A 55,500-nucleotide genomic window follows, 5' to 3' on the forward strand; every position below is an offset into this window, starting at 1 on the left:
CCAGCCCCCAGGCCGAGGTCGCGGGCACGGCCGTGGGCGCTGCCGCCGCGGCGGCGGTGAACACCGTGGCCGTCACGTTCGCTTGCAGGTTGCCGCTGCCGTCGCGGGCAACGAAATACAGCACGTAGACCGCGCCCGCCGTCAGACCGCTGACGGAAAAGCTCGCCGGCGCGCCGGCCCCCAGAACAATCGGCGCGCCAGCGGTGCCGATCGGTCCGCCGCCAGCCAGCACGGCGGGTGTGGGCGCGGGCTGGCCGGCGGGCAACACGAGCCAGTAGCCGGTGGCGTCTTCGTTCACCGTCACGCTGACGCTGGCATTGGCGCCGCCGGTGCCGGGCGTGACGGTGGGGCCGGCGGTGGTCACCGGCGGGGTGGTGTCCAGGGCATCGAAGGCGTTGGGCGACGGGCCGCCGCGCACCAGGCGCACGTACAGCGGGTCGGTCTTGGGCGCGAACACCGAGTCGCCGAACGAGAAATGCACCGTCCACGCCGCGGATGGGAACGATGCCAGCGTGGTCGAGGTCCAGTATTGCCCGGGCAGCGTGTCGGGAAACGCGGCGGGGTCGATGGACGGGCTGAGGGTGCGGCCCAGGTCGCGCAGCGACAGCAGCTCCTTGATGTTGGGCACGCGCCAGTCGGCATGGCCTTTGTAGGCCAGGGCGTTCATGGTCTGCGCGGCCGTGAGCGCCTCGGGCCAGGTCAGTTGCGCCGTGCTGGTGGTGGCCGGGCAACGCAGGTCGCTGACGCCCTGGCCCAGGTAGCAGTCGTCCCACACCAGGCCGGTGGCGGCGTCGGTCACGGTGCCGTCGGCATGGGGGGTGAAGGGCGCGGCCCAGGCGGCGGGCGCCAGCAGCGCCAAAGCGGCGGCGCGGAGGAAGGTGGCGGCGGTCATGGCGTTCACAGTCCGCTGGGCAGCACCAGGCGCACGTAGGTGGCGCCGAGCGTGTTGTAGAGGTTGTTGCCGCCGGTGGCGAAATCCACGGCCCAGGCGGTGTTCGAGGCGGTGCCTGGGGTGGATGTCCAGTAGGGAAAGTCTGCCGTATCGGGGAAATGGCTTGAGTCGATGGCCGGGTTGCTGCCGCCGTAGGTCGCCAGCGTCAGCAACTCGGCGTTGGTGGGCAGGCGCCAGCCGGTGGCGCTGCCGCAGCGGCTGATGGCGTTGTGGCCGGTGGCGGCAAAGGCGGGCGTGATGGCCGTGTCCCAGAACTCCAGCCGCGTCTGCAAGGACCAGACCAGGCCGGTGACGTTGTCGCGCGTGCAGGCCCATTCGGTGGCGGTAGGGTTGGCGCCCGTGTTGTAGCTGGGGTTGGCAGGGCAGGTGCCGGCGCCCGCAGCCTGGCCGTTCATGCACAAGCGGGTGAAGTCGAAGCCGGCGCTGCCTGCGCCCTGCTTGACCAGCACCCCGGCCGCAGCGGCGGCGTCGCGGCCATAGCGTCCGTCCTGCCCAGGCAGACCGGAGATGGCGGCGTTGCAGGCCACGGAGGCGTTGCTGGCGTCGAAGCACTGGGTCTGGCCGGTGTCGTTGAGCGGCCGGGTCTGCGCGCCGGCGCCGCCGGGCAGCCCGGCCGCCGCCAGCGCCAGCGCGGCCAGGGGAATCCAGGCGCGCCGCGCGCCCGGGGTGCAATCACGGTGATCCCTCATCTCATCCTCTGCTTCGTATGGAACGCAGGCAATGTAGAGACCGCCTCCATGCGGCGTAACTCCACCGTGGTGGAGGGTTGCCGGGTGGCCGGCCGTGGCATGCTGTGCGCCCGTGCAACGAGAAAGCCACCGTGCGCTACCGACTGAACGGCCTGCCAGGCGTTGAGATCGACCCAGACTTCGCGTCCGAGCGCGACTGGCTGGCGCACCTGAGCCTGCTGGCCGGGCTGCCCTACCCCAGCCTGGCGCTGATGCCGAGCATCCTGGCGATCGTGCGCGCCCGCGTTCATTGCGCCGTGGGCAGCTTCGGCTGGACGGACGCCGACATGAACCCCACCGCGTTCATGACGGAGCACATGAGCCTGCGCGCCTACCAGTGGTGGATCAGCCACGCCAGCGACTTCTTCGCGCAGTGCCCGATCCCGGCCCAGTGGGACAGCCGGGGCGAGTCGTTCCGCCAGTTCATCGCCGCGCCCGAATTCGCGCGCACGGCGTTCTTCGACGAGGTGTTCGCCTCACAGGGCCAACGCTGGGCCACGCTGGCGCCGGTGCGCATCGCGCAGGGCGAGGGCTATGGGTTCCTGAGCGTGTACCGCGAGCCGGAGGCCGGCCCCTTCACCGACGCCGAGCAGGCGCGCCTGTGGCGCGGCGCGCAGGCGCTGGCCGGGCTGGACCGGCGTCACCACGCCTGGCAGGCACCGGCACCGGTCGAGACGGCGCTGGCCGGCGAGGCCAGCCTGCTGATCCGCCCCGATGGCGCGCTGGCGGCCCGCAGCCAGGAAGCGGCGCGGCTGCTCTACCTGCAAGGTGGCGCCAACATGCACACGCTGGATTGGGCGCGCATGGACTGGCAGGCGCTGCCGGCGCAGGTGCGAGAGGCCGCAAGCGCCATGTTCGAGCAGCCCGTGCCGGAGCTCAAGCGCCGCGTGTGCCTGCACCAGCCCTGGGGCCGGTTCGAGTTCGTGCTGGAGAAAATGCCCGGCCACGGCGCCCCGGCCGAGGCGCTGGTGGTGGCGGGCATCCGCTACCTGGAGGCGATCGACATCACGGTGGCGCGGCGGTTGGCCGGCTGGCCGCTGAGCCCGCGCGAAAAGCGCCTGGTGGTGGCCAGCACGCGCAGCACCAGCCTGGCCGAGCTGGCGCAGGCGCTGGGCATCACGGTGCTGACGCTCAAGACCTACAACCGCGAACTGATGAACCGCCTGCGGATCGGCTCGCGCCAGCAACTGATCGACGGGCTGCTGTCCGACGAAGCGGGGCGGCGCGACCCGCTGTTCAGGCCGCCCTGAAACCGCCGCCGCGTCAGAACGCGTGAGCGAATCCGGCCTGGCCGAGCAGCGCGCTGGTCGAGCAAGCCGAGCCGCCACGCGGCGCTCCACACGTGGAAACGCCCCGCCGAAAAGCGGGGCGTTTTTATCCTTCCCAGGAGTAATAGGCATCCAGCGCCCGGTTGGCAAGCGCTGGCGGGCAGTACCGCAGGGAAGTATCCAGCCAGCGCGGTTTATCCGGCTAGGAGTCTGCGCGGCAGAAGCCGCCGAAGCGAAACGCGCGAAAAACGAGGACAGCGTGGTGATACCGACAAGCCCAGGGTAGGCCCCCTGGGCGCAGGCGGTAGCGCCGCGATGGACCGTTTTCTCGCGCGTTGCAGCCGGCGCAGGTTCTGCCGCGCAGACTCCTAGTGTTGCAGGATCTTGTTGAGGAAATCCTTGGTGCGCGGCTGGCGGTTCTCGGGGTGGCCGAAGAACTCCTCCTTGGTGCAGTCCTCCAGGATGCGGCCGCCGACGTCGATGAAGATCACGCGGTTGGCCACCTTGCGGGCAAAACCCATCTCGTGCGTGACCACCATCATGGTCATGCCTTCCTTGGCCAGGCTCACCATCACGTCCAGCACCTCGCCCACCATCTCGGGGTCGAGCGCGGAGGTGGGCTCGTCGAACAGCATCACGATCGGGTCCATCGACAGCGCGCGGGCGATCGCCACGCGCTGCTGCTGGCCGCCCGAGAGCTGGCCGGGGAACTTGTCCTTGTGCGCCATCAGGCCCACGCGGTCGAGCATCTTCAGGCCGCGCGTCTTGGCTTCGTCCAGGCTGCGGCCCAGCACCTTGACCTGGGCGATGGTCAGGTTCTCGGTGACGGACAGGTGCGGGAACAGCTCGAAGTGCTGGAACACCATGCCCACCTTGCTGCGCAGCTTGGGCAGGTCGGTGCGCGGGTCGTTGACCTTGATGCCGTTGACCACGATGTCGCCCTTCTGGATCGGCTCCAGCGCGTTCACCGTCTTGATCAGCGTGGACTTGCCCGAGCCCGAGGGGCCGCACACCACCACCACGTCGCCCTTGTCGATGCTCACGCTGCAATCGTTCAGCACCTGCACCGGGCCGTACCACTTGGAGACGTTCTTGATTTCGATCATTTTGTCGGACATGAAGGACTCCTGACTGTCAAAACGGGTTGTTCATGGTGCGGTCGCGCAGCACCGGACACGGGTCGGCTGGCCGCGGAGCAGGCCACGCCAGTGCGCTCCTGGCCGGGGTCTCCCCGGCCAGCGGGCGTGCCCCTTGAGGGGGAGGCGCAACAGCGCGCAGCGCGTGGAGACACGGGGTGGGCCTGTTCATCGGATGATGGCAATTTTCTTGTGCAGGCGCTTGACGAAATACGACAGCGCGAAGCAGATCACGAAGTACAGCAGGGCGGCCATCAGGTACATCTCGATCGGGCGGCCGTAGTTCTTGCCGGCGGTCTCGAAGCCCTTGAGCAGGTCGTAAGCGCCGATGGCGTACACCAGCGAGGTGTCCTGGAACAGGATGATGGTCTGCGTCAGCAGCACCGGCAGCATGTTGCGGAAGGCCTGCGGCAGGATCACCAGCTTCATGTTCTGCCCGTAGGTCATGCCCACGGCCTGGCCGGCGAACACCTGGCCGCGCGGGATCGACTGGATGCCGGCGCGCATGATCTCGCTGAAGTACGCGGCCTCGAACGCGATGAAGGTGATGAAGGCCGAGTACTCCGCCCCGATGGGCCGCCCGATGAGGAAGGGCACCAGCAGGAAGAACCACAGGATCACCATCACCAGCGGAACGCTGCGCATGCCGTTGACGTAGATAGCCGCCGGCACGTCCAGCCACTTCTTGCCCGACAGGCGCATCAGCGCCAGCAGCGTGCCGAAGAAGATGCCGCCCAGCGTGGCGACCACGGTGAGCGTGATGCTGAACCACAGGCCCTTGAGGATGAAGCCCTGGATCAGCGACCAGTTGACGAGGGAAAAGTCGAGGTTCATGTCAATGCCCTCCCGCCCCGGTGCCGGAGGAGACGAAGCCCGGAACGCGCGAGCGCTTCTCGATGAAGGCCATGATGCGGTTGATGACCAGCGCCGAAATGACGTAGAGCACCGTGACCGCCAGGTAGATCTCGATCGGGCGCGAGGTTTCCTCGCCCACCTGCAGGGCGTACTGCGTCAGCTCGGGGATCGACACCGCGAACGCCACCGACGAGTTCTTGAAGATGTTCATCGACTCGCTGGTGAGCGGCGGGATGATGATGCGGTAGGCCATCGGCAGGATCACGTAGCGGTAGTACTGCGCCGTGGTGAAGCCCACCGCCATGCCGGCGTAGCGCTGGCCCTTGGGCAGCGCCTGCACGCCGGCGCGCACCTGCTCGGCGATGCGCGCCGAGGTGAACAGGCCCAGCGCGATCACCACCAGCGCGAACGGCGGCATGTCGCGCATCGGCGGGATCAGCGCCGGCACCACGTGGTACCAGAGGAAGATCTGCACCAGCAGCGGGATGTTGCGGAACAGCTCCACCCAGGCGTTGCCGATGCGCACCAGCCAGGGGTTGTCGGGCAGGGTGCGCATCACGCCGACGACGGAGCCGACGATCAGCGCGATCGCCAGCGCTGTCAGCGACACCCCGACCGTCCAGCCCCAGGCGCTGAAGATCCAGTCCAGGTAGGTGATGTCGCGGCCCTTGCCCAGGCAGCCCGCCACCACGTCGCCGCTGAGGGTGTCCTTGCAGAACACCGTCAAGTCCATGTTCAGCATCGCATGCCTTTCGCTCCTCCGGGAGTCCTCTTGCAGTTCAACCAAAAACGCCCGCCGGATAGAGGCCAGGCGGGCGTTGGAGCCGTGAGCAGGTGTTCAGCGATCACCTGCCCCGATGCATCACTTGGCGGCGTAGTCTTCCATCGGCTTGTCGTTGGGGTTGGCCCAAGCGGCCTTGGTGCCCTCGGACATGGGCATGTTCAGGTTCACGTTGTTGGGCGGGATGGGCTGCATGAACCACTTGTCGTAGAGCTTGGCCAGCGAGCCGTCCTTGATCTGGCGCACGATGCTGTCGTCGATGGCCTTCTTCAGCTTGGCATCGCCCTTGGGCAGCATGCAGGCGATGGGCTCCACCGACAGCGGCTCGCCGACCATCTTGTAGTCCTTGGCGTTCTTGGACTTGGCGGCGTTGGCGGCCAGGATGGAGCCGTCCATCACGAAGGCGTCGGCACGGCCGGCTTCCAGCAGCAGGAAGCTGTCGGCGTGGTCCTTGCCCATGACTTCCTTGAAGTCGATGCCCTCGGCGCGCTTGTTCTTGCGCAGCGTCTGCACCGAGGTGGTGCCGGTGGTGGTGGCCACGGTCTTGCCCTTGAGGTCGGGGATGCCGTTGATGCCCGAATTGTTCTTGACCAGGATGCGGATTTCTTCCACATAGGTGGTGTAGGCGAAGTCCACGTCCTTCTGGCGCGCCAGGTTGTTGGTGGTGGAGCCGCACTCGAAGTCGATGGTGCCGTTCTGCACCAGCGGGATGCGGTTCTGCGAGGTGATGACCTGGTAGTTGACCTTCAGCGGCTTGCCCGCGGCCTTGCCGAGGTCGTCGATGATGCGCTCGGCCATCTCGGTGTGGAAGCCCACGTACTTGCCGTCGCCCAGCGTGAAGGCCAGGCCTGAAGAATCGCGCACGCCCAGGTTCACGGCGCCGCGCTCCTTGATCTTGGCCAGCGTGTCCACGCCCTGCGCCATGGCCACGCCAGCAGTCAGCGCCAGCACCGAAACGGCAATGATGTGCTTCTTCATGCGATTTTTCCCTTTCAGAAAAAGAAGTTGAGGGCGGAAGAACCCCGCCCCTGCAACGGCATTCTACGAACCCGGGTGTACTGGTTAACCCTAGACAAAGTGCATGCCTGCATACCGGCGCCGCAGCGCTCACGCCGCGGCGGCATCCGGCCCGGCAGCCTGCTGCAGCGCCCACATCCGGGCATAACGCCCGTTGGCGGCAAGCAATGCAAGGTGCGTGCCACGTTCGGCGATGCGCCCGCCCTCCAGCACCAGGATCTCGTGCGCGTCCACCACGGTGGACAGCCGGTGCGCGATGACCAGCACGGTCTTGCCTTTGGCGGCGCTGCGCAGCTCGGCCTGGATGGCGCGCTCGTTGCCCGAGTCGAGCGCGCTGGTGGCCTCGTCGAAGATCAGCACCGGCGGGTTCTTCAGCAGCGTGCGGGCGATCGCCACGCGCTGCTTCTCGCCGCCGGACAGCTTCAGCCCGCGCTCGCCCACCAGGGTCTGGTAGCCGCCCGGCGTGCTCATGATGAAGTCGTGGATGTGCGCGCCGCGCGCGGCGGCCTGCACCTCGGCGTCGCTGGCGTCCGGCCGGCCGTAGCGGATGTTGTAGGCCACGGTGTCGTTGAACAGCACCGTGTCCTGCGGCACGATGCCGATGGCGCGCCGCACGCTGGCCTGCGTCACCGTGCGGATGTCCTGGCCGGCGATCAGGATGCGGCCGTCGTCGGCGCCGGGCCGCCCCAAGCCGTCGGCCGCCCCCTCGGGGGGCAGCGCACCTCGCGCAGCGGGGGAGCGTGGGGGCGATATTCCCGGGTCGTAGAAGCGGTAGAGCAGCCGCGCCAGCGTGGACTTGCCCGCGCCCGAGGGGCCGACCACCGCCACCGTCTTACCGGCCGGAATCTCGAAGCTGACGCCGTGCAGGATGGGCCGCGCCGGCTCGTAGGCGAAGCGCACGTCCTCGAAGCGCACGCCCACCGGGCCATGGGTGCGCAGCTCGGGCGCGCCGGGCGCGTCGGCCACCTCCTGCGGGCGGTCCGTCAGGGCGAACATGCGCTCCAGGTCGGTCAGGTTCTGCTTGATCTCGCGGTAGATCATGCCCAGGAAGTTGAGCGGGATGTACAGCTGGATCATGAAGGCGTTGACCATCACCAGGTCGCCCAGCGTGAGCCGCCCGTCCGCCACGCCCTGCGTGGCGCGCCACAGCATGGCGACCAGCCCGGTGGCGATGATGAGCTGCTGCCCGGTGTTGAGCAGCGACAGCGAGGTCTGCGCCTTCAGGCGCGAGCGGCGGTAGTGCCGCAGGCTCTCGTCGTAGCGGCGCGCCTCGAAGGCCTCGTTGTTGAAGTACTTCACGGTCTCGTAGTTCAGCAGCGAGTCGACCGCGCGCGCATGCGCCTGCGAGTCGGCCGCGTTGGCCTCGACGCGAAAGCGCGTGCGCCACTCGGTCATCTTCACCGTGAAGGCGGCGTAGGCCGCCAGCGCGGCCAGCGTGATCCAGACGAAGCCGGCGTCGAACTTCGCGCCCAGGATGCCCAGCACCAGCCCCACCTCCACCAGCGTGGGCACGATGCTGTAGAGCGAGTAGGTCACCAGCGACTCGATGGCGCGCACGCCGCGCTCGATGTCGCGCGTCATGCCGCCGGTCTGCCGCTCCAGGTGAAAGCGCAGGCCGAGGGCGTGCAGGTGCTCGAAGGTTTGCAGTGCCACCTGCCGCGTGGCGCCCTGGGTGGCCTTGGAGAACACCAACTCGCGCAGCTCGGTGAACACCGAGGTCATCAGGCGCAGCGCGCCGTAGGCCAGCAGCAGCCCGGCCGGCACCACCAGCAGCGCGGCGGGGTCGCCCGGCGGGATCGTCATGGCGTCGACCAGGTGCTTCAGCAGCACCGGCACGCCGACGTTCGCCAGCTTGGCGACGACGACGCACAGCAGCGCCGCCGCCACGCGCCCCTTGTACTGCCACAGGTAGGGCAGCAGGCGCCCCAGCGTGCGCCAGTCCGAGCGCGAACGCGCCGGCGCGCCGGTTTCAGGGGGTGCATTGGATCGCTCTGCTCGGTCGCGCATCGTGGACAATCTTCCGGGAAACCGCTCACGAGGATTGTGCCCATGTCCACCGCCGACCGCCCGCGCGCCGCCCTGCGCGGCCCCAACCTGAACGCCGTGCAGGCCCCCGAGGCCGAACTGCCGGCGGACCACACGCTGGTGATGAAGGTGATCCCCATGCCGGCCGACGTCAACGCCAACGGCGACATCTTCGGCGGCTGGGTGATGGCGCAGGTGGACCTGGCCGGCTCGGTGCTGCCGGCGCGCTACGCGCAGGGGCGCATGGCCACGGTGGCGGTGAACCAGTTCATCTTCAAGCAGCCGGTGCGCATCGGCGACATCCTGTCGCTCTACGCCAAGATCGAGCGCATCGGCCGCACCTCGATGACGGTGAACGTCGGCGTCTACGCCGAGCGCATCCGCAAGCAGGGCCGCTACATCAAGGTGACCGAGGCCACGCTGACCTACGTCGCCATCGACGAGCAGGGCCGGCCGCGCCCGATTCCGCCCCTGCCCGCCGAGGACTGATGCCATCCGGCGCCCCATGGCACCGGCTGGCGCCGGCGTGCCGTGGGACGCGGGCCGACGGCGCCGCCGCGCGGATTGCTCACCAATCCATAGCTGCCAGCACTTGCCTGGCGGGCGCTGGAGGCCAAAAAGGCTTCAGCATTTGCTGAAGTCGGGCTTGCGCTTCTGGGCGAAGGCGGCGAAGGCTTCGCGCGCGGCCGGCTCGTGCAGCATGCGGCCGAACAGGGCGCCCTCCTCGTCCATGCGCTGCAACACCTCCGCCTGCTGCGCGCCCTTGAGCAGGCGCTTGGTCTCGACCAGCGCCGACAGCGGCTTGGCCGCCAGCTTCAGCGCCTGCTGGCGCGCGAAGGCGTTGCACTCGGTGGGCGGCAGCACGCGGTTGGCCAGGCCCACCTCCAGCGCGGCCTCGGCCATGAAGGGCTCGCCCATCAGCAGCGCCTCGGCGGCGCGGTGCGCGCCGAACATCCGCGGCATGAGCAGGCTGGAGGCGGCCTCGGGCACCAGCCCCAGGTTGACGAAGGGCACCGAGAAGGCGGCGTTGTCGCCGGCGTAGACCAGGTCGCAGTGCAGCAGCAGGGTGGTGCCCACGCCCACCGCCGGCCCGCACACCGCCGCCAGCAGCGGCTTGGGGAAGGTGGCGATGGCGCGCAGGAAGCGCCACACGGGGCGGTCCTCGGGCTTGCCGGCGGGTTCCTTGGGCGCGTTCTGGAAGTCGCCGATGTCGTTGCCGGCCGAGAAGATGGTCTCGTGGCCCTGGAGCAGCACCACGCGCGTGGCCGGGTCGCCGGCGGCCTGCTCGATGGCGGTGGCCAGCGCGTCGTACATGGCGACGGTGATGGAGTTCTTGCGCTCCAGGCGGTTGAAGGTGAGCGTGAGAACGCCCTGCTCCTGGTGGACGAGGATGTCGGACATGGTGTTGACGGGTGGGGTTGAGAAGATGATTGAGAAGAGGGTTTTGAGAAGAGGGTTGCTACTTTTTTGAAAGCTGATCGCGCTTATCTGCAAAGGGCTGGAGCCCGTTTTGACCATTATTCCTTGTAGTAGACGACCTGGTGCGTGGTGGCCAGCAGGCGGCCGTCGGCGCTCCACAGCGCGCCGCTCTGGTCGAAGTAGCCGCTCCAGAAGCGCTGCCCGCGCGCCTCGGCCAGCAGCCAGCCCTCGCCGCTGGCGGCCAGCTCGGCGGCGCCGGCATGGCAGTAGACGCTGAACGAGACGGTGCCGATGGGCGTCATCCGCGCGCGGCGGCGCCACACGCGGGGGTAGAACACGTCGCACAGCGCGGTCAGGCCGGCGAAGTCGAGCGGGCGCGGCGGCGCGTCGCGCACCCACAGGCGCGTGATGCTGTCGGCCGCCTCGGCGCCGTTCCATTCGCGCGGCATGCCGCCCTCGAACCAGCGCATGTCGTAGCGGTCGATCCAGGCCGGACGCGGCACGCGCGGCAGCGGCGGCACGCTGTCGGGCGCGGGCGCCGTTGGCTTAACGGCGTCGGTGGCGCCCCAGGTTTCGCGCCGCACGGCGGTGACGGCGGTGGCGGTGAAGACCACCGCCTCCTGGCCGTCGGCGTCCTGCTGGCGCATGGCCAGCGTCCAGTGCTGGGTGGAGCGGTTGGTGCGCGCGGGCCGGGCCTCGATGGTGAATTCGCCATCCGCCACGGCGGCGGCGAAGTTGCCGGTGAAGGCCACCGGCTCGCCCAGCCGGTCGGGGTGCAGCATGACGGCCTGCATCGCCTGCGCGGCGGTGATGCCGCCAAAGGGGCCGACCATGTTGGCGTAGGCGGGGCTGGTCCGGCCGCGGAAGCGGCCGTCGGCCTGCGGAAGCAGCGCCACGGCCTGGTCGAACGGATGCGTCACCGATACTCCTGTTTCAATAGCTGCCAGCGCTTGACTGGCGGGCGCTGGAGCCCGATTTACTTCACACGCACCCAGGTCTGCGTGCGCCCGAAGGGGCCGATGGCGCCGCGCACCTCCAGCTTCTGCCCGCCCTCGATGGGCGTCAGGCGCAGCGCGTAGGTGCTGCCCTTCTCGGGGTCGAGGATGCGGCCGCCTTCCCACACGTCCCTGCCCTCGACCTTCTTGGCGCCGCGGATGATCTCCAGGCCGACCATGGGCTGGTCCTTGCGGTCGTCGGTGCAGCGCTCGCACACCGCCTTGGGGTCGGCGCCGGGGCGCAGCAGCCGCTCGATGCGGCCGGCGAGCACGCCGCCCTGCTCGCCGATGACGATCTGGGCCTTGGGCTGCCGGGTGTCTTCGTCGATGCTGCGCCAGGTGCCGACGGGGCTCGTCTGCGCCTGCACAGCCGCGCCGGAAGCTACCAAAATAGTAGCTGCCAGCGCCCGTCTGGCGGGCGCTGGAGGCCGATTTTGCTTGAAAATACTCAAGCCAGCGCCTGCTCGGTGTCCAGCAGGTTGGCGGCGCCGGAGCGCGCGGTCTGCATCAGGCTGGCGGTCTCGGGGAACAGGCGCGCGAAGTAGAAGCGCGCGGTTTGCAGCTTGCCGGCGTAGAACGGGTCGGTGCTGCCCTCGGCCTGCTTCTTCAGCGCCACGCTGGCCATGCGCACGAACTGCCAGCCGAACACCAGGTGGCCGGCCACGCGCAGGAAATCGCTGGCGGCGGCGCCGATCTCGTCGGCGTTGCTCATGCCCTTGACGCCGATCTCCATGCTGAACTTGCTGAATTCGCCAGCCAGCGCGGCCACGGGGGCGGTGAACTCGGCCATCCGGGGGTCGGCGCCTTCGGCCTTCAGCAGCTCGGCGATCTGCTGGCCCAGCTTGCGCAGCGTGGCGCCCTGGTTGCCCAGCACCTTGCGGCCCAGCAGGTCGAGCGCCTGCACGGTGTTGGTGCCTTCGTAGATGGGGTTGATGCGCGCGTCGCGCGCGAACTGCTCGGCCCCGGTCTCGTGGATGAAGCCGTGGCCGCCGTAGACCTGCATGCAGGCGTTGGCGGCGGTGACGCCGTTGTCGGTGAGGAAGGCTTTGACGATGGGGGTGAGCAGGGCCACCATCTCCTCGCTGTCCTTGCGCACCTGCTCGTCGGTGTGGTGGCGCGCCTTGTCGATCAGCAGCGCGCATTGCATCGCCAGCGCGCGGCCGCCCTCGGCGTAGGCCTTGGCGGTGAGCAGCATCTTGCGCACGTCGGGGTGCACGATGATGGGGTCGGCCGGCTGGTCGGGCGCCTTGGGGCCGGAGAGGCTGCGCATCTGCAGGCGCTCCTTGGCGTAGGCCAGCGCGTTCTGGTAGGCCACCTCGGTCTGGCCCAGGCCCTGGTTGCCCACGCCCAGGCGGGCGGCGTTCATCATGACGAACATGGCCATCAGGCCCTTGTTGGGCTGGCCGACCAGGGTGCCGGCGGCGCCGTCCAGGCTCATCTGGCAGGTGGCGTTGCCGTGGATGCCCATCTTGTGCTCGATGCCGGTGCAGAAGATCGGGTTGCGCGCGCCCAGGCTGCCGTCGGCGTTGACGAGGAACTTGGGCACCACGAACAGGCTGATGCCCTTGCTGCCCTTGGGCGCGTCGGGCAGGCGGGCCAGCACCAGATGCACGATGTTGGGGGCGAAGTCGTGCTCGCCGGCGCTGATGAAGATCTTGCTGCCGGTGAGCTTGTAGCTGCCGTCGGGCTGCGGCTCTGCCCGGGTGCGCAGCAGGCCCAGGTCGGTGCCGCAGTGCGGCTCGGTCAGGCACATGGTGCCGGTCCACTCGCCGCTGGTGAGCTTGGGCAGGAAGGTCTGCTTCTGCGCGTCGCTGCCGTGGGCGTGGATGGCCTCGTAGGCGCCGTGCGAGAGGCCGTAGTACATGGTCCAGGCCTGGTTGGCGGCGTTGAGCATCTCGCCCACGCAGGTGCTGAGGGTGGACGGCAGGCCCTGGCCGCCGTAGTCGGGGTCGCAGGTGAGCGCGGGCCAGCCGCCTTCGCAGAACTGCGCGTAGGCTTCCTTGAAGCCCTTGGGCGTGGTGACCGTGTGGTTCGCCTTGTCCAGCGTGCAGCCCTCGGCGTCGCCGCTCAGGTTGATCGGCGCGGTGACGGTGGAGGTGAACTTGCCGGCCTCCTCCATGACGGCGTTGCAGGTGTCGGCGTCCAGGTCGGCGAAGCGCGGCATGACCCGCAGCTGGTCGACGGCCTGGTTGACCTCGTGCATCAGGAACTGCATGTCGCGCAGGGGCGGGGTGTAGCTGGGCATGGCGCTTGTCTCCTGGAAATGGAATGGGGGGGTGGAAAAGTCAGCCGCGCGCCGCGTGGCGCGCCAGCACATTATCGAAGCCGCGCACGGCGCGCAAGGCGGCGCCGGGCAGGCGCAGGAAACGCGCCTCGTAGTGCAGCGCCAGAATCAGGGCATGGGTCTCGAAAACCACCTGGGCTTCGTCGGCCAGGGGGGTCAGGTGGCCCTCGGCCTTGGCCTGGGCCACGGCGCGCGCCAGCGTGCCCGTCCACAGGCCCACGGTCTGCGCCAGCGCGTCGCGCACCGGGCCGGGGCGGTCGTCGAACTCCACCGCGCCGCTGATGAACAGGCAGCCGCCGCCGTCCAGCTCGGCGCTGGTGTAGCGCATCCAGTGGTCGAACAGCGCGCGCACGCGCGGCAGGCCGCGCGGCGCCAGCATGGCGGGCGCGAACACCTGCTCCTCGAAGCGGGCGGAGTACTCGCGCACGACGGAGATCTGCAACTCGTCGCGCGAACCGAAATGCGCGAACACGCCGGACTTGCTCATGCCCATCGCCTCGGCCAGCGCACCGATCGACAGGCCCTCCAGCCCGACCTGCGTGGCCAGGCGCAGCGCGGCATCGATGATGGCGGCCTTGGTCTGCCGGCCCTTGGCAAGAGCGCGCGGCGGCCGGTCGGCGGTGGGCAGGGACATGAAGCTCGGCACAACGGACGCCGTGGCGCCGCAGCGAAAAGAACGATCGTCCTATTCTGCGAGGAAGCCCGAGACCTGCCAAGCGCATGCCACCGCTCACGGCCAGGGGTTAACCCTTGGCCACGAACAGAAATAATGGGGAAATAAGCCTCCAGCGCTTGCTGGACAAGCGCCAGCAGCTATTAGTATCAGAGCATTCGTGCCAGGCAGGCATCCAGCAGCTCGGACGGCGCGCGGCGGAAGCCCGAGCGGGCGAAGCGCTGTAGCCGCCCCACCACGAAGGCCGTCAGCGCCGAGGCGACCACCTGCGCGTCGGCGTCGGGCGTCAGGCTGCCGTCGCCGGCCGCCGGCGCGTCGTCGCGCAGGCTCTGGCGCAGCGCCGCCTCGAGCTTGTCGAAGAGCTGGTTCATGCGCTGCTGCAGGCGCTCGTGCTCGAACACCAGCGCGTCGCCCACCATCACGCGCGTCATGCCGGGGTTCTTCTCGCCGAAATGCAGCACCATGGCCACGATGCGGCCCGCGCGCGCCGGGCCCGCCGGCTCGCGTTCGCCAATTTGATTGATCAGCCCGAACACGCTGCCTTCGATGAAGTCGATCAGCCCCTCGAACATCTGCGCCTTGCTGGCGAAGTGGCGGTACAGCGCCGCCTCGCTCACGTCCAGCCGGGCGGCCAGCGCCGCCGTGGTGATGCGCTCGGCGCCCGGCTGCTCCAGCATTTGCGCCAGGGTTTGCAGGATCTGTACGCGCCGCTCGCCCGGCTTGGGCCGTTTGCGCGCCGTCGCCGCGCTGGGCGCGGCCTCGTCGGGGTCGGGAGCGATGACGTGGTGGGCGGTCGGCATGGCGAGTTTCAATTGTTTCCAAATGATTCTCGCACAGCCGGTGGCACTTGCAAGCGAGCAGGCGCCCGCGAAGCCCGAAGACCAGCGTCAGTGGGAGCGGATCATGGTGCCGAAGGCCTGGTCCGTCAGCACCTCCAGCAGCATCGCGTGAGGCACGCGGCCGTCGATGATGTGCACCGCGTTGACGCCGCTCTTGGCCGCGTCCAGCGCGCCGCTGATCTTGGGGATCATGCCGCCGGAGATGGTGCCGTCGGCCACCAGCTCGTCGATGCGGCGCGGCGTGAGTTCGGGCAGCAGCTGGCCGGCCTGGTCGAGCACGCCGGGGATGTTGGTCAGCATCAGCAGCTTCTCGGCCTGCAAGACGGTGGCCAGCTTGGCGGCCACCACGTCGGCGTTGATGTTGTAGCTCTCGTTGTGCTCGCCGAAGCCGATCGGGCTGACCACCGGGATGAACTGGTCGTCCTGCAGCGCCTTGACCACCGCCGGGTCGATCTGGTCGATGTCGCCCACCTGGCCGACGTCGTGCTCGATGCTCGGGTCTTTCTGGTCCAGCAGCCGGAGCTTGCGCGCGCGGATCAGGCCGCCGTCGCGCCCGGTCAGGCCCACCGCCTTGCCGCCGGCCTGGTTGATCAGGCCCACGATGTCCTGCTGCACCTCGCCGGCCAGCACCCACTCGACCACCTCCATGGTCTCGGCGTCGGTCACCCGCATGCCCTGGATGAACTCGCCCTTCTTGCCCAGGCGCCCCAGCGCCGTCTCGATCTGCGGCCCGCCGCCGTGCACCACCACCGGGTTGATGCCCACCAGCTTGAGCAGCACCACGTCCTCGGCGAAGGCGGCCTGCAAAGCCGGGTCGGTCATGGCGTTGCCGCCGTACTTGATGACCATGGTCCTGCCGTGGAACCGGCGGATGTAGGGCAGCGCCTGCGCCAGGATCGCCGCCTTGTCGCGCGGGCCCAGGGAGGAAGCGGTATCGGTAGCGGTAGCGGTCGTCATGGCGGGTTCGGAATTCAAGGATGGCGCATCATAGTCACGGAAAATCCCGCGCCTCAATCGCCGGCGGCATCCCTACCCCAAAGAGACAAGCGGCCGCTTCGCCTGCCATGCCCGTGCACCCGTGGCCGGGGTTCCCCCGGCCAGTGGGTGCGCCCCCTCCAAGGGGGGTGGCGCAACATCGCGCAGCGAGTGGAGCCTGGGGGTGGTCAAAACCTCGAACGCTGAAACACCCGCGGCACCTTGAAGCGCACCAGGCTCACGTAAGCCACCACATAGCTGACGGCGAACAGCAGGCAGAACGCCATCAGCACGCCGGTGTAGCGCCAGAACAGCACCGCCGGCACCACGGTGAGCGCGATGAAGCCCCACAGGTAGGGCGCGGTGCGGTTGTTGCGCATCAGCATGTTGCGCGCCTCGTCCTCGTGCAGCACGCTGCGCACCAGGCGCCGGTACACCAGCTGGTGCAGGTGCAGCGCGTCGGCCATGCCGGGCGAGACGCCGCGCCACAGCTTGCGGTAGATGGAAAACACCGTCTCCCACACCGGGTAGATCAGCAGCAGCACCGGGAACCAGGGCGACACCACCGGATGGCGCTGCACCAGCAGCAGGCTGATGGTGGCGATCAGCAGCCCCCACAGGTAGGCCCCGGCGTCGCCGGCGAAGATCAGCCCGCGCGGGTAGTTCCACACCAGGAAGCCCGCCGTCGCCGCCGCCAGCGCCACCGCCATGGCCGCCAGCTCGCGGTCGCCCACCTGCAGGGCCACATGGGCCAGCGCCAGGCACACCACCAGGGCCACCATGCCGGCCAGGCCGTTGTAGCCGTCGATGATGTTGAAGGCGTGCGGCAGCCCCGTCACCGCCAGCACCGCCAGCGCCACGCCCAGCCAGGGCACGGCGCGCCAGTGCGCGTCCAGCCAGCCGAAGCCCAGCTGCGGCACGGAGACGTCCAGCAGCCACCAGGCCAGCAGGCCCGAAGTCAGCGTCAGCAGCAGGCGCCAGCGCACCGTCAGGCGCTGCGTCATGTCCTCCAGCACCCCGCCGGCAAAGGCCGGCAGCAGCATCAGCAGCCACAGCGGCAAGTTCAGCCGCATGCGGTCGATGTTGCCCGCCAGGTGCGCCCATTGCAGCAGCGGCAGCACCGCCAGCGCCAGCGCCCAGCCCGCCAGCAGCCCGGCGCCCCCCATGCGCGGCGTGTCGCCGACGTGGAAGCGCTGCGGCGCGTCCTCCGCATAGGCGCCGGCATGCCGGTGGAACAGCCGGCGCATCCACAGGGTGGCCACCAGGGACACCATGAAGGCGAGCAGCGCCAGCGAGATCATTCAAAAAAGGCGGTCAAGACGATCACGAACGGCGTGCGGCGACGGTGGGTGCATGCGCCTCGCCCCCATGCGCCGCGAGGCCCCGACACCCATGTGGCGCCGCACGCTGGGAACAGCCCGCATGGTAGCATCCGAGGGCCTCTTTCCCCTGGGGCGCCTGCATGCCGCGCGCGCCAGCGCAACCCACGGTTTCATGTCGTCCTCTCCCCCCGCCCTGCACATTTACGCCCGCGAGATCCGGGCCGACGAGCGCACCTCGCTCTCCCTCCTGGCGGACCACATCCCGGCCGGCGCGCGCGTGCTCGACCTGGGCTGCGGCAGCGGCGCCGTGGGCCGCTTCCTGGCCGGCCGCGACGGCGCCGCCGCCGGCCCCATCGACGGGCTGACCATCAGCCGCGACGAGGCCCTGCTGGCCGCCGCGCACTACCGCCGCGTCGAAGTCGCCGACCTCGACGCCTGCCGCCTGACCGAGATGTTCGCGCCCGGCGGCTACGACCGCATCGTCTGCGCCGACGTGCTGGAGCACATCCGCCAGAGCGACCGCGTGCTGGCCGAATGCCAGGCGCTGCTGGCCGAGGGCGGGCGCGTGCTGCTCTCCATCCCCAACGCCGGCTACGCCGGCCTGGTGGCCGAGCTGATGGCGGGCGAATTCCGCTACCGCCCCGAGGGCCTGCTGGACGAGACCCACCTGCGCTTCTTCACCCGCCGCACGCTGATGCGCTTTCTGCGCGACAACGGCTGGGTCGCCGAGCAGGTGGACACGGTGCGGCGCCAGCTGCCCGACTCCGAATTCAACGTCGCCTTCGACGCCCTGCCGCCGCCGGTGGCGCGCCACCTGCTGGCCCTGCCCGACGCGCTGACCTACCAGTTCATCGTCATCGGCCGCCCCCAGCGCCCGGGCGAGCAGCCCATGGCCCTGCCGCCGGAAGACGCCCCGCTGCCCGCGCAGGCGCTGTTCACCAGCCAGCTCTACCTGGGCCAGGGCGGCGCCTTCGACGAGCAGCGCAAGCTTTCCTGCACCGGCATCATCGGCGACGCGCGGCAAACCCTGCGCTTCGCCCTGCCCGCCGGCGCGCCCGTCACCGGCCTCAAGCTCGACCCGGCCGACCGCCCCGGCTACCTGCACCTGCACGGCCTGGCGCTGCGCGCCGCCGACGGCCGCCTGCTGTGGCAGTGGACGCCCGCCGACGTGCGCGGCCTTGCCGGCGCGCGCCTGGGCGGCGTCGTGGTCCAGCCGCCGGCGCTGCCCACCGACGCCTTCGTGCTGCTGCTGCACGGCACCGACCCGTGGATCGAGCTGCCCATCCCCGCCGACGCGCTGGCGCAGGCTGCGGGCGGGGTGCTCGAAGCCGAGCTCGGCTGGCCCATGTCCGCCGACTACCTGGCCCTGGCCGGCACCGCCGAGCAGCACATCGCCACCGCCCAGACCGAAGCCGCCGAGGCGCGGCGCCAACTGGCCGAACGCACCGCCCAGGCCGACACCGAGCGCGCCGCCCGCCAGCGCCTCGAACAACAAACCAGCCACCTGCGCGGCCAGAAGCAGGCCCTGCTGCAACACACCCACGTGCTCGCCCGCGAGCGCGACGAAGCCGTCAAGCTGGTGCACGACATCGAAAACTCCACCGTATTCCGCGCCACCCGCCCCATCGTCAACGCCAAGATGCGGCTCGACCGGCTGCTGGGCATCGGCTCCGCCCGCCCGCCCGCGCCCGCCGAGCGGCCCCAGGCCCAGCCGCTGGCGCCCGAGCCGCACCCGGTGGACGTCATCGTGCCGGTCTACAAAGGGCTGGAAGACACCCGCCGCTGCCTCGAATCCGTGCTGGCCTCCACGTGCGCCACGCCCTGGCGCCTGATCGTCATCAACGACGCCAGCCCCGAGCCCGAAGTCACCGGCTGGCTGCGCGCCTTCGCCCCGCGCGATCCGCGCGTCACCCTGCTCGAAAACGAGCAGAACCTCGGCTTCGTCGGCACCGTCAACCGCGGCATGGCGCTGTCGGGCGAGCACGACGTGCTGCTGCTCAACAGCGACACCGAAGTCGCCGGCGACTGGCTCGACCGCCTCCGCGCGGCGGCCTACGGCGACCGGAAGGTCGCCTCCGTCACCCCCTTCTCCAACAACGCCACCATCTGCAGCTACCCGCGCTTCTGCGCCGACAACGCCCTGCCCGACGGCTGGGACACCGCCCGTCTCGACGCCCTGTTCGCCCGCGTCAACGCCGGCCAGGCGGTGGACGTGCCCACCGGCGTCGGCTTCTGCATGTACATCCGGCGCGACGCGCTGCGCGAGCTGGGCCTGTTCGACGTCGAACACTTCGGCAAGGGCTACGGCGAAGAGAACGACTTCTGCATCCGCGCCGCCAAGGCCGGCTGGCGCAACCTGCACGCGCTGGACACCTTCGTGCGCCACTTCGGCGGCGTCAGCTTCGGCGCCAGCAAGAGCCCGCGCGAGCGCGCCGCCATGCAGACGCTGCGCCGCCTGCACCCGCGCTACGAAGCCGACGTGCTGCGCTTCGTCGGCGAAGACCCGGCGCGGCCCGCGCGCACGGCGGTCGACCTGGCGCGCGTGCTCGATGGCGGGCGGCCGGTCATCCTGGCCGTGCTGCACGACCGCAACGGCGGCACCGAGCGCCACGTCGTCGAGCTGGCCGGCCTGCTGCGCGAACGCGCGCAGTTCCTGCTGCTGCGCCCCCTGCCCGGCCAGCGCCTCGGCCTGCGCCTGCCCGGCGAGAACGAAGGCTTCGAGCTGGTGTTCGCCCTGCCCGACCAGGGCGAGGAGCTGCTCGCCCTGCTGCGCCGCCTGGGCGTGCGCCACGTGCACGTGCACCACCTGCTGGGCCACGGCGAATTCGTCCAGCGCCTGCCCGCCCGCCTGGGCGTCAGCCACGACTTCACCGCGCACGACTTCCATTTCGCCGACCCCGGCATCACCCTCACCGACGCCAGCGGCCGCTACAGCCCTGCGCGCGACCCGGCGGCGACCGGCGCCACGCCCCCGCCGGATGCGGACGAGGCCGCCCTCGGGCCCTGGCGCCAGCAGAGCGCCGAATTCCTGAACGGCGCGCGCTTCGTCATCGCGCCCTCGCGCGACATGCTCACGCGCCTGCTCGCCCTGGTGCCCGGCGCCCCCCTGCGCCTGGTGCCGCACACCGACATCGACCCCACCGCCCCGCTGCCCCAGCCCGCGCCGCCGCCGCTGGCCGAAGGCCGGCCCCTGCGCGTGGCGGTGGTCGGCGCGCTCAGCGCCATCAAGGGCGCCGACGTGCTGGAAGAAGCGGCCATCGCCGCCCGCAGGCAGGGCGCGCCGGTCGAGTTCCACCTGATCGGCTACGCCTACCGCACCCTGCGCGCGCAGCCGCACGCCCACCTCACCGTGTACGGCCGCTACGACGAGAAAGACCTGCCCGAGCTGCTGCGCTGGCTCCAGCCCGACCTGGTCTGGTTCCCCGCCCAGTGGCCCGAGACCTACAGCTACACCCTGTCGGCCTGCCTGCAGGGCGGCTGGCCCGTGGTCGCGCCCGACCTGGGCGCCTTCGCCGAGCGCCTGGCCGGCCGCGCCTGGAGCTGGGTGCGCCCCTGGCAGCAGAGCGCCCCGCAGTGGCTCGGCTTCTTCGCCGACCTGCGCCAGCGCCACTTCGCCACCGGCCAGGGCCCCGCCCCGCTGCCCGCGCTCGAAGACGACGCCCGGCTCGCGCCCACGCGCGGCTTCGACCCCCAGCCCCCCGGCTGGTACGCCAGCGCCTACCTGGACGGCCTGCCCGCGCCAGATGTGGCCGACCTGCCGGCCGACGCCTGGCTGCCCTACCTGCCCGAGCCCGACGACGGCATCGCCGCCGGCGCCAGAGGCCGCGCCCTGGGCATCCTGGCCCGGCTGCGCGCCCTGCCCGTCCTCGCGCCGCTGGTCCGCGCCATCCCGCAGCGCTGGCAGACGCGCGTCAAGAGCTGGCTGCGCCGGTAGCGCGGCGCATCAAAAATCATAGCTGCCGGCGCTTGCCGCATAAGCGCCGGAGCCACTTTTTGCCCTCAATCCTTGCCCAGCAGCAGCAGGATCTCGTTGTTGCGCAGCAGCGCCTCGGGGTAGCGGCCCAGCAGGGCCTCGGGGATCGGCAGGTCCACCTGCCGGCGCTCCTGCCGGCGCACCGTGAAGCCCGCCCGCACCGCCAGCTCCACCAGCTCGTCGGCGGTCAGCCGGTTGAGCGCCTGGTACTCGCTGAACACCCAGCGCTTGTAGCCCTCCGGGCCGAAATCGGCAAAGCCGAAATCGACCTCGTCCGGCTGCAACTCGCCCTGGTAGGCTTCCATGGCCTGCCACAGCTCGTCCTCGCTGGCGAGCAGATGGTGCCAGGGCACGTCGTCGTAGCGCCGCAGGTGCGAGCCCCAGGGCGAATGGAACAGCGGCTCGATCTGCAGAAAAAACACCCCGCCCGGCCGCAGGCAGGCGTGCAGGTCGCGCAGGATCGGCGGCAGCTGCGCGCGCGCCACGTGCTCGAAGGTCGACCAGCTCACGATGCCGTCCACCCCCGCGTGCCGGCCCGCCAGCGGCGCCCCCGGCGCGATCGTCTCGAACGTCAGCGCCGCCGGCAGGCGCGCCAGGCCCAGCTGCTCGCGCGCGATGCGCGGCAGCTTGGCGTACTCGCGGCGGATGTCCACCCCGTGGATCGCCGTGGCGCCGTGGCGCAGCACCAGCGCCAGGTCGGTGATGCCGTCGCCGCAGCCGAAGTTCAGCAGCCGCGCCGTGGGCAGCCGCAGCGCCCCGCCCAGCCACTGCGCCACCAGGTCGGCGGCATGGAAGAAGTGCGCGCGGAACCATTCGTCGCCGATGCGCCCCGCGTCCCAGGGCGCCCGCCCCCACAGCCGCTCCCGCAGCCTCAGCATCCAATGCGGCCCACTCATTCAGCCTCTCCTTCCATCGGCGCCGGCGCGAAAAAGCGCTCGGCCTCCGTCCACAGGTGCCACGAGGCCGGCCGCTCGCGCACCACCGCCTCGAACCGCTCGAACACCCGCCCCAGCAGCCGCTCGGCATCGTCCCACACGCCCAGCGGGTGCAGGCGCAGGTGCCGCCGGCCGCTCGCCAGGTCCAGCTCCAGCGTATAGACCGTCACCGGCACCCGCTGCTCCACCGCCAGCCGCGCCAGCGCCGCCGGCACCCGCACCGAACGGCCCAGCACCGGCAGCGGCACCGTGCCCGGCACCTGGTCGGCCGGCACGTCGATCACCACCACCACCTGCTCCCCGGCCCCCCAGGCGCGCCGCAGCGGGCGCATCGGCCCCGGCACGTGGATCACCGGCCGCCCCTGCGCCTGCTCCAGCGTGCGCAGCCGCTGGCGGATGTACCGGCGCAGCACCGTGCGCCCGCGCAGCCCCTCCGGCGAAGCCACCAGCGTGTGCGGCAGCAGCCCCTGGGCGTGCGCGTGGCGCTGCGCCCACATGCCGCAGCCCCAGTGGAAAGTCACCAGCAGCGCCGCCTGCCCCGGCGCCACGCCCCAGTCGCCCGTGGCCCGCACGTGGCGGCGCAGCCAGGCGTCGGAGCGGGTGCGCGCCAGGTAGTGGTCCGCATGGTCGGTCAGGATCACCAGCCGGTACTCGCGCAGCCAGCGCGCCGCGTCCGGCGCCATGCCGGCCTCCCGGGCCAGCGCCAGCGCGCGCGCGCACTGGGCGCGGTACAGCCACGGCCAGCCCGCCAGCCGCCTGAAAAGGGCAAAGCTCCAGCGCCACGGCAGCACCGCCGCCAGCCCCGGCAGCAGCACCAGCTCCAGCGCGTCGCGCGCCTCGGTCCGCAGGCGCGCCAGCACGGCGGCGGCACGGTTGCCCGCCATCGCCCGCCTCAGGACCAGCGGTGCGGCAGCCGCACCAGGCCGGGCGTGCGCACCGGCGCCACGAACCGGAAGCTCAGGAACTGGTGCCACTGGTCATACACCACCAGCCCCGAGTGGTCGAACAGGTACACGCTGACCACGTACTCGCCGCTGTGCAGCGGCAGATCAGGCAGCGTCAGCACGCTGCGCCAGCTGCCGTCCGCCAGCCGGCGCGGCGCCGCGCCCTCCTCGTGCGTCACCATCGAGGTGATGCCCACGCCCCGCGTCTGCTCGATCATGAAGCCCACGTGCGGCTGCTCGTCCCCGCGCCCGCGCACGGTGATCGTCACCTCCAGGTCGGGGCCGGGCAGCAGCGGCACCCCCGCCGCCGGCGCGTCCAGCCCCGCCAGCGTCGCCGACACGATGGCCGCCTCGTCCGCCGCCCGCGGCGGCGCGGCCGCCACCAGCGCCGGCGGCGCATCCGCCGCCGGCGCCCCGGCCGACAACAGGCGCGAATGGGTTTCGTAGGCCAGCAGCACCGGCTCCGTATCGCCCAGCGCCATCACCCGCCCCTGGTCCAGCCACAGCGCCGCGTCGCACAGCTGCCGCACGTGGTAGGGGCTGTGCGAACAGAACAGGATGGTGCAGCCGTTGTCGCGGAACGCCTGGATGCGCTCCACGCACTTCTTCTGGAAATGCTGGTCGCCCACCGCCAGCGCCTCGTCGATGATCAGCAGGTCCGGCTCCACCGCCGTCACCAGCGCGAACGCCAGCCGCACCACCATGCCCGACGAATAGGTCTTCACCGGCCGGTCGATCGCCTCGCCGATCTCCGCGAACGCCAGCACCTGCGGCTCCAGCCGCGCCATCTCCTCGTGCCCGATGCCGATCAGGCTGCCGCCGAAATACAGGTTCTGCCGCCCCGTGAAGTCCGGGTGGAAGCCCGCCCCCAGCTCCAGGATCGCCGTCACCCGCCCGTGGCGCGCCAGCCGGCCCGTGCTCGGCGCCAGCGTGCCCGTGATCAGCTTCAGCAGCGTGCTCTTGCCCGCGCCGTTGCTGCCCACCACGCCCAGGCACTGCCCGCGCCGCAGCGCCAGCGACACGTCCCGCAGCGCCCAATGGCTGCGGTGCAGCGCGCGCCCCGTCAGCAGCGCCTTCAGGCGCGCGCGCGGCGAGTCGTACAGGCGGTACTCCTTGCCCACCCCCTCCAGCCGCAGCGGCACCTCGGCGCTGTGCACCACGGGGCCGCTCACAGCCAATCCACCAGTTGGTCGCGGCTGCGCGCCAGCGCCAGCGACAGCAGCGCCGCCAGCAGCGCCAGCCAGGCGGCGATCGACAGCCAGACGCCAGCCGGCGGCCACGCGCCCTCCAGCAGCGCCGCCTGGTAGCCCAGCACCGGCCCCGTCATCGGGTTCAGCCACAGCAGCCAGCGCCAGCGCTCCGGGAACAGGCTCACCGGGAACAGCACCGGCGACAGGAACACCCCCAGCGACAGCAGCACCCCCGCCACCTGCACCACGTCGCGCAGCGCCGCCGCCAGAATCGCCAGCAGGTAGGCCGCCAGGAACGACAGCACCCCCTGCAACGCCAGCAGCGGCAGCACCGCCCACACCCCCGGCCGGAACTGGTGCGCGCCCGCGTACAGCGGCACCAGGGCCAGCATCAGCGGCGCGAACACCGCGCCGCTGGCCAGCACCGTCCGCGCCGGGAACAGCCCCGGCGGCAGCGGGTTCTTCTGCAGCATGCCGCCCGCCTCCAGCAGGCTGCCCATGCCGCGCTGCGCCGCATCCGCGAACGCCATCCAGGCCAGCATGCCCACGATCAGGTAGGTGCCCACGCGCGCCGCCGGCGCCGCGCCGCCCAGGCGCATGCCGAACACCACGTCGAACACCAGGTAATACGACGCCACCGTCAGCAGCGGCGGCAGCCACGCCCACAACAGCCCCCCGGCCGAGCCGGCGAAGCGCCCCGCCAGCTCGCGCCGCGCCAGCACCCCCAGCAGGCCGCGCAGGCGCCAGAGCTGGCCGCACTCGGCGCGCAACGCGGACGGCATGGGTCAAGCCCGGGCGCCGCGCCCGGCGCGCGCGCGCCCATCACCCGCGAAACACGGGAGTATGGGGTACCTTACGCCCATCCAGCAAGCGCTGGCGGCCAGGCATATAGGGGAGTATTCGCCGCCCTGCCGCGCACCGTGCGGCCACCGCCGCGCCGGCAGGCTCATGGCTTCTTCGGCAGCGGAATCGGCGGCTGCTCGGCGCTGATGGCCTTGACCACCGCCTCGTCCACCTGCACCCGCTCCTGCGCGGCGCTCCACAGCGCCTTGCGCTCCGCGCTCATGACCTTGGCGCGCACCTCCTCGCGCAGCTCGGGCAGCACCTGCTCGAAGGGGCGCAGCGCGGCCGGCGTGTACTCCAGCAGCTCGATCACGTGGTAGCCGAACTTCGTCTTCACCGGGCCCGCCAGCTCGCCCGGCTTGCGCAGGGCGAAGGCCGCCTGGTCGAACTCCGGCACCATCTTGCCGCGCCCGAACTGGCCCAGGTCGCCGCCGCGCGCGGCGCTGCCCTTGTCGGCCGACAACTGCCGCGCCAGCGCCGCGAAGTCGGCGCCGCCGCGCAGCTCGGCCAGCAGCTTCTCGGCGCGCGCCTTCACGGCGGCGTCGTTGCCGCCGTCCGGGGCCACCGCCAGCAGGATGTGGCGCACCCGCACCTGCTCCGGCTGGCGGAAGCGCTCGGGCTTGGCCTTGTAGTCGGAGCGCGCATAGGACTCCAGCACCTGGTCGCCGGGCACGGCGGCGCGCTCGCGCTCGCGCAGCAGCAGCTCGGACAGGGCGCGCTCGCGCAGCTGCCGCAGGTAGGCCTGGCCCTCGGGCGTGGCGTCCAGCCCGGCCTTCTGCGCGTCGGCCGCCAGCAGGCGCTGCGCGTACAGGCTGCGGGCGAAACCGGCAATGGCATCCTGGTCGGCCCAGAAGCGCGGCTGCTCGGCCGCCGGCACCAGGTCGCGCACCATGGCCTCCACCTCGGCGCGGGTCATGGGGCCGGCCGGGCCGGTCACCATCACCGCGTCGCCGGCGCCGGCCGCGCGGGCCGCGCCGCCGGCGCACAAGGCCGCCAGCACCAGCACCACGGCCGCCGGCAGGCGGCCGCCCTTGAAGTCAGTCGATTTCATCAGCATGGATCTTTCGGGCCCGGCCGCGGCGCGCGCCTGCCCCTGCAAAAAAGGGGCCCATCATAACCGTGCCGCGCGGCCGCGCCGGCGCTGATTCAAAGCGTTGCAGGCTCGGCCCGCGCCGGAAGGCGCGGGCACGCGCGGCCACGGAGGCCAAAAAAAAGGACGGGTCGAAACCCGTCCTTTCCGGTGACGGCCGGTGCGCCGCACGAGCCCGGAGGCTCGCGCATCGCGCCGGCTTATCGCCGCAAGCCCAATTACGGCGTGGTCAGGCCGCCGCTCAGCCAGCGGTGCTGGAAGGTCATGCCGTACTTGTTGCCCGTCGACGTGTTCGAGAACAGCGTGGCGGCATAGCCCACGATCGGCAGCGCGCTCGCCGCACCCAGGGTGCCCCAGCCCGCATCGGCGGCCGGCGTGAGCTGGCCAGCGGTGATGACGGCCTGCAGGGAGGACGTGCTGCCGAACTTGGCCACGAACACCTCGCCGCAATAGCGCAGCACCGAAGCCGGCGTGCCGGGAGAGAAGCCGCCGTCCACGCTGGTGGCCACGGCATACTCTTCGCGGTCGGTGGACTGGAAGGTCATCTGCAGGCAGGCTTGCGGGCCGTAATCGGTTTGCTGAAGGGCCAGCAGGCTCGAGTACGGGTTGGCATAGGAGCCGGTGTTGAGCACAATAGCCGCGGCGCTGGACACGGTGCCGTAGCTCACGGCGGCGTGGTAGCGGCGGGTCGGCTGCGACACCACCCAGTCGGTCAGGAAGGGCACGCTCGCGTCGGCGGCGGTGGCGATGTACTCGTTGATGACGTTGGTCTTGGCCAGCGCGTTCGACAGGTTGTACGCCTGCTGGTTCGGGATCTCGCCAGCGATCGCGGGGGTCGACATGTCGGGGAAGTCGAACCACAGCGGCGTGATGACGCCGCCCGTCAGCAGCGGGTCAGCCGTCCAGTCCGCGGCTTCAAGCGTGGTCGGGCCGCTGAGGCCATGCTGCGGGAAGAACTGCAGGTTGGCCGCCGCCGTGGTGACGGTGCCGCTCGCGCCCACGGAGGTGTCCGCGGTGGCGATCACGGCGGTCTGCGTGCCGCTGTAGGTGCCCATGTTGGCCAGGTCGAGCACCGCCCAGGTGCCCATCAGGCCGCCGGTGGGGTTGACCAGGCCATCGGCGTTGGCGCCAGACACGCCAGCGTCGCCGGAGGTGGTGTTCAGCAGGTTGTTGCGCAGGGCGCTGTAGCTGGTGGAGCCGGTCAGGGGCGTATCGGCCAGGCAGGGCGCCACGCCGTTCACGTGCTTGGTGGCGGTGAACAGGTCGCTGTCAGGGTCGATGTCGGCCATGTTCAGCACTTCGATGTAGCCTTCGCGGGTCAGCGCGGCCTTCACGTCGTCGGTGGCATAGCTGGGCAGACGGGTGGTGATGAACGGCACGCCGCCGGTGGGCCACTGGCTGGCCACCGGGATGGTGCAGGACTTGTCGTTGGTGATCAGCGAGGCGCGGCCGTCGGTGCCTTGCAGCACCGCGCCGGTCCACACGTCGGCGGGCGACAGGAACAGCGTGAAGTCAAGCACGTCGTCCGAGTTGGTGGCGCTGCGGAAGCGCACCTTGACGGCCTTGCCGTTGGTGCTGTCGGTGTTGACGATGTTGACCAGCGTGGCCATGCCCGCGTTGGCCGTGTAGTACGGCGTGAACAGCTGGTGGCCGACGCCCGCGGCATGCAGGAACAGGCCGGTGGCGGCGCCGTCGTCACTGGAAGCGACCCACGCATTCGCCGAGCCGGCAAAACCCAAGCCGCCCAGGGCAACCGCGGCGCTCAGCGACAGGATGCTCTTTTTCATAGCTATGACTCCATTAGGAAAAAAGTGGTTGCAAGACCCAAGCGAATCTTGGAAATGCCGGGAGATGCTAACACGCTGCCGACGGGCATTTCAATAAGTCGGCCGTGAGATGGCGGCAAAGCGCGCGAGTCGTTGCGTATTGCAGACAGTGCCCCCGCGCGCGCCGGGCGCCCTGGGCTCAGAACGCCTGGTAGAACCACCATTGCCCGTCTTCGCGCACCCAGACTTCCTCGATGTAAGTAACAACTTCCTGGTTGCGGAACGGCGGCGTCTGGACCTTGGCGCTGACGCGCAGGCGGACGTTGCAGCGCTCGGCCTCGCACTTGACCTCGTGCACCTGCATCCCGGTCCACGTCGCGCCGGCGCCGAAGCGGCGATGGTAACGTTCACGCTTGACAACGGCGCGAAAACCGGGTTGGGTGAATTCCCAGGCTTTCTCGAAGTCGCCGTCGATCAGGTAGGCCCAGCGCGCGTCGGCGCGCTGCTCGACGATGGCCTCGGGCGTCTGCGGCGCGAGGCCGGCGCAGCCGGCCAGCCAGAGCGCGGCACCCAGCGCGGCCGAAGCCAGCAGGGCACGGCGGGGGGTTGATTGAGTAGGCATTAAGGATTACTCCGTAGGGACAAAGCGTTGAAGAGGGGGTTCAGCGCGGCGCGGCGGGCGTCAGGGGCTCGCTGCCGAGCAGGCCCTGCATGCGGTCGCGCAGCTCGCGGCTGACGGCGCGGGCGTCCTCGTCGGAGCGCAGCACGCGCGGGGTGAGGATGACGAGCAGCTCGGTGCGCGCGGCGGCGCTCGCGTGCGTGCCGAACAGCGCGCCGACGACGGGAATGGCCGACAGCAGGGGAAGGCCGGTCTTGGAGCGCTCGTTCCGGTCCTTGATCAGGCCGCCGAGCACCAGGGTCTCGCCCGAGCGCACGGCCACCTTGGAGTTGATCTGGCGCTGCAGGAAGGTGGGGTAGCCGGCGGTGGCCTTGGAGGTGGAGTCGTTGCCGAGGTCGGTGACGATCTGGTCGATGTCGAGCGTGACGAGGTCGCCGGCGCTGACCGAGGGCGTGACGCCGAGCATGACGCCGGTGTCCTTGTACTGGATGTTGGTGGTGGTGAGGTTGGTGGTGCCGCTGATGGTGGTGCCGGTGTTGACGGGCTCCTGGGTGCCGACCTGGATGGCGGCGGTGTGGTTGTCGAGCACCATCAGCGAGGGGCTGGACATGACCTTGATGAGCGACTTGCTGGCCAGCGCGCTGAGCACGGCGGAAACGCTGCCGGCGGCGTTGCGCAGGGTGTAGGTGAAGGAGGTGCTGTCCCCGGGCGTGCTGGCGTCGCTGGGCAGGCCGAGCTGCCCGATGCCGCTGCGGCCGCCGCCGACGCCGCCGTTGAAGGCCCATTGCAGGCCGTATTCGAGCCCGTCGCCCAGGGTGACCTCGACGATGGAGGCCTCGATGAGGATTTGCGCGCGCTGGACGTCCAGGCGCTTGAGGGTGGCCTCGATGCGCGCGTATTCGGCCGGGGTGGCGTAGATGAGCAGGGTGTTGTTGATGCGGTCGGCCATGACGCGCACGCTCTGGCCCAGCATGGTGGTGACGACGTTGGCCCCCTGCTGGGCGCCCTGCTGGGTGCCCTGCTGCTGGCTGGTGGCGCTGCGCCCGAAGCCGGAGCTGGTGCCGAAGCCGGAGCTGGTGCCGCCGAGCAGGCTGCTGCTCTGGCTGCGGTTGGTGCCGAACTGGCTGGCGAAGCTGCTGTTGACGTTGGCGTTGGCGCCGGCGACGCTGGTCAGGCCGGGCGCGACGCCGGTGGCGCCGGTGGCGCCGGACTGCTGGGCGGTGGTGCCGCCGTAGATGCCGTTGAGCAGTTCGGCCAGGTGGTCGGAGGAGCCGTTCTGCACCTTGTAGACGAACAGCTGCGGCTCGGCGCTGTTGAGGTTGGGGCGGTCGAACTGGTCGATCCAGTAGCGCACCTCGTCCAGGTAGGCGGCGCGGGGGGTGACGACGAGCACGGCGTTGATGCGCTCGATGGCCATGACGCGCAGGGCGCCGAACAGGGGGTTGTTCTCGCCCAGCGCGGCGACGGCGCTGGCCTGGGCGGCCTGCGCGCCGGCGGCGGGCTGGCCGGGCCGGGACACGGCCGCGGCCTGGGGCGTGCCGCGGCCTGGCGCCTGCGCGACGGCGGCCCCGCCGGCGGCGCTGGCGCTGGCGCCCGTGCCGCCGGCGGTGCCGGTGGCGCCGGAGAGCAGGCGCAGGGCGGCATCGACGTCGGCGGCGGAGGTGTGCTTGAGCGGGAACACGCCGACGGACATGCCGCGCAGCAGGTTGACGTCGAAGGTGGCGACGAGGTCGAGCCAGCCTTCGGCCTCGGCGCGGGTGCCGCGCATGACGAGGATGTTGCGCAGGGTGTCGACGCGCAGGATGGCGTCGGCGGAGATCAGCGGGCGCAGGATGTTGGCCATCTCGCCGGCACCGAGGTATTGCAGCGGGACGATGATGGCGCCGTAGCCGGGCGGCAGCGGCTTGCCGGCGCCGGCCACGGCGGGCGCGCTGACGATGCCGCGCAGCGCCTCGGGCGTGCCGACGTGGTAGGTGCCGCGGCTGTCGCGCGCCATGACGATGCCGTTGGCCTGCAGGGCGGCTTCGAGCAGCAGCAGGGCGCGGTCGGCGCTGACGGCCTGGCGGGTGGTGAGGGTGATGTTGCCGTTGAGGGGCGGGTGGACGACGTAGTCCACCTTGAGCAGGTCGCGCAGCATGACGTGCACGACCTCGCTGGCGGGGGCGCTCTCGAACTTGAGGCTGGCGGTGGCGCCGCGTGCCGGGGCGTTGGCCGGCAGGCGCTGCTCGGCGACGACGCGGTCGGTGCCCCGGATGATGATGGGCTCGGTGGCGAGGTCGGCCGCCGGCGGGGCGGAGGCCGCCGGGAGCGCGGCGGCGGCCGGCGGGACGGAGGCGGCGGCCGCTGGCGCGAGCGGCGCGGGCGCGAGGGCCGGGGGCACCTCGGCGGGCACCGCCGCCGGCTCGACGCTCTGGTGCGCGCAGGCCGCCAGCTGCGCGGCGAGCGCCAGGGCGAGAAGCGATGGGGAGGTGCGGGGCATGGACATGGGCAAGCGTGGAGTTCGGGGGGGTCAGCGGGACGGGGTCTTGGCCGGCTGCGCGGCCGCGCCCCCGCCGCCGAACGAGCCCTGGGTGCCGTCGTCGGGCACGGGGGCCGTCGCGGGCGCCGGCGCGGGCGGCCTGGGGGGCTTGGGCAGGGTCTGGGTGCAGGCGGCGAGCTGGCCGACGACCAGCACCAGGAGGGGCAATGAGGTACGAGACATGGGCATGGAGGGTGGTGGTGGGGTTGAAGCGGTGGGCGCGGAGGGCGTCAGCGGCTGGTTCGGCCGGCGGGCGGCTGCGGCGGCCCGCCGCCGAACGATCCGTCCATGGACTGCCCCTCGCGGGCGGGCGTGGGGGCGGGGGCCGGCGCGGGCGCTGGGGCGGAGGTGGCCGGGGGCTGGGGCGCGGGCTCGCGGGCCGGGGGCCGGGCCGGCGGCGCGCCGGGGGCGCCGCCTGGCGCGCGCCGGCCGCTGGCGGGCTCCCTGGCCTTGTCTTTTTCCTTGGCCTGGTCCTGGTCCGCCTTGGCGGGCAGCAGCTCGATGCGGCGCTGCTCGCCGCCGCGCCTGAAGACGATGTCGCGGCCCTCGATGGCGTCGAGCGTCCAGTCGCCCACCTTCTCGCCCCGGAGGACGAAGCGGGAGCGGCCGGCTTCTTCGAGGAACACGCCGGTCAGCGTGGGGCCGGCGACGATGCCCTGCAGGGTGACCTGCTCGATGGCGGTGGGCGGCGGCGCGGCGGGCGCGGAAGCGGCGCCGGCGGGCGCCTGGGGGCGGCGCGAGGGGTCCATCAGCGGACGCGCCAGCACGACCGGGTAGGCCGCGCCGGCGGCGGCATTGAATTGCAGGGCGGCGGCTTTCACGTCGTCGAGGTTGGGGGCCTGGGGCGCGGGCGGCTGCCACTGGCGCCAGCGCGCGGGGGCGCCGGGGGCGAGCCAGGGCACGGCCAGGGCCAGCGCCATGAGGGCGAGCAGGCCCAGGGCCAGCGGCGACACTTGCCGGGTCATGGCTTGCGCTCCTTCAGCACGTAGAGGTCGAACTGGCCGAACACGGGCTGCGGCGCGCCTGGCTGCTGCCGGCCGCTCTGCTGGACACCGATCTGCATGGCGGCGTAGTGGATGATGGGGCGCTGCTGGGGCAGCTCGCGCAGCAGCTCGACCAGCTGCGGCCATTCGCCCTCGACGCGCAGGTTGAGGCCGATGCGGTCGAAGCCCTGGTCCTCGCGCGGGGCGGCGGCCTGGCTGCTGGATACGCGCAGGCCGCGCGCGGCGGCCAGTTCGCGCACGCGCTGCAGGGCGGCGTTGCCGGTCTGGCTGGGGTCGCCCTCGGCGGGATAGACGAACTGCGCGAGGTTGGCCTGGACGGCGCCTTCGGCCTGGACGAAGCGCTCGCTGCCTTGCAGCAGGCCGGCCAGGCGGGCGTGGCGCGGTTCGAGCTCGGCCAGCCGGGCGCTGGCCTGGAGGTACTTGGACACCACGGTCCACGAGGCCCAGGCCAGGGCCAGCAGCAGCAGCGCGCCGCCGGCCAGCAGCCAGAGCGTTTCGGGGCGTTGGGCGCGGAGGTTGGGGGTCATGAGGCAGCCTCGGCACCGCGAACCGGGCCATATCGGCGAGCATCCAGATTCAGCTCGATGATGAAAGTTTCCTTGGCGGCGCCGGCGCCGCGGGTGGCGGGCGAGGCCAGGCGCACGTCGTACACGCCGGGCTGGGCGGACAGGCGCTGGACCAGGGCGGCGGCGTCGTCGGCCTGGCCGTTGAGCACCAGCTTGGTGCCTTCGACGCGGATGGCGGTGAGCCAGGCGCCGTCGGGGACGGCGCGGGTGAGCATGTCGAGCACCGGCGGCATGGCCAGTTCGCGTTCGAGCAGGGCGCCGACGGCTTGCAGGCGTTCGACGCGCTTCATCAGGGCCTCGCGCTGGGCGATCTGGGGCGCGGCCTGCTTCTGCAGGGCGTCGAATGCCTGCTGCGCCTGCTGCGCGCGCATGCGGACCAGGGCGGTGGGCGTGGCCAGCAGCGCGGCCAGCAGGGCCAGCCCCAGCAGCAGCAGGGCCAGGCGCCGGGCCAGGCCGCGGCGCGCGATGCCTTCGCGCAGGCCCTCGCCGAAGCCGCGCAGGACGATGGGGCGCATGGCGCCTTCGCCCGCGGCGGCGGGCACGACCCAGACCTCGGGCGGGCGGGCCGGGTCGGCGCCGGCGGCCTGCAAGGCGTCGTCCACCTGGCGGCGCGAGGTGATGGCGACGTGCACCTGGGTGAGGCCGTCGCTGGCGTGCGTGGCGACGTGGCCGGCGATGGTCTGGTCGGGCGCGAAGGGGCTGGCGGAGGCCACTTCGAGCTGGACCGCCTGCGCCACGTCGGCGGGGGCCAGCGGCGGCAGCACGAGGCGGCGTTCGAGCACGCGGTCGAGCGGGATCTGGAGCGCCTGCGCGGCGTCGGCGGCGGGCGCGGCGGGCGCCGGCGCGGCCTCGCCCTGCCGCACGGTCCAGCCGGTGGTGCGCCCGTCGGCCTGGCGCAGCGCGACCGCGACGCCGGGCGCCAGCCAGCGGAGGCCGGGCAGTTGGAGCAGGGCCTGCCCGGCCGCCTGCCATTGGCCCGGCCACTGGCCGAGGTCCATGCCGAGGAAGCGGGCGTTGTCGGTGCGGGTGAGGTTCATGTGATCAGGCGGGCGGCATGCGTCAGCCGGGCAGGACGACGATCTGGCGCTCGGTGCGCAGCACGCGCCAGGGCGCGCTGCGCGAGGCGCTGGCATCCAGGGCCACGTCGCGGGTCAGGAGCAGCATTTTGCCTGCTTCCAGCGGCACCCTGGCGCGCAGCCGGTAAACGTCGCTGGCGCCACGGCCGACGAAGGCGGGGTTGAAGCCGCTGGCGTCGGCGCCGAGCTGGCTGCCGGCGCGCTGGCTGACGTATTGCGCCACGCGCGCGGCATCGCCCTGGGCCAGCACGGCCAGCACCTCGGGCGGGGCGGCCTCGGGGTTGACGCGGCTGGCGCTGCCCAGGTCGGCGCTGACCAGGGGGGCGATGCGGGCGTACAGCGCGTAGTCGACGCCGGGGACGAGCAGCAGGTCTTCGGGCGCCTCGAAGCGGCGCTGCATGGCGCGGACGGTGGCGGCCTGGCTCAGGTCGAGCCCAGGCCGTCCGTCGCGCCACTCGACCAGGGTCTGGGCCAGCGCCCGGGCCTGGGCGTCGTCCAGGCCGCCGGCCACGCGCAGCAGCGCGGCCAGCAGCTCGGCGCTGGCGCCGCCCAGGGGAATCAGGCCGTCGAGGGGGGCGGCCTCGACCTCGATGGCGGCGCCGGCGTAGGACACGGTGTCGGCGACGATGCCCGTGGGACGCTGGGCGCCGGCCTGGAGCTGTTGCAGCGCGAGGGCGATGGCGGCCTCGCCGAGCGCCTGGCCGCTGACCTGGTCGCGCTGGATGCCGGCGGCCTGGATCTGCTGGCGCACGGTGTGGGTGAGCCCGGTGACCATGACGCTGAGCGCGGCCACGATCCACAGCACGGCGATCAGGGCCATGCCTTGCGTGCTGTTCAGGGCGCGCCGCATGCCGTCAAAGCCTCCCGCCGCCGAAGGAGCCGGTCACGGCCGCCGGATCGCTGTCGCGCGTGGGGGTGACGGCGGCGATCAGCGGCGGCCAGGCGGGCTCGGGGCCCTCGATCTGGATCTCGACCGCCTCGGGCAGCAGGGTCGGCGGCAGGGCGTTGAGCGCCACGCCCGGCGGCGGCCAGACGGGGCTCCACTGCGCGCTGATCGGGTCAAGGTAGCGCAGCGACAGCCCTTGTACCGGCGCGGCGAGGACGCGGCCCTCGGCCTGGTCCCAGGCGTCGAAGGCGGCCGCGCCGGTCCAGGGGGCGTAGCGCAGCACGAGCTGCGCGCCGTCCGGCCCCTGCTCGACCGCCAGCCGCAGGTAGTGCCGCCCGCCGAGGCCGAAGCGCGCGGGCATGACGCCGACCCAGGCCAGCGCGTCGGGCGCGGCCTGGAAGAACGGCGCCTCCGACGGCCCGCCGGCCTGCAGCCGGGGGAAGCGCCGCGCCGACACGCGGCCGAGCACGTCGCCCAGCAGCTGCACGGCGGCGCGGTGGTCGTCGGCGGCGGCGATGCGCTGGTCGACGCGCGCCTCGACCTCGCCCAGGCCGCGCAGGGCGCCGGTGAGCACCAGCATGAGCAGCGACAGCAGGACGAGCGCGATCAGCACCTCGACCAGGGTGAAGCCGCGGCGGCGCGCAGCGGGGTTCACTGGACGACCCCTCCGGGCGGGGCCGGGCGCTCGGGCCGCAGGGTGGCGAGGTCGAACGAGCGCTCGGCGGCGCCGTCCAGCCAGTGCACGCTGACCAGCACTTCGTGCAGGCGCGCGGCCTGCGGCGCGCTGTTGGCGGGCGTGGGGTAGGGGCGGCTGGCCACCTGCCAGCTGAAGCCGGCCGCCTGCGCCGACTCGTTCAGGCCCTGCGCGGGCACGGCCTGGTGGGCGGCCAGCAGCGACTCGGCCAGCAGCATGGCGCGCTCGTGCTGGCCCAGGCCGCCGGCCTGGCGGGTGTTGTTGCCGGTGACCTGGTAGAGCAGGCCGAGCGCGATGGCGGCGATGGCGAAGGCGACCAGGATCTCCAGCAGGGAGAAGCCGCGCGCCCTTTTCATCGGCAGGCCACGGCCGGGCCGCCGCCCGGCCGCCCGAAGGCGGCGAGCGCTCCCCGGGGGGGCAGCGAACCACGCGCGGCGGGGCAGCGTGGGGGCCGCATTCTTCATGGGGAAATCGCCTCCTGCTCGACGCGGCCGCTGAACCAGTCCACGCGCAGGCGCACGCCGCCGCCGGAGGGGCGCAGGATGTCCACGCTGCCGCCGGAGGCGCCGCCGCGCGGCAGGAAGCGGATGGCCAGGCTGCCGTCGGCGCCCTGCTCCTCGGCGGCCATGACGGCGTGCAGCGCCAGCGGTTCGGGCACCTCGTGCGTGGCGCCGCCGACGACGCCGAAGCTGCGCGCGGGCAGGTTGACGGCGAAGCGCGCCTCGACGCCCTGCGTCAGCGCGATCTGCCGGGCGGCGCGCAGGTCGGCCAGCACGGCGCGCACGGTGTCGCGGTACTGCGCCGATTCGTGCAGGCGGCCGAAGGCGATGGGCACCAGCGCGGCCATCAGCGCGATGAGGGCGAACACCACCAGCAGCTCCACCAGCGTGAAGCCGCGCGCGGGGCGGACGCCTTTTGGCATACTACCAGGGAGTAACAGGTGTCTGGCGCCCATTCGGCAAGCGCTGGCGGCCATGATGATGGGGGAGTATCTTCCTTCCCCACACCGGGGAAAGGCGCGGGCCATCAATGCGTGTTGCGCACGTCGGCGTTCTCGCCCTCGCCGCCGGGGGCGTTGTCGGCGCCGAGCGAGAGGATCTCGATGCCGCCGTTCGGGCCGGGGTTGGCGTAGCGGTAGGCGTTGCCCCAGGGGTCGGCGGGCAGGGCGCCGCCCTTCAGGTAGGGGCCGTTCCAGCCGGCGGCGGAGCCGGGCTTGGCGACCAGCGCCTGCAGGCCCTCGGCGTTGGTGGGGTAGCGGCCGACGTCGAGCTTGAACAGCTCCAGCGACTTGTCGAGGTCGGCGATCTGGATGCCGGCGGTCTTGGACTTGGCGCCGCCCAGCCGGTCCATCACGGCGGGGCCGACCAGGCCGGCCAGCAGCGCGATGATGGCGATGACCACCAGGATTTCGATCAGGGTGAAGCCCAGGCCGGCGCGGCGGGCGATGCGGCGATTCATGACAGCGTTTCCTTTCAAAACCAGACCATCAGCCGGCCAGGTCGTTGATCGACAGGATGCCCAGCAGGATGGAGACGATGATGGCCGCGATCAGCACGCCCAGCACCAGGATCAGCACCGGCTCCAGCAGCGTCAGCGCGCGCTTGATGCCGGTTTCGACCTCGCGGTCGAGCACCTCGGCCAGCTCGGTCATCATGGGGCCGATGCGGCCGGTTTCCTCGCCCACTCGGACCAGGTTGACGGCCAAAGGTTCAAACACCTGGGTGGCGTTCATGGCGGCGACCATGCGCGCGCCCTCCTTGACGAGGGGCGCCATCCGGGCCAGGGCGGCGCGCAGGTTGGCGTTGCCCACGGTCTCGGTGGCGATGTGCAGGCCGGTGAGCAGCGGCACGCCGTTGCCCAGCAGGGTGCCGAGCGAGCGGGCGAACAGCGTCAGCTCGTATTTGTAGAGCAGCGGCCCGATGATCGGCAGGCGCAGGGCGCGGTTCTGCCACCAGGCGCGGCCGGCGGGCGAGCGCAGCCAGCGCCAGCCCAGCCAGCCCAGCAGCAGCGCGGCGATGGCGATCGCCAGCCCGTGGCTCTTGAAGCCGCGCCCCAGCGCCATGATGACGCGCGTGGGCAGCGGCAGCGCGTCGCCCATGTCGGCGAACAGCTTCTCGAACTGCGGCACGACGAAGCCCAGCATGCCGACCAGCGACAGCACCGCCACGCCCAGCAGGATGGCCGGGTAGAGCGTGGCGGAGATGACGCTCTCGCGCAGCGCGCGCAGGCGCTCCATGTGCGCGACCAGGCGCTCCAGCACCTGCGACATCTGGCCGCTGGCCTCGCCGGAGCGCACCATGTTGACGTAGAAGTCGCCGAACAGGCTGCCGTGCTTGGCCAGCGCGCGGCTGAAGGGGGCGCCGCCCTTGACGTCCTCCAGCACGCCTTCGAGCAGCGCCCTGACGCTGGGCTTGGCGCTCATCTCGATCAGCACGCGCAGGGCGTTGTCGAGCGCCAGGCCGGCGCGCAGCATGACGGACAGCTCGGAGGTGAGCGCCAGCACGTCGGCGCGGTTGACCGGCCCCCGGGGCGGGCGCCGGCCGGCGCGGCCCGCGGCCAGCGCGCCGGCGGGGGCGCTGGCGGCATCCTCGACCTTGATCGGCGTCAGCCCGCGCTCGCGCAGCTGGCGCAGCACGGCGTCGGCCGCGGCCGCCTCGCTGCGGCCTTCGACCAGCCGGCCATCGGCCTGGGCGGCGCGCCAGGCGAACTCAGGCATCGCTCTGGTCCTGGGTGACGCGCAGCACTTCGTCCAGGCTGGTCACGCCGGCCGCCACCTTGCGCAGGCCGTCGTCGTACAGCGTGTACATGCCGGCCCGGGTGGCGATGGCCTGCAGCGCGCTGGCGTCCAGGCCTTGCAGGATGGCGCTGCGCATGGCCTCGTCCACCACCAGCAGCTCGTGGATGCCGGTGCGGCCCTGGTAGCCGGTGCCGCGGCAGTGCTCGCAGCCCCTGGCTTCGTAGATGGGCGCGCCGGCGGCGACGAAGCGGCCGAGGCCCGAGCTTTGCAGCAGCTCGGGCGCGGGCCGCACGGGCGCCTTGCAGTGCGGGCACAGGCGCCGCACCAGGCGCTGGGCCAGCACGCCGTTGACGGTGGAGGTGATGAGGTAGCGCTCCACGCCCATGTCCTGCATGCGCACCACGGCGCTGGCGGCGGTGTTGGTGTGCAGGGTGGAGAGCACCAGGTGGCCGGTGAGCGAGGACTGCACGGCGATCTGCGCCGTCTCGCCGTCGCGCATCTCGCCGATCATGATGATGTCCGGGTCCTGGCGCAGGATGGAGCGCAGCGCGTTGGCGAAAGTGAGGTTGATCTGGGTGTGAACCTGGATCTGGTTGATGCCTTCGAGCTGGTATTCGACCGGGTCCTCCACCGTGATGATCTTCTGCGTGGTGGAGTCGAGCTTGGCGAGCGCGGCGTACAGCGTGGTGGTCTTGCCCGAGCCGGTGGGCCCGGTGACCAGCAGGATGCCGTGCGGGCGGTGCACGAGCTGGTTGAAGCGCGCGAGCGTGTCCTTCTCGAAGCCCATGTCCTCCAGGCTGAAGCGCACGCTGGCGCGGTCGAGCACGCGCATGACCACGCTCTCGCCGTGCACGGTGGGCACGGTGGAGACGCGCAGGTCCAGCTCGCGGCCCTTGACGCGGGTCTTGATGCGGCCGTCCTGCGGCAGGCGGCGCTCGGCGATGTCCAGGTGCGCCAGCAGCTTGACGCGCGAGCTGACGGCGGCGCCCTGGGCGGCGGGCACGACCTCGCCGGGGTGCAGCACGCCGTCGACGCGGTAGCGCACGTGCAGGCCGTCGTCGAACGGCTCCAGGTGGATGTCGGAGGCGCGCAGCTCGATCACGCGGCCGATGATGGCGTTGACCAGCCGGATGACCGGGGCCTCGCTGGCCAGGTCGCGCAGGTGCTCGACGAAGTCGCCGGCGTCGCCCTCGGTGTCGGGCAGGCCCTCGCCGTCGCCCGCGACGGCCTCGGCCTCGTCCAGCAGGCGGCGCAGCGCCTTGTCGATGTCGGAGGCCAGGCCCACGGCCGGCCGCACGCGCAGCCCGGTGGTGAGGCGCAGCGCCTTGACGACGAAGGCGTCCTGCGGCGCGCGCATGGCGACGTCGAGGATGCCGTCGTCGGCGCGCAGCGGCAGCACGCGGTGGGTCTTGAGGAATTCGGGCAGCAGGCCGCCGAGTTCGGGCGGCGCGTCGGGAAAGGCTTCGGCGGGCAGGAAGGGCAGTTGCAGGTGCTCGGCCAGCGCGCGCGCGGCGTCCACCTCGGACACCAGGCCCAGGCTGACGAGCACGCCGTCGAGCGCGCCGCCCATCTCGCGCTGCGCGGCCAGGGCGCGCTCCAGATCGCGCGGGGTCAGCTTGCCGGCGCGCACCAGCAGGTCGCCGTAGGCGGGCCAGTCGGCGGCGGGCACGCTGGCGCGATCGGGCGATTCGACGGGAGAGGCAGGAGAAAGGTCGGGCATGGGCGGTGCTTGCAGCGGGGGATTCTAGTTCTGGCGGGCAGCGCGCCAGGCCCGCCAGGCGGGCGAGCGCCACAGCCGCCACAGGCTGCGGAGATGCCACAGCAAGTGCCGCGGCCGCCGCCTGCTGGCGCGCTGGGCGATGTGCTCGACGGCAACGCCGGCGGCGGGGCGCAGCGCCCAGCCGGCCAGCCGCAGCCGCAGACACAGATCGACGTCTTCACAGTACATGTGGAAGCCCTCGTCGAAGCCGTGGACGCCGGCATAGGCGGTGCGGCGCAGCAGCAGGAAAGCCGCGTTGACCCAGTCGGGCGCCTCGCCCTCCCCCACTTCCGCCGTGCGGCGCAGCAGGTGGCGCGCCAGCAGCCGCGCGGGCGTGGGCAGCAGGCGCTCGCTGTCCTGCCGCCGGCCGGCGGGGTCGAGCTGGATGGGATAGACGGCGCCCGCCTGCGCGTCGCGCTCGAACACGGCCGCCATGGCGCCGAAGGGGCTGGCGCGCAGCCGCAGGTCGGGGTTGAGCACGGCGAACAGCGGGCTGCCGCCGTCCTGCCCGTCGAGCGCGAAGGCGCGGTTGTGGTTGGCGCCGAAGCCGGCGGGCGCGGGGTTCTCCACCACGTCGAGCCGGAACGGCCAGCCGCGCCCGCGCAGCCCGGCCGTCAGGGCGGGTTCGGGCAGGTTCACGGTGAGGATGACGCGCCGCAGGCGCGGCTCGCCCAGGCCCGCCAGCTCGGCCAGCAGCGCCTCGGCCTGCGGGCCGTGGCCATGGCTGACGATGGAGGCGGTGATGTCCAAGGCTAGTCGAATATCTCGGCCTGCGCCAGCGGCAGGCCGGCGCGGTCCTTGGCCGACAGCAGCGGCGCCTCGATGCCGTGCGCGGCCAGCGGCCAGCGGATGCCGATGGCGGGGTCGTCCCAGGCGATGCAGCGCTCATGCTCGGGCGCATAGTAGTCGGTGGTCTTGTACAGGAAGTCGGCCGAATCGCTGAGCACCACGAAGCCGTGCGCCAGACCGGCCGGCACCCAGAGCTGGCGGTGGTTGTCCTCGGTCAGCTCCGCGCCCACCCATTGGCCGAAGGTGGGCGAGCTCCTGCGGATGTCCACCGCGACGTCGAACACGGCGCCGCGCGCCACGCGCACCAGCTTGCCCTGGGGCTGGCGGATCTGGTAGTGCAGGCCGCGCAGCACGCCCCTGGCGGAGCGGCTGTGGTTGTCCTGCACGAAATCGGCGCGCGCGCCGGTCAGCTGCTCGAACGTGCGGCGGTTGTAGCTTTCGGCGAAGAAGCCGCGCGCGTCGCCGAACAGCCGGGGTTCGAGGACGAAGACGCCGTCGATGGCGGTGGGAAAGGCTTGCATGAGGGACTTTCGGGGTCAGGGCGCCACGCGGATGCCGTCCGGCAGGTAGCGCCGGTAGCGGTGCAGCGCGGCGGCCAGCGCCTGGGGCGCCAGCGTGTACTGGAAATGGCCGTCGCGCTCGCCGGTGCGGCGGGCGCCGAAGTTCTCGTGGAAGCGCCAGACGCTGGCATTTTCCTGCCGGACCTCGAAGTACGCGGACTGGAAGCCGAGCCAGCGCCCGTAGTGGTAGACCATCAGGGCCGACTCGATGGCGCAATGCGGCGGCAGGCCGGCCTTCAGCAGCCACGAGCCCCAGCTGAACGCGTCTCCGCGCGCCCCGTACAGGCGCACGGTGCCGAGCGGCTCGCCGCCGGCGGCGTCGGCGACGATGAAATAGGCCTGGGCGGCGTCCCCGGCGTAGCCGCGCAGCCAGGCGCGCTGGGCCTCGACGCCGGGCGGCACGGCGGACAGGTGGCGCGCGCGCACGGGGTCGGTGCGCAGGCCGTGGATGAAGGCGGCGTCGGCCTCGCCGGCGTCCCGCAGCAGCAGGCGATGGCCCTCGACGCGGGCCGCCTTGCGAAGAATGGGCGGGGCGGCCATCAGGGCTCGGCGCGCAGGCGGCAGGTCACGCGCAGCTCGGCCAGCCTGAAGCGCACCGGCGCATCGACCGGATCGACGCGCAGCTCGGGCGCGAAGCCGGCGGGGCTGTCGATGCTGAACTCCAGCCACGCGCGGCCTTGCGCGTCGGGCTGGAAGGGCTTGCGCCGCGAGCGCGGCTCGGTGTAGTCGGCCTGGCCGCGCAGCCGGTAGAAGACCTGCGCGACGCCGCCCTGCCCGGCCTCCAGGCCGAGCTGCACGCCGAGCACGCGGCACTGGCCGGCCTGCGCCTCGGGCAGCGGCAGCACGAGCGCGGCATCGCCGGTGCTCTGGCGCCAGCCGTCCGGCGCCGGCTCGACGTGCGACCACTGGCCCTGCCGGTCGGCCTCCGGGCCGCTCCAGCGCAGCAGCTCCTGCCCGAAGCCCTGGCGTTCGACGATGGGCAGGTAGCGCACGAAAGAGGCATGGATGTCGCGCGCATGGACGTAGGCGCGCGTCAGGTCGGGCAGCCCCATCAGCGCGAAGCCGGGGCATTCGATGGGCTGGCCCGAGCCCAGCTGGCGGGCCAGGCAGCGTATTTCGGTCTCGCGGTATTCGGACGCCGATCGGTAATACGGCGCCACGTCGAACACGCCGCGCGCGCCGGCCAGCGCGCAGGCCAGCGCCAGCACGCCCGCCAGCACGCCCGCCGCCTGTTCGCGGCGCCGCAGGCGCAGCGCCAGCGCCGCCGCCAGCCAGGGCAGCAGCAGCGTGACCCAGAAGAAGTGAAAGCGCAGGTAGCCGAAGCGGAACACCGCTTCCACGCCGTCCACGGACGCGTCGCGCAAACCGGCCCGCCCGAGGCCGACGATCATCAGGTAGGCCGCCACCACGCAGCCGAGCGGCAGGAACACCGCCGCGAAGCGCCGCTGGCGCGCGCTGCCGGGCCGGCCGGGCGCCAGCACGCCGCGCAGCGCGAAACCGGCCGCCGCCAGCAGCGCCAGCGCCAGCAGCGCCACCCAGGCGGCCTCGGCCGCGGTGGAGGCGAAGCCCTGCCCCGTGCTGCGGCCCAGCTTGCCCGCCAGGTAGGCCCAGAAGTCGGCCGAGTGGGGCCAGGTCAGCTCCATGTACTGGTGCCGGCGGTCCTGCGCCACGCCGCGCGTCAGGTAGATCTGCAGCGCGCTGGTGGCGGCGCCGGCCAGCAGCACCGCCGCACCGCCCGCGCGCAGGCGCGCCGCCAGCGCGCGGGGCGGCAGCAGCCGGCCCAGCAGCAGCCAGCCGGCGCCCATGACCAGCGCGCCGATCGCGCCGGACACGTAGGACAGCCCGGCGGCCAGCCCGAGCGCGAACACCGCCAGCCGCCAGCCGCCGCCGGGCCAGCCGGCCCGCGCCAGCAGGCACGCCGCGCCCAGCAAGGCCAGCAGCGGCAGGGCCTGGTGGTAGGCCAGGTTCTGCTCGCCCCAGTAGGAGCCGGCCTGGAGCATGAAGAAGCAAAGCGCGAACAGCAGCGCCCGCAGCCGCGGGTCGCCGGCCACCCAGCCCAGCAGGCGCCACTGCATCCAGAGCAGGCCGCCGAGCACGCCCAGCATCGACAGCGTCTGGTAGGGCAGCGGGTTGCCGCCCAGCCAGCGCTGCGCCAGTGCCTCCAGCGCCATGCCGACCGGCGAGATGGTGTTGTTGACCGCCTCGAACAGCCGCGCGGGCGCCAGCGACCGGGCGTTGCCCAGGTCGTAGGCGCGCCAGTCGTCGAAATACGGCAGGTCGGTGCCCCAGCGCAGCCACGCCAGCAGGTTGGCCGCCAGCATGAGCGGCGGCAGGGCGGCGCAGGCGCGCAGCGCCCAGGACAGCGGGCGGGACGGCTCAGCGCGCGGCATGGGGCGTGAAGATCCAGCGCTGCAGCGCGAACATGACCGGCACGCACACCGCCGCCGCGGCCAGCGGCGCGAGCCACGCCGGGCCGCGCAGCCAGGCGACCCAGGCTTCCACGACGGCCAGGCCCAGCGCCAGCTGCACGCCGTGGCTGGCGGCGACGTAGGCCAGCGAGAAGCGCTTGCCGGGCCGCGCGAACACCAGGTGGCGCAGCAGCAGGAACGACAGGCCGATGCCGGCCGCGAAGGCCAGCAGGTAGGCCCAGCGGTAGTGCATCGCGCGCAGCAGCACGAGGTACAGCGCGTAGGTCGCCAGCGTGTTGGCCCCGCCCGCCAGCACGTAGCGCAGCGCCTCGCGCGCGATCACGCGGCCGGCCCCCGGCGCACCAGGGCGACGAACTCGGCGTAGTCGCGGATGTAGTCGGCCGGGTCGTAGGGGTCGGAGGCCAGCACCAGCAGCACCGCGCCCTCGGAGTAGCGGTACTGGATGCCCCAGGTCATGGGCGGCAGGTGCAGGCCGAGGTTGGGGCGGTCGAGGCTGAATTCCTCGCGCTGGGCGCCGTCGTCCGCCACCACGCGCACCGAGCCCTTGACCGCCATCAGGAACTGCGCGCAGCGGCGGTGCGCGTGCTCGCCGCGCAACTCGGCATTGGGCACGTTGTAGACCAGGAAGCTGCGCCGCACCAGGAACGGCAGGCCGGCGCCGACCTCGGCGGCGCACAGGTCGCCGCGCATGTCGCGCACCTCGCGCAGCACGTGCAGGCGCACGCCCCTGACCGCGCTTTCGAGCACGCCCGGCGCGGCCGGCGCGACGCGCGCGGGCAGGTGCGCCGACGCGTCGGCGTAGCCGACGACGGTGGCCTCGGGGCCCCGCACCACGGCACGGGCCGGCACCTGCCGCATGACCACGGCGCCGGCCTCGATGCGCGCGCCCTCGCCCACGCGCACGCGGGCGGCGACGACCGCGCCCTCGCCCACCGCGGCGCCCGTGCCGATGACCGCCCCTTCGCCCACGCAGGCCGAGGCGCCCAGCGTGCAGCCGTCCTCCAGCACGGCGCCGGCGCCGACCGCGGCCAGCGGGCCGACGCGCACGCCGGCGCCGACGCGGGCGGCGGCGAGCTGGGCGCTGGGGTGGATGGCGGCGGTCATGGCAGGCCGGATTATCGAGACTCGAAGCGCTGCACGCGCAGCGCCACGGCCTGCGGGCGCTGCTTGGTGTTCTCGTAGGCGCGCCAGGCGTAGGTGCCGACGATGCCCAGGCTGAGCAGGTTGAGGGCGCCGAAGAACAGGATGGCGATCAGCGTCATGGCGTAGCCGGGCACGCCGATCCGGCCCAGCAGCTTGGCCGCCAGCACCGCCAGCGCCAGCGCCACGGCGACGGCCATGCCCAGCATGCCGGCGCGCGTGAGCAGGCGCACCGGCAGGTCGGTGAAGGCGAACACGCTGTCGGCCAGGTAGGCGACCTTCTTGCGCCAGGTCCAGGCCGACGTGCCGTGGCGGCGCGGCTGGCGCACGTAGGGCACGCTGGCGCGCCGGAAGCCCAGCCAGAAGATCTGCGCGATGAGCGAGCTGCGGCTTTCGGCCAGCCCCAGCAGGGCGTCGCGGAACGGCCGGTTGCAGGCGAAGATGTCCACGCCGCCGGGCGGCATCTCGGGCACCACGTAGCGGCGGTACAGGGCCCAGAAGAGCTGGGCCTGCCAGCGCTGCCACGGCGGGTCGTGGCGCAGCGCGCGCTCGGCCACCACGACGTCGGCCTCGCCGCGCGCCAGCACGGCCTGCATTTGCAGCACCAGCTCGGGCGGCTCCTGCAGGTCGGCCGCCATGACGGCGAAGAAGTCGCCGCGCGCGTGCTCCAGGCCCATGCGCACGGCGGCGAAGGCGCCGAAGTTGCGCGTGAGCAGCACCAGGGTGGCGTCCAGCCCGGTGGCGGGCAGTTGCGCCTGCAACAGGTCGTGGCAGCGGTCGGGGCTGCCGTCGACGACGAACACCACCTCCAGCGCGCCGGCCAGCGACTGGCGCAGCCCCTGCAGGGCGGCCAGCAGCTCGGGGATGGAGCCTTCGTTGCGGTAGACGGGGATGACCAGGCTCAGCATCGCGCCGCCTCCTCGAAGAACGCGCGCACGGCCTCGATGACCTGCCCGGCCTGCTCAGGCGTCAGCCCGGGGTAGCAGGGCAGCGACAGCACCTGGGCGCAGGCCGCCTCGGTGACGGGCAGCGCGGGCGCCGGCCGCCCGGCGCGCGCGGGCTGGCGGTGGTCGGGCACGGGGTAGTGCGCGTCGCAGGCGATGCCGCGCGCGGCCAGGTGCGCCCGCAGCGCGTCGCGGCGCGGCGTGCGCACGACGTAGAGGTGCGCCACGTCGTGCTCGCCCGCCGGCGGCGGCAGGCGCAGCGGCAGGCCGGCGAAGGCGGCGCCGTAGCGCGCGGCGATGGCGCGGCGCTCGGCGTTGGCCTCGTCCAGGCGCGGCAGCTTGGCCAGCAGCACGGCGGCCTGCAACTCGTCCAGCCGGCTGTTGCCGCCGCCGGGCAGGACGACTTCGTACTTGGCCGCCCAGCCGTACTGGCGCAGGGCGCGCACGCGCTCGGCCAGGGCCGGGTCGTCGGTGGCGACCAGGCCGCCGTCGCCCAGCGCGCCGAGGTTCTTGGTGGGGTAGAAGCTGAAGCACGCCAGCGCGCCCCAGGCGCCGGCGCGCCGGCCGCCGCGCCGCGCGCCGTGGGCCTGGGCGCAGTCCTCGACGAGCGGCACGCCGGCGGCGCGGCAGGCGGCGGCGATGCGCGGCACGTCGCCCATGCGGCCGTACAGGTGGGTCAGCACCACGGCGGCGACGGGGCCGGCGCGCAGCGCCTGCTCCAGGGCGGCGGGCGAGAGGCTCAGGTCGTCCTCGTCGATCTCCACGTACAGCGGCTCGGCGCCCAGCTGCGCGATGGCCGTGCTGGCGTAGTAGCCGGCGTTGGCCGCGGCGGCGACGCGCGCGCCGGGGCCGACGCCGAGCGCGCGCAGCGCCAGCACCAGCGCGTCGGTGCCGTTGGCCACGCCGACGGCCTGGCCGACGCCGACGTAGCGGGCGAACGCCTGCTCGAACTCGCGCACGTGGGGGCCGAGCACGTACCAGCCGCTGTCCAGCACGCGCCGCACGCAGGCGGCCAGATCGACGCCGAACGCGGCGCCCTGGGGGGAGAAGAATGGCACGGACATGGCGGCGCCCTCACATACTCCTGGGCAGTAACATACCTTCAGCGCCCGATTGACGGGCGCTGTCGGCTACCATATATGGGGAGTATTTCATGCGCGCCGCCTCCCGCGTCAGCCCCGGGCTTCCTTGAGCATGCGCAGCAGGTAGGCGCCGTAGCCGCTCTTGGCCAGCGGCTGGGCCAGCGCCTCCAGCTGCGCGCCGCTGATGAAGCCCCGGCGCCAGGCGATCTCCTCGGGGCAGGCGATCTTCAGGCCCTGGCGGCGCTCCAGCGTGGCGATGAACTGGCCGGCGTCGAGCAGGCTGTCGTGCGTGCCGGTGTCCAGCCAGGCGTAGCCGCGCCCCATGATCTGCACGCCGAGCCGGCCCTGCCGCAGGTAGGCGTCGTTGACGGCGGTGATCTCCAGCTCGCCGCGCGCGCTGGGCTTGACCGACTTGGCGATCTCCACCACCTGGCGGTCGTAGAAGTACAGGCCGGTGACGGCGTAGCTGCTCTTGGGCCGGGCGGGCTTTTCCTCGATGCTGACGGCGCGGCCGGCGGCGTCGAACTCGACCACGCCGTAGCGCTCGGGGTCGTGCACGTGGTAGGCGAAGACGGTGGCGCCCTGGAGCTGAGCGTCGGCGCGGGCCAGCAGGGGCTCGAAGTCGTGGCCGTAGAAGATGTTGTCGCCCAGCACCAGGGCGCTGGGCGCGTCGCCGACGAAGCGCTCGCCGATGATGAAAGCCTGCGCCAGCCCGTCGGGGCTGGGCTGCACGGCGTAGCTCAGGCTGATGCCCCACTGGCTGCCGTCGCCCAGCAGCTGCGCAAAGCGCGGCGTGTCCTGCGGCGTGCTGATGACCAGGATGTCGCGCAGGCCGGCCAGCATCAGCGTGGACAGCGGGTAGTAGATCATCGGCTTGTCGTACACCGGCAGCAGTTGCTTGCTGAGCGCCAGGGTGGCCGGGTGCAGCCGGGTGCCGGAGCCGCCGGCGAGGATGATGCCCTTGCGTGTGGTCATTCTTGGGAAGTCGTTCAAAGGATTTCGGCCAGCATGCGGCGCACGCCGTCCTGCCAGGGCGGCAGGCGCAGGCCGAAGGTGGCTTGCAGCCGGCGCGTGTCCAGGCGCGAATTGTGCGGCCGGCGCGCCGGCGCGGGGTAGGCGCTGGTGGGGATGGGCGCCACCTCGTTGACTACTAATTTCATAGCTGCCGGCGCTTTCTGCGCTTGCGTCAGCACGTATTTCGCATACTCGAACCAGGTGGTGGCGCCGGCTGCCGCCAGGTGGTAGGTGCCGGCGTCCTGCGGCCGCGCGCGCAACTGCCGCACGGCGTGCGCGGTGACGTCGGCGATCAGCTCGGCGCCGGTGGGGGCGCCCCACTGGTCGTCGATCACGGTCAGGCGCTCGCGCTCGGCGGCCAGGCGCAGCATGGTCTTGGCGAAGTTGCCGCCGCGCGCGGCGTAGACCCAGCTGGTGCGCAGGATCAGGTGCGCGCCGCCGGCCGCGCGGATGGCCTGCTCGCCGGCCAGCTTGGTGCGGCCGTAGACGCTCAGGGGGCTGGTGGGCGCGTCCTCCGTCCAGGGCGTATCGCCGCTGCCGTCGAACACGTAGTCGGTGCCGTAGTGCACCAGCAGCGCGCCGCAGGCGGCGGCCTCGCGCGCCAGCACGGCGGGGGCCTCGGCGTTGAGGCGCCGGGCCAGCTCGGGCTCGCTCTCGGCCCGGTCGACGGCGGTGTGGGCGGCGGCGTTGACGATGACCGCCGGCCGCACGGCGCGCACGGTGGCGGCCAAGCCGTCCAGGTCGCTCAGGTCGCCGCACAGGCCGGCGGCGCCGTGGCGGCCGAGCGCCACCAGCTCGCCCAGCGGCGCCAGGCTGCGCCGCAGCTCCCAGCCGACCTGGCCGTTCTGGCCCAGCAGCAGGATGGTCATCTCAGCTTTCCATGGCGCCGGCGCCCCCCGCAGCGCACGAAACCCAAAGCGCCCGAAGGCCGCGAAGCAGGCCATGCCCGCGCACCCGTGGCCGGGGCTCCCCCGGCCAGCGGGTGCGCCCCCTGGAGGGGGGATGCCGGAACATCGCGCAGCGAGCGGAGCAACGGGGGTGGGTTCATGTCACGCGCCGTACTGCGCGGCCACCCAGTCGCGGTAGGCGCCGCTCTGCACGCCCCGCACCCAGTCGGGGTGGTCCAGGTACCACCGCACGGTCTTGCGGATGCCGGACTCGAAGGTCTCGGCCGGGCGCCAGCCCAGCTCGCGCTCGATCTTGCGCGCGTCGATGGCGTAGCGGCGGTCGTGGCCGGGCCGGTCGGCCACGTGGGTGATCTGGGCGGCGTAGCTGCCGCCGCCGGCGCGCGGCGAGAGTTCGTCGAGCAGGGCGCAGAGCGTGTGCACGATCTCGATGTTGGGCTTCTCGTTCCAGCCGCCGACGTTGTAGGTCTCGCCCGGCCGGCCGGCCTCCAGCACGCGGCGGATGGCGCTGCAATGGTCCTTGACGTAGAGCCAGTCGCGCACCTGCCGGCCGTCGCCATAGACCGGCAGCGGTTTGCCGGCCAGGGCGCTCACGATCATCAGCGGGATCAGCTTCTCGGGGAAGTGATAGGGGCCGTAGTTGTTGGAGCAGTTGGTCGTCAGCACCGGCAGCCCGTGCGTGTGGTGCCAGGCGCGCACCAGGTGGTCGCTGGCGGCCTTGCTGGCGCTGTAGGGGCTGTTGGGCGCGTAGACGTGGTCCTCGGTGAAGGCGGGCGCGCCGGGCGCCAGGCTGCCGTAGACCTCGTCGGTGGACACGTGCAGGAACCGGAAGGCTCCTTTTTCAGGCGCTGCCAGCGCTTGCCAGCAGCTCGTTGCGGCCTCCAGAAGCTTGAAGGTGCCGACCACGTTGGTCTGGATGAACTCGCCCGCGCCGTGGATCGAGCGGTCCACGTGGCTCTCGGCCGCGAAGTTCACGATGGCGCGCGGGCGGTGCTCGGCCAGCAGGCGGGCGATGAGCGGCGCGTCGCCGATGTCGCCCTGCACGAACACGTGCCGGGCGTCGCCGCGCAGCGCCGCCAGGCTGGCCAGGTTGCCGGCGTAGGTGAGCTTGTCGAGGTTGAGCACCGGCTCATCGCTGCCCGCGAGCCAGTCCAGGACGAAATTGCTGCCGATGAAGCCGGCGCCGCCGGTGACGAGAATCATGCTTGTGCCTTGACGCGGCGCGCCGCCCTGGGGCGGCGGACGCCAATCCGTGGATTATTTCACGCGCGTTGCGGGCGCCCGGGACAGCGTACAGTCTCGGTCTGCCCACCCACGAAGCCCCCGCTGCACCAGGAGACCCCAGCATGGCCACCAAGCCCCGCAAGCCCCCGGCGACCGACACGCCCGCGCCCGCCTCGCCCTGGGCCGCGCACCTCACGCCCCTGTCCACCCACAACGTGTGGCTGGCCGGGCTGGGCGCGCTCGCCAGCGCGCAGGCCGAAGGCAGCAAGGCCTTCGAGGCGCTGGTCAAGCAGGGGATGGAGATGCAGAACAAGTCCCAGGCCCTGGCCAAGGAGCGCATGGAGGCCATGGCCAGCCAGGCCGCCGCGGCCGGCGCCGCGTCGCCCTGGAACCGCCTGGGCGGCATCTTCGAGGACCGGGTGGCCCAGGCCCTGGCCGGGCTGGGCATGCCCACCGCCCAGGAGCTGGCGGCGCTGACGGCGCGGGTGGACGCCCTGGAGCGCGCGCTCGGCCAGCAGCCGCCCCAGGCGGCCAGGCCGGCCGCCCGGCGCGCGGCCGCCGGCGACAAGCGCTGAGCCCGGGCGCTCCCGCCCCGCCCCATCCCGCACGCCCACGACCGTTTCCCGACTTGACCCCCGCGCTCCCCCCCGTTGTTCCCGCCGCGCCGCCGCGCCGGCAGCTGCTCGCGGCCACCGCGCTGGCGGTGGCGGTGCACGCCCTGCTGCTGATCGGGCTGCCGCACCTCGGCCAGGGCGTGCGCGCCGGCATGCAGGGCACCGCCTTCGTGACGCGCGTGGTGGCGCCGCCCGCCCCGCAGCCCGAGGCCGCCCCGCCCAAGCCCACGCCGCCCGAGCCCGTGGCGCCGCCGCAGACCACGCCGCCGCCCACGCCGGCCGAGCGGCCCGCGCCCGTGCCGCGCCAGACCGCCAGGCCCCGGCCCCAGCCGGCCGAGGCGCCCCGGCCGGCCGAGCCGGCCAGCTTCCGCTCGCAGGCGGCCGGCGGCCTGGAGCCCGAACCCAGCCTGCTGGGACCACCGCCCCTGGGCAGTTTTGGCGGCAGGAGCGCGCCCGAGCCGATCACGCCCCCGCTGCCCACGGACGAAGCCGGCCTGGCCCTGGACGCCGCCGCCGCCGCGGGCGACGCGCTGACGCAGGTCGCCCCCGCCGCCGAGGTCACCTACCTCACCAACGCCAGCTACGGCGGGCAGGCGGTGACGATGCGCACCACGCTCGACTGGCGCCAGGACGGCCGCCTGTACGAAGCCAAGTGGGTGCTGTACAGCCCCCGCTTCGGCGCGCACACGCGGGTGGCCACCGGCCTGCTGGCGCCACAGGGCCTGGTGCCGGTGGAAGCGGCGCTGCGCACGGCGCAGGCGCAGACCATGCGCTTCGACTACCGGGCGCGGCAGGTGCATTTCAGCGCCACCGGCGCCGACGAACCGCTGCGCCCCGGCATGCAGGACCGGCTGAGCGTGCTGCTCCAGCTCGGCGCCCTGCTGGCCGGCGACGCCCGGCGCTACCCGGTGGGCACCCGCATCGAGCTGCCGGCCGCGCACGCGCACGGCGCGGGCACCTGGCGCTTCGAGGTGCAGGCCGAGGAGCCGGTCGCCGCCCTCGGGGACCGCGAACTGCCGACGCTGCGCCTGCTGCACGAGCCCGAGAACGCGCAGGACGCCCGCGTCGAGGTCTGGCTCGGCCGCACCGTCAACTACCTGCCGGTGCGGGTGCGCGTCACCGAGCCCAATGGCGATACAGTGGAGCACACGATGCAGGACGCCTACACCCAGCGGGTGCCGCAGTCCGCGGCGCCCCTGCGCTAGCCGCCCCACCGACGACACGAGGAGACCATGGCCAAGAAAGCGCCCCGCCGCACCGCCGAGCGCATTCTGGGCACCACGCTGGCGCTGTTCAACCGCTTCGGCGAGCCCAACGTGTCCACCACCCTGATCTCGGCCGAGCTGAACATCAGCCCCGGCAACCTGTACTACCACTTTCCGTCCAAGGACGAGCTGGTCAACACCCTGTTCGACCAGTACGAGGGCGGCCTCTACACCCTGCTGGCCGCCAGCGAGGACGTGGGCGACGTCGAGGACGCCTGGTTCTTCCTGCACTCGCTGTTCGAGCTGATCTGGGCGTTCCGCTTCCTCTACCGCGACCTCAACCACCTGCTGTCGCGCAACCGGCGGCTGGAGACGCACTTTCCGGCCATCCTGATGCGCAAGCGCGCCGCGCTGCGCCACCTGATCGACCGCCTGTGCGCCGGCCAGCCGGCCGACGCCGCCGCCGAGCGCGCGCGCGACGCCGTGGCCGCCAGCATGGTGGTGATGCTGACCTACTGGCTGAGCTACGAATACGTGCTGCAGCCGCGCAGCGCCATGGAGCCCGAGAATGCGCAGGACGCGCTGCTGCGCGGCGCCTACCACGTGCTCGGCCTGCTGGCGCCGCACCTCGACGAAGCGCCGCGCGCCCACCTGCTGGCGCTGATCGACGCCTACAGCCACCCCCTCCTCCCCTCCTCCTCCGTCCCCGCCACCCCATGAAAGCCTGGCTGCCCTGCCCCCACGCCGCCGACTACCCGCTGGACGACGCCCAGGTGCGCGCGCAATGGGCGCGGCTGCACGCGCTCGACGCCGAGCCCCTGCCCAGGAGCGACGCCGCGCTGCACGCCTGGACGCTGTTCCACAGCGGCCAGTTCGAGGCCGCCGAGACCGCCGGCGTCGAAGCCAGCTGGGCCGGCATGGGCGCGGCCAACCGCGCCACCGCCGCCTACGCCGAGCTGATCGAGCCGCACGAGACGGCGCGCATGGACCTGTACCGGCGCATCCACGCGCGGGCCAGCCTGCACGCCCTGCTGCGGCCCGGCGACGCCAGCGCCTGGTACTGGCTGGGCTACGCGCTGGCGCGCTACGCGCAGGGCATCCACGTCGCCCGCGCGCTGGCGCAGGGCCTGGGCGCCCAGGTGCGCGCCGCGCTGGAGACCGCGCTGGCGCTGGCGCCCCACCACGCCTTCGCGCACGCCACGCTGGGCACCTTCCAGGCCGAGGCGATCGACAAGGTCGGCCCGCTGGTGGCCACGATGACCTACGGCGCCCGCGCCGACACCGCCATGAAGCACCTGCGCGAGGCCCAGCGCCTGGCGCCCGATTCGGCCGCCGTGCTGCTCGACCTGGCCGGCGCGCTGGTCATGCTCGAAGGCGAGGCGCGTCTGGAGGAAGCCACGCGCCTGCAGGAGCAGGCCGCCCAGGTGCAGGCGCGCGACGCCGCCGAACGGCTGTGGGTGGAGTTGGCGCGCACCAGCCTGTCGCTTTAAAAGGCCCCCACGCTCCCCCGCTGCGCGTGGTCCGCTGCCCCCCGAGGGGGCTCCGGCCGCCTTGGGAGCGGCCCGGCGGCCGCCGGGTGGCCCCCACGCTCCCCCCCTGCGCGTGGTCCGCTGCCCCCCGAGGGGGCTCCGGCCGCCTTGGGAGCGGCCCGGCGGCGGCCGGGTGGCCCCCACGCTCCTCCGCTTATTTCGGATCAAATCGGCCTCTAGCGACCGCCAGTCAATCGCTGCTAGCTATCAAATCGGTAGTCAACCGGGCAGCGCCCGAAGCTGCGCCAAGCGCTCCGCCCGGGGCAGCCGCGCCAGCGCGCGCACGGCGGCGTGGAAGCGCGGCCAGTCGCCGCCCTCGCGCGCGAACAGCGCCTCGAAGGCCGGCACCAGGTCGTCGTACGCCGCCTGCACGCCGAAGAAGGCGTTGTTGGCCTCGGCCACCCAGCGGTCGTAGCCGTCGAACGGCGCGCCGGCCGCGGCCCACTGCGCCTTCAGCGCCGCATAGCGCTGCCGAAAGCGCGCCATTGCTTCTGATTTCATAGCTTCCAGCGCTTGACTGGCGGGCGCTGGAGCCGTTTTTTGCTCATAAACAGCGGCCAGCTCGCCGCGCGTCTCGCGCGCCAGCTCGCGGAACTCGCGGCGGTGCGCGTCGAAGGCGGCGTACTCGCGCCGCGCCGCCTCCCCGGCCTGCGCGGCCAGCCAGCGCTGCACGCCCAGGCGCTCGACGGCGGTGGCGTAGGACTCGTTGAACAGGGTGTCGTCGCCGACGTACACCACCTGGTGCGCCAGCTCGTGGAAGACCATGCGCGCCAGCTCGCCCTCGGGGTAGCGGATGAAGGTGGACAGCAGCGGATCGCCGCCGGCCCAGTTCAGCCAGCCCAGGGTGGAATAGGCGGGCACGCCGTAGACCCGCACCTCCAGCCCCTCCCGCGCCTGCAACTCTGCGGCCAGGGCGCGCGCGTCGGCCTCGTCGTAATAGCCGCGGTAACCCACGCAGCCGACGAAGGGAAAACACCAGCGCCTGAGCGTCAGCGAATAAGGCGGCGCCGCCGCCACGTTCCACACCGCCGCGCGGCGCTTCAGGTCGGCATAGCGGTGGTAGCTGGCGTTGTCGGGCAGCGCCAGGTCGCTGACCGCGAAGGCGCGGATGCGGCGCGCCAGCGCCAGGCGCGCCTTCAGGTCGGCGGGCGTGGCGGGGTCGGCCAGCAACTCGTCCACCGGGCGCGCGGCGTTCATCAGCGCCAGATGGCCCTGCACCGACTGCCCGTAGTACGCGGCGGAGGTGCAGCCGGACAGGGTTGCCGCGGCCAGCACGGCGCACGCGACCGCCCAATGGTTCACTGAACAACCCTCCGCGCCGCGCCTGGGTGCGTGTCATCTGGCGCGCCTGGACCGAGCGAACGCCCTACGATCCGGCTCGCCATGCAGCCCTCCAAACGCTTCTCAAAACTGCGGGGGGTTGACACAGGGTGTCTCATGCGCGCTCGACCTCCACCGCGCAGTCGTAGAACACCGGCCCGCGGCCCAGATCGGTCAGCTTCTGGCTGGTGAGCTCGTTGACGTTGGTGCCGCGCGGCCCCAGCTTGCGCCACCAGATGCCCAGGCCGTTGACGACGCCGGGGCGGGCGCGCTCGCTCACCTCGGCGGCGCAGTGGTAGGCGCCGCGCTGGTTGAACACGCGCACCAGCTGGCCGCTGGCGATGCCGCGCGCGGCGGCGTCGCGCGGGTGGATCTCCAGCAGCGGCTGGCCCTCGATGCTGCGCAGGCTCCGCACGTTGACGAAGCTGCTGTTGAGGAAGTTGCGCGCCGGCGGCGAGATCATGGCCAGCGGGTAGCGGCCGGGCGTGGGCGGCTCGTGGTTGGGCACGTGGTCCGGCAGGCCGTCCAGGCCCTGCGCGGCCAGGCGCGCGCTGAAGAACTCGCAGCGCCCGCTGGGCGTGGGGAAATCGCCTTCTGCAAACGGCGCCTCGGGCAACGGCAGATGGGCGAAGCCGTTCGCCAGCAGCTCCTCCCAGTCCACGGCGGCGCCATAGGCTTGGCGGCAGAGCTGCTCGTCGTCGTCGCCGAAACAGGATTCCGTGAAGCCCATGCGCGCGGCCAGCTCGCGGAAGATGCGCGCGTTGCTGCGCGCCTGGCCCACGGGCGCGATGGCCGGGCGGTTCAGCAGCACGTCGGTGTGGCCGTAGGCGGCGTGGATGTCCCAGTGCTCCAGCTGCGTGGTGGCGGGCAGCACGA

Annotated in this window: 54 protein-coding genes (2 of these 54 cut by a window edge); 7 read left to right on the plus strand and 47 right to left on the minus strand. The window is 72.4% G+C overall.

Annotation, left to right across the window (positions count from 1 at the left end):
* Both QM772_RS07910 and QM772_RS07915 read right to left on the minus strand, forming a co-directional pair.
* A protein-coding gene (locus QM772_RS07910; RefSeq protein WP_415135232.1) for a DUF1566 domain-containing protein crosses the window boundary here: on the minus strand, positions 1-892 show its 5' portion. 56 nt of this gene lie to the left of the window's left edge; 892 of the gene's 948 nt are visible here — the first part of the coding sequence; the start codon lies at positions 890-892; its stop codon lies beyond the left edge, outside the window.
* 5 nt (positions 893-897) lie between these two features.
* Complete coding sequence (locus QM772_RS07915; RefSeq protein ID WP_415135234.1) at positions 898-1,641, minus strand: DUF1566 domain-containing protein; 744 nt, start codon at positions 1,639-1,641, stop codon at positions 898-900.
* Between the two features lie 131 nt (positions 1,642-1,772).
* Here QM772_RS07915 and QM772_RS07920 point away from each other — a divergent pair, with 131 nt between their 5' ends.
* Positions 1,773-2,930, plus strand: coding sequence for a hypothetical protein (locus QM772_RS07920; RefSeq protein WP_415135236.1), 1,158 nt, complete (start codon positions 1,773-1,775; stop codon positions 2,928-2,930).
* Positions 2,931-3,316: 386 nt separating this feature from the next.
* On the opposite strand, the gene QM772_RS07925 is transcribed toward QM772_RS07920, so the two are convergent.
* The 5 genes from QM772_RS07925 to QM772_RS07945 all read right to left on the minus strand — a co-directional run bounded on the left by QM772_RS07925 (position 3,317) and on the right by QM772_RS07945 (position 8,744).
* Positions 3,317-4,054: an amino acid ABC transporter ATP-binding protein gene (locus tag QM772_RS07925; protein WP_415139521.1), complete on the minus strand. Its 738-nt coding sequence runs from the start codon at positions 4,052-4,054 to the stop codon at positions 3,317-3,319.
* Between the two features lie 198 nt (positions 4,055-4,252).
* Complete coding sequence (locus QM772_RS07930; protein WP_415135238.1) at positions 4,253-4,918, minus strand: amino acid ABC transporter permease; 666 nt, start codon at positions 4,916-4,918, stop codon at positions 4,253-4,255.
* 1 nt (position 4,919) lies between these two features.
* On the minus strand, positions 4,920-5,678 hold the full coding sequence (locus tag QM772_RS07935) for an amino acid ABC transporter permease (protein WP_415139523.1): 759 nt from the start codon (positions 5,676-5,678) through the stop codon (positions 4,920-4,922).
* A 123-nt stretch (positions 5,679-5,801) separates the two neighbouring features.
* Positions 5,802-6,698 carry a transporter substrate-binding domain-containing protein gene (locus tag QM772_RS07940; protein WP_415135240.1) on the minus strand — a complete coding sequence of 299 codons (897 nt, stop codon included), beginning with the start codon at positions 6,696-6,698 and terminating at the stop codon, positions 5,802-5,804.
* Positions 6,699-6,827: 129 nt separating this feature from the next.
* Positions 6,828-8,744: an ABCB family ABC transporter ATP-binding protein/permease gene (locus QM772_RS07945; protein ID WP_415135242.1), complete on the minus strand. Its 1,917-nt coding sequence runs from the start codon at positions 8,742-8,744 to the stop codon at positions 6,828-6,830.
* Positions 8,745-8,885: 141 nt separating this feature from the next.
* Here QM772_RS07945 and QM772_RS07950 point away from each other — a divergent pair, with 141 nt between their 5' ends.
* Complete coding sequence (locus QM772_RS07950) at positions 8,886-9,251, plus strand: acyl-CoA thioesterase (RefSeq protein ID WP_415139525.1); 366 nt, start codon at positions 8,886-8,888, stop codon at positions 9,249-9,251.
* A 135-nt stretch (positions 9,252-9,386) separates the two neighbouring features.
* Here QM772_RS07950 and QM772_RS07955 read toward each other — a convergent pair whose 3' ends face one another.
* The 8 genes from QM772_RS07955 to QM772_RS07990 all read right to left on the minus strand — a co-directional run bounded on the left by QM772_RS07955 (position 9,387) and on the right by QM772_RS07990 (position 17,248).
* A complete protein-coding gene (locus QM772_RS07955) occupies positions 9,387-10,163 on the minus strand; it encodes an enoyl-CoA hydratase (protein WP_415135244.1) in 777 nt (258 codons plus the stop codon).
* A 116-nt stretch (positions 10,164-10,279) separates the two neighbouring features.
* The gene (locus tag QM772_RS07960) at positions 10,280-11,101 is read right to left on the minus strand and encodes an acyl-CoA thioesterase (RefSeq protein ID WP_415135246.1); all 822 of its coding nucleotides are present in this window, start codon (positions 11,099-11,101) and stop codon (positions 10,280-10,282) included.
* Positions 11,102-11,157: 56 nt separating this feature from the next.
* Positions 11,158-11,628: a DUF2147 domain-containing protein gene (locus QM772_RS07965; RefSeq protein ID WP_415135248.1), complete on the minus strand. Its 471-nt coding sequence runs from the start codon at positions 11,626-11,628 to the stop codon at positions 11,158-11,160.
* A complete protein-coding gene (locus tag QM772_RS07970) occupies positions 11,625-13,421 on the minus strand; it encodes an acyl-CoA dehydrogenase C-terminal domain-containing protein (protein WP_415135250.1) in 1,797 nt (598 codons plus the stop codon). The genes QM772_RS07965 and QM772_RS07970 overlap by 4 nt, the downstream gene beginning before the upstream one ends.
* A 40-nt stretch (positions 13,422-13,461) precedes the next feature.
* The gene (locus QM772_RS07975) at positions 13,462-14,094 is read right to left on the minus strand and encodes a TetR/AcrR family transcriptional regulator (RefSeq protein WP_415135252.1); all 633 of its coding nucleotides are present in this window, start codon (positions 14,092-14,094) and stop codon (positions 13,462-13,464) included.
* A gap of 188 nt (positions 14,095-14,282) precedes the next feature.
* Positions 14,283-14,933: a nucleoid occlusion factor SlmA gene (slmA, locus tag QM772_RS07980; RefSeq protein WP_415135254.1), complete on the minus strand. Its 651-nt coding sequence runs from the start codon at positions 14,931-14,933 to the stop codon at positions 14,283-14,285.
* Between the two features lie 87 nt (positions 14,934-15,020).
* The gene (gene argB, locus QM772_RS07985; protein ID WP_415135255.1) at positions 15,021-15,929 is read right to left on the minus strand and encodes an acetylglutamate kinase; all 909 of its coding nucleotides are present in this window, start codon (positions 15,927-15,929) and stop codon (positions 15,021-15,023) included.
* A 206-nt stretch (positions 15,930-16,135) separates the two neighbouring features.
* Positions 16,136-17,248 (minus strand): glycosyltransferase family 4 protein, encoded by a 1,113-nt coding sequence (locus tag QM772_RS07990; protein WP_415135257.1) that lies wholly within the window; start codon positions 17,246-17,248, stop codon positions 16,136-16,138.
* Between the two features lie 121 nt (positions 17,249-17,369).
* On the opposite strand from QM772_RS07990, the gene QM772_RS07995 reads away from it, so the two are divergent.
* Positions 17,370-21,203 (plus strand): glycosyltransferase, encoded by a 3,834-nt coding sequence (locus tag QM772_RS07995; RefSeq protein ID WP_415135259.1) that lies wholly within the window; start codon positions 17,370-17,372, stop codon positions 21,201-21,203.
* Positions 21,204-21,268: 65 nt separating this feature from the next.
* Here QM772_RS07995 and QM772_RS08000 read toward each other — a convergent pair whose 3' ends face one another.
* The 30 genes from QM772_RS08000 to rfbB form a co-directional block, all read right to left on the minus strand.
* Positions 21,269-22,138, minus strand: coding sequence for a methyltransferase domain-containing protein (locus QM772_RS08000; RefSeq protein WP_415135261.1), 870 nt, complete (start codon positions 22,136-22,138; stop codon positions 21,269-21,271).
* Positions 22,135-23,061, minus strand: a complete 927-nt coding sequence (locus QM772_RS08005) for a hypothetical protein (RefSeq protein ID WP_415135263.1) — start codon at positions 23,059-23,061, stop codon at positions 22,135-22,137. Before QM772_RS08005 ends, QM772_RS08000 begins: the two co-directional genes overlap by 4 nt.
* Positions 23,062-23,069: 8 nt before the next feature.
* Positions 23,070-24,293 carry an ABC transporter ATP-binding protein gene (locus tag QM772_RS08010; RefSeq protein WP_415135265.1) on the minus strand — a complete coding sequence of 408 codons (1,224 nt, stop codon included), beginning with the start codon at positions 24,291-24,293 and terminating at the stop codon, positions 23,070-23,072.
* Complete coding sequence (locus QM772_RS08015) at positions 24,290-25,093, minus strand: ABC transporter permease (RefSeq protein ID WP_415135267.1); 804 nt, start codon at positions 25,091-25,093, stop codon at positions 24,290-24,292. The genes QM772_RS08010 and QM772_RS08015 overlap by 4 nt, the downstream gene beginning before the upstream one ends.
* 164 nt (positions 25,094-25,257) lie before the next feature.
* The gene (locus QM772_RS08020) at positions 25,258-26,205 is read right to left on the minus strand and encodes a peptidylprolyl isomerase (RefSeq protein ID WP_415135269.1); all 948 of its coding nucleotides are present in this window, start codon (positions 26,203-26,205) and stop codon (positions 25,258-25,260) included.
* 257 nt (positions 26,206-26,462) lie between these two features.
* The gene (locus QM772_RS08025; protein WP_415135271.1) at positions 26,463-28,031 is read right to left on the minus strand and encodes a hypothetical protein; all 1,569 of its coding nucleotides are present in this window, start codon (positions 28,029-28,031) and stop codon (positions 26,463-26,465) included.
* Between the two features lie 178 nt (positions 28,032-28,209).
* Complete coding sequence (locus QM772_RS08030) at positions 28,210-28,632, minus strand: hypothetical protein (protein ID WP_415135273.1); 423 nt, start codon at positions 28,630-28,632, stop codon at positions 28,210-28,212.
* 40 nt (positions 28,633-28,672) lie between these two features.
* Complete coding sequence (gspD, locus tag QM772_RS08035) at positions 28,673-31,114, minus strand: type II secretion system secretin GspD (RefSeq protein ID WP_415135275.1); 2,442 nt, start codon at positions 31,112-31,114, stop codon at positions 28,673-28,675.
* A 24-nt stretch (positions 31,115-31,138) separates the two neighbouring features.
* Positions 31,139-31,330, minus strand: a complete 192-nt coding sequence (locus QM772_RS08040) for a hypothetical protein (protein WP_415135277.1) — start codon at positions 31,328-31,330, stop codon at positions 31,139-31,141.
* Positions 31,331-31,377: 47 nt separating this feature from the next.
* Positions 31,378-32,112: a hypothetical protein gene (locus QM772_RS08045; protein ID WP_415135279.1), complete on the minus strand. Its 735-nt coding sequence runs from the start codon at positions 32,110-32,112 to the stop codon at positions 31,378-31,380.
* A complete protein-coding gene (gspM, locus tag QM772_RS08050) occupies positions 32,109-32,678 on the minus strand; it encodes a type II secretion system protein GspM (RefSeq protein ID WP_415135281.1) in 570 nt (189 codons plus the stop codon). The genes QM772_RS08045 and gspM overlap by 4 nt, the downstream gene beginning before the upstream one ends.
* Complete coding sequence (locus QM772_RS08055) at positions 32,675-33,754, minus strand: PilN domain-containing protein (protein ID WP_415135283.1); 1,080 nt, start codon at positions 33,752-33,754, stop codon at positions 32,675-32,677. The genes gspM and QM772_RS08055 overlap by 4 nt, the downstream gene beginning before the upstream one ends.
* 22 nt (positions 33,755-33,776) lie before the next feature.
* Positions 33,777-34,643 carry a general secretion pathway protein GspK gene (locus QM772_RS08060; protein ID WP_415135285.1) on the minus strand — a complete coding sequence of 289 codons (867 nt, stop codon included), beginning with the start codon at positions 34,641-34,643 and terminating at the stop codon, positions 33,777-33,779.
* A 4-nt stretch (positions 34,644-34,647) separates the two neighbouring features.
* Positions 34,648-35,334: a prepilin-type N-terminal cleavage/methylation domain-containing protein gene (locus QM772_RS08065; protein WP_415135287.1), complete on the minus strand. Its 687-nt coding sequence runs from the start codon at positions 35,332-35,334 to the stop codon at positions 34,648-34,650.
* Positions 35,331-35,729: a type IV pilus modification PilV family protein gene (locus QM772_RS08070; protein WP_415135289.1), complete on the minus strand. Its 399-nt coding sequence runs from the start codon at positions 35,727-35,729 to the stop codon at positions 35,331-35,333. The genes QM772_RS08065 and QM772_RS08070 overlap by 4 nt, the downstream gene beginning before the upstream one ends.
* A 104-nt stretch (positions 35,730-35,833) precedes the next feature.
* The gene (locus tag QM772_RS08075; RefSeq protein WP_415135291.1) at positions 35,834-36,295 is read right to left on the minus strand and encodes a Tfp pilus assembly protein FimT/FimU; all 462 of its coding nucleotides are present in this window, start codon (positions 36,293-36,295) and stop codon (positions 35,834-35,836) included.
* Between the two features lie 104 nt (positions 36,296-36,399).
* Positions 36,400-36,831 (minus strand): type II secretion system major pseudopilin GspG, encoded by a 432-nt coding sequence (gene gspG, locus QM772_RS08080; RefSeq protein WP_415135293.1) that lies wholly within the window; start codon positions 36,829-36,831, stop codon positions 36,400-36,402.
* Positions 36,832-36,859: 28 nt separating this feature from the next.
* Positions 36,860-38,089, minus strand: a complete 1,230-nt coding sequence (locus QM772_RS08085) for a type II secretion system F family protein (RefSeq protein WP_415135295.1) — start codon at positions 38,087-38,089, stop codon at positions 36,860-36,862.
* The gene (gene gspE, locus QM772_RS08090; RefSeq protein ID WP_415135297.1) at positions 38,082-39,830 is read right to left on the minus strand and encodes a type II secretion system ATPase GspE; all 1,749 of its coding nucleotides are present in this window, start codon (positions 39,828-39,830) and stop codon (positions 38,082-38,084) included. The genes QM772_RS08085 and gspE overlap by 8 nt, the downstream gene beginning before the upstream one ends.
* A gap of 24 nt (positions 39,831-39,854) precedes the next feature.
* Positions 39,855-40,619, minus strand: coding sequence for a glycosyl transferase (locus tag QM772_RS08095; protein ID WP_415135299.1), 765 nt, complete (start codon positions 40,617-40,619; stop codon positions 39,855-39,857).
* A gap of 2 nt (positions 40,620-40,621) precedes the next feature.
* Positions 40,622-41,179 carry a dTDP-4-dehydrorhamnose 3,5-epimerase gene (gene rfbC, locus QM772_RS08100; RefSeq protein ID WP_415135301.1) on the minus strand — a complete coding sequence of 186 codons (558 nt, stop codon included), beginning with the start codon at positions 41,177-41,179 and terminating at the stop codon, positions 40,622-40,624.
* 15 nt (positions 41,180-41,194) lie between these two features.
* A complete protein-coding gene (locus QM772_RS08105) occupies positions 41,195-41,758 on the minus strand; it encodes a GNAT family N-acetyltransferase (RefSeq protein ID WP_415135303.1) in 564 nt (187 codons plus the stop codon).
* Entirely contained in the window at positions 41,758-43,608 is a 1,851-nt protein-coding gene (locus QM772_RS08110) for a hypothetical protein (RefSeq protein WP_415135305.1), read from the minus strand. The genes QM772_RS08105 and QM772_RS08110 overlap by 1 nt, the downstream gene beginning before the upstream one ends.
* On the minus strand, positions 43,595-43,969 hold the full coding sequence (locus QM772_RS08115; protein ID WP_415135307.1) for a GtrA family protein: 375 nt from the start codon (positions 43,967-43,969) through the stop codon (positions 43,595-43,597). Before QM772_RS08115 ends, QM772_RS08110 begins: the two co-directional genes overlap by 14 nt.
* On the minus strand, positions 43,966-44,751 hold the full coding sequence (locus tag QM772_RS08120; RefSeq protein ID WP_415135309.1) for a WxcM-like domain-containing protein: 786 nt from the start codon (positions 44,749-44,751) through the stop codon (positions 43,966-43,968). The genes QM772_RS08115 and QM772_RS08120 overlap by 4 nt, the downstream gene beginning before the upstream one ends.
* A gap of 11 nt (positions 44,752-44,762) precedes the next feature.
* A complete protein-coding gene (locus tag QM772_RS08125) occupies positions 44,763-45,695 on the minus strand; it encodes a glycosyltransferase family 2 protein (RefSeq protein WP_415135311.1) in 933 nt (310 codons plus the stop codon).
* Positions 45,689-46,795, minus strand: a complete 1,107-nt coding sequence (locus QM772_RS08130) for a DegT/DnrJ/EryC1/StrS family aminotransferase (RefSeq protein ID WP_415135313.1) — start codon at positions 46,793-46,795, stop codon at positions 45,689-45,691. The genes QM772_RS08125 and QM772_RS08130 overlap by 7 nt, the downstream gene beginning before the upstream one ends.
* 108 nt (positions 46,796-46,903) lie before the next feature.
* Positions 46,904-47,788, minus strand: coding sequence for a glucose-1-phosphate thymidylyltransferase RfbA (gene rfbA / locus QM772_RS08135; RefSeq protein WP_415135315.1), 885 nt, complete (start codon positions 47,786-47,788; stop codon positions 46,904-46,906).
* A 14-nt stretch (positions 47,789-47,802) separates the two neighbouring features.
* Positions 47,803-48,696, minus strand: coding sequence for a dTDP-4-dehydrorhamnose reductase (gene rfbD / locus QM772_RS08140; protein ID WP_415135317.1), 894 nt, complete (start codon positions 48,694-48,696; stop codon positions 47,803-47,805).
* A 180-nt stretch (positions 48,697-48,876) separates the two neighbouring features.
* Complete coding sequence (rfbB, locus tag QM772_RS08145; protein WP_415135319.1) at positions 48,877-49,935, minus strand: dTDP-glucose 4,6-dehydratase; 1,059 nt, start codon at positions 49,933-49,935, stop codon at positions 48,877-48,879.
* A 143-nt stretch (positions 49,936-50,078) separates the two neighbouring features.
* Here rfbB and QM772_RS08150 point away from each other — a divergent pair, with 143 nt between their 5' ends.
* The 4 genes from QM772_RS08150 to QM772_RS08165 are packed head-to-tail and all read left to right on the plus strand — an operon-like array spanning position 50,079 to position 53,265.
* The gene (locus tag QM772_RS08150) at positions 50,079-50,531 is read left to right on the plus strand and encodes a phasin family protein (protein WP_415135321.1); all 453 of its coding nucleotides are present in this window, start codon (positions 50,079-50,081) and stop codon (positions 50,529-50,531) included.
* Positions 50,532-50,584: 53 nt separating this feature from the next.
* Complete coding sequence (locus QM772_RS08155) at positions 50,585-51,775, plus strand: DUF3108 domain-containing protein (RefSeq protein ID WP_415135323.1); 1,191 nt, start codon at positions 50,585-50,587, stop codon at positions 51,773-51,775.
* Between the two features lie 27 nt (positions 51,776-51,802).
* On the plus strand, positions 51,803-52,495 hold the full coding sequence (locus QM772_RS08160) for a TetR/AcrR family transcriptional regulator (protein WP_415135325.1): 693 nt from the start codon (positions 51,803-51,805) through the stop codon (positions 52,493-52,495).
* The gene (locus QM772_RS08165; protein ID WP_415135327.1) at positions 52,492-53,265 is read left to right on the plus strand and encodes a hypothetical protein; all 774 of its coding nucleotides are present in this window, start codon (positions 52,492-52,494) and stop codon (positions 53,263-53,265) included. The genes QM772_RS08160 and QM772_RS08165 overlap by 4 nt, the downstream gene beginning before the upstream one ends.
* Positions 53,266-53,523: 258 nt before the next feature.
* Here the strand turns inward: QM772_RS08165 and QM772_RS08170 are convergent, their stop codons facing one another.
* Positions 53,524-54,606 (minus strand): aminopeptidase, encoded by a 1,083-nt coding sequence (locus QM772_RS08170; RefSeq protein WP_415135329.1) that lies wholly within the window; start codon positions 54,604-54,606, stop codon positions 53,524-53,526.
* Positions 54,607-54,739: 133 nt separating this feature from the next.
* A protein-coding gene (locus QM772_RS08175; protein ID WP_415135331.1) for a molybdopterin-containing oxidoreductase family protein crosses the window boundary here: on the minus strand, positions 54,740-55,500 show its 3' end. It continues 1,273 nt past the right edge of the window; the window shows 761 of its 2,034 coding nt (coding positions 1,274-2,034); its start codon lies beyond the right edge, outside the window; its stop codon occupies positions 54,740-54,742.

Origin of the sequence: Ottowia sp., from assembly GCF_047601385.1 — a bacterium.
In the GTDB taxonomy this organism is placed as follows: domain Bacteria; phylum Pseudomonadota; class Gammaproteobacteria; order Burkholderiales; family Burkholderiaceae_C; genus Ottowia.

What these genes read in the sequence shown, in the direction of transcription:
- QM772_RS07915 (WP_415135234.1), bottom strand. Translation starts at nt 1,641, where the DNA reads ATGAGGGATCACCGTGATTGCACCCCGGGCGCGCGGCGCGCCTGGATT.
- QM772_RS07925 (WP_415139521.1), bottom strand. Translation starts at nt 4,054, where the DNA reads ATGATCGAAATCAAGAACGTCTCCAAGTGGTACGGCCCGGTGCAGGTG.
- QM772_RS07930 (WP_415135238.1), bottom strand. Translation starts at nt 4,918, where the DNA reads ATGAACCTCGACTTTTCCCTCGTCAACTGGTCGCTGATCCAGGGCTTC.
- QM772_RS07940 (WP_415135240.1), bottom strand. Translation starts at nt 6,698, where the DNA reads ATGAAGAAGCACATCATTGCCGTTTCGGTGCTGGCGCTGACTGCTGGC.
- QM772_RS07945 (WP_415135242.1), bottom strand. Translation starts at nt 8,744, where the DNA reads ATGCGCGACCGAGCAGAGCGATCCAATGCACCCCCTGAAACCGGCGCG.
- QM772_RS07950 (WP_415139525.1), top strand. Translation starts at nt 8,886, where the DNA reads ATGAAGGTGATCCCCATGCCGGCCGACGTCAACGCCAACGGCGACATC.
- QM772_RS07955 (WP_415135244.1), bottom strand. Translation starts at nt 10,163, where the DNA reads ATGTCCGACATCCTCGTCCACCAGGAGCAGGGCGTTCTCACGCTCACC.
- QM772_RS07970 (WP_415135250.1), bottom strand. Translation starts at nt 13,421, where the DNA reads ATGCCCAGCTACACCCCGCCCCTGCGCGACATGCAGTTCCTGATGCAC.
- QM772_RS07975 (WP_415135252.1), bottom strand. Translation starts at nt 14,094, where the DNA reads ATGTCCCTGCCCACCGCCGACCGGCCGCCGCGCGCTCTTGCCAAGGGC.
- slmA (WP_415135254.1), bottom strand. Translation starts at nt 14,933, where the DNA reads ATGCCGACCGCCCACCACGTCATCGCTCCCGACCCCGACGAGGCCGCG.
- argB (WP_415135255.1), bottom strand. Translation starts at nt 15,929, where the DNA reads ATGACGACCGCTACCGCTACCGATACCGCTTCCTCCCTGGGCCCGCGC.
- QM772_RS07990 (WP_415135257.1), bottom strand. Translation starts at nt 17,248, where the DNA reads ATGATCTCGCTGGCGCTGCTCGCCTTCATGGTGTCCCTGGTGGCCACC.
- QM772_RS07995 (WP_415135259.1), top strand. Translation starts at nt 17,370, where the DNA reads ATGGTAGCATCCGAGGGCCTCTTTCCCCTGGGGCGCCTGCATGCCGCG.
- QM772_RS08000 (WP_415135261.1), bottom strand. Translation starts at nt 22,138, where the DNA reads ATGAGTGGGCCGCATTGGATGCTGAGGCTGCGGGAGCGGCTGTGGGGG.
- QM772_RS08005 (WP_415135263.1), bottom strand. Translation starts at nt 23,061, where the DNA reads ATGGCGGGCAACCGTGCCGCCGCCGTGCTGGCGCGCCTGCGGACCGAG.
- QM772_RS08015 (WP_415135267.1), bottom strand. Translation starts at nt 25,093, where the DNA reads ATGCCGTCCGCGTTGCGCGCCGAGTGCGGCCAGCTCTGGCGCCTGCGC.
- QM772_RS08020 (WP_415135269.1), bottom strand. Translation starts at nt 26,205, where the DNA reads ATGAAATCGACTGACTTCAAGGGCGGCCGCCTGCCGGCGGCCGTGGTG.
- QM772_RS08025 (WP_415135271.1), bottom strand. Translation starts at nt 28,031, where the DNA reads ATGAAAAAGAGCATCCTGTCGCTGAGCGCCGCGGTTGCCCTGGGCGGC.
- QM772_RS08030 (WP_415135273.1), bottom strand. Translation starts at nt 28,632, where the DNA reads ATGCCTACTCAATCAACCCCCCGCCGTGCCCTGCTGGCTTCGGCCGCG.
- gspD (WP_415135275.1), bottom strand. Translation starts at nt 31,114, where the DNA reads ATGTCCATGCCCCGCACCTCCCCATCGCTTCTCGCCCTGGCGCTCGCC.
- QM772_RS08040 (WP_415135277.1), bottom strand. Translation starts at nt 31,330, where the DNA reads ATGTCTCGTACCTCATTGCCCCTCCTGGTGCTGGTCGTCGGCCAGCTC.
- QM772_RS08045 (WP_415135279.1), bottom strand. Translation starts at nt 32,112, where the DNA reads ATGACCCGGCAAGTGTCGCCGCTGGCCCTGGGCCTGCTCGCCCTCATG.
- gspM (WP_415135281.1), bottom strand. Translation starts at nt 32,678, where the DNA reads ATGACCCCCAACCTCCGCGCCCAACGCCCCGAAACGCTCTGGCTGCTG.
- QM772_RS08055 (WP_415135283.1), bottom strand. Translation starts at nt 33,754, where the DNA reads ATGAACCTCACCCGCACCGACAACGCCCGCTTCCTCGGCATGGACCTC.
- QM772_RS08060 (WP_415135285.1), bottom strand. Translation starts at nt 34,643, where the DNA reads ATGCGGCGCGCCCTGAACAGCACGCAAGGCATGGCCCTGATCGCCGTG.
- QM772_RS08070 (WP_415135289.1), bottom strand. Translation starts at nt 35,729, where the DNA reads ATGAAAAGGGCGCGCGGCTTCTCCCTGCTGGAGATCCTGGTCGCCTTC.
- QM772_RS08075 (WP_415135291.1), bottom strand. Translation starts at nt 36,295, where the DNA reads ATGCCAAAAGGCGTCCGCCCCGCGCGCGGCTTCACGCTGGTGGAGCTG.
- gspG (WP_415135293.1), bottom strand. Translation starts at nt 36,831, where the DNA reads ATGAATCGCCGCATCGCCCGCCGCGCCGGCCTGGGCTTCACCCTGATC.
- QM772_RS08085 (WP_415135295.1), bottom strand. Translation starts at nt 38,089, where the DNA reads ATGCCTGAGTTCGCCTGGCGCGCCGCCCAGGCCGATGGCCGGCTGGTC.
- gspE (WP_415135297.1), bottom strand. Translation starts at nt 39,830, where the DNA reads ATGCCCGACCTTTCTCCTGCCTCTCCCGTCGAATCGCCCGATCGCGCC.
- rfbC (WP_415135301.1), bottom strand. Translation starts at nt 41,179, where the DNA reads ATGCAAGCCTTTCCCACCGCCATCGACGGCGTCTTCGTCCTCGAACCC.
- QM772_RS08105 (WP_415135303.1), bottom strand. Translation starts at nt 41,758, where the DNA reads ATGGCCGCCCCGCCCATTCTTCGCAAGGCGGCCCGCGTCGAGGGCCAT.
- QM772_RS08110 (WP_415135305.1), bottom strand. Translation starts at nt 43,608, where the DNA reads ATGCCGCGCGCTGAGCCGTCCCGCCCGCTGTCCTGGGCGCTGCGCGCC.
- QM772_RS08120 (WP_415135309.1), bottom strand. Translation starts at nt 44,751, where the DNA reads ATGACCGCCGCCATCCACCCCAGCGCCCAGCTCGCCGCCGCCCGCGTC.
- QM772_RS08125 (WP_415135311.1), bottom strand. Translation starts at nt 45,695, where the DNA reads ATGCTGAGCCTGGTCATCCCCGTCTACCGCAACGAAGGCTCCATCCCC.
- QM772_RS08130 (WP_415135313.1), bottom strand. Translation starts at nt 46,795, where the DNA reads ATGTCCGTGCCATTCTTCTCCCCCCAGGGCGCCGCGTTCGGCGTCGAT.
- rfbA (WP_415135315.1), bottom strand. Translation starts at nt 47,788, where the DNA reads ATGACCACACGCAAGGGCATCATCCTCGCCGGCGGCTCCGGCACCCGG.
- rfbD (WP_415135317.1), bottom strand. Translation starts at nt 48,696, where the DNA reads ATGACCATCCTGCTGCTGGGCCAGAACGGCCAGGTCGGCTGGGAGCTG.
- rfbB (WP_415135319.1), bottom strand. Translation starts at nt 49,935, where the DNA reads ATGATTCTCGTCACCGGCGGCGCCGGCTTCATCGGCAGCAATTTCGTC.
- QM772_RS08150 (WP_415135321.1), top strand. Translation starts at nt 50,079, where the DNA reads ATGGCCACCAAGCCCCGCAAGCCCCCGGCGACCGACACGCCCGCGCCC.
- QM772_RS08160 (WP_415135325.1), top strand. Translation starts at nt 51,803, where the DNA reads ATGGCCAAGAAAGCGCCCCGCCGCACCGCCGAGCGCATTCTGGGCACC.
- QM772_RS08165 (WP_415135327.1), top strand. Translation starts at nt 52,492, where the DNA reads ATGAAAGCCTGGCTGCCCTGCCCCCACGCCGCCGACTACCCGCTGGAC.